The organism is Bradyrhizobium sp. PMVTL-01 (assembly GCF_051861855.1).
In the GTDB taxonomy this organism is placed as follows: Bacteria; Pseudomonadota; Alphaproteobacteria; order Rhizobiales; family Xanthobacteraceae; genus Bradyrhizobium.
On the sequence record NZ_CP193982.1, the window covers coordinates 3167992 to 3213461 of the forward strand.

94 protein-coding genes and 3 tRNA genes (2 of these 97 only partly in view) are annotated in these 45470 nt (G+C 62.5%); 54 read left to right on the forward strand and 43 right to left on the reverse strand.

The features are described from left to right. Positions 1–53, reverse strand: the start of a protein-coding gene (locus ACRQ5Q_RS14510; protein ID WP_439398490.1) for a hypothetical protein. The gene continues 268 nt to the left of window position 1, outside the view; only the first 53 of its 321 coding nucleotides appear in the window; the start codon lies at positions 51–53; the stop codon falls past the left edge of the window. A gap of 517 nt (positions 54–570) precedes the next feature. On the opposite strand from ACRQ5Q_RS14510, the gene ACRQ5Q_RS14515 reads away from it, so the two are divergent. The 20 genes from ACRQ5Q_RS14515 to ACRQ5Q_RS14610 all read left to right on the forward strand — a co-directional run bounded on the left by ACRQ5Q_RS14515 (position 571) and on the right by ACRQ5Q_RS14610 (position 11106). Then, the gene (locus ACRQ5Q_RS14515) at positions 571–1086 is read left to right on the forward strand and encodes a GcrA family cell cycle regulator (RefSeq protein ID WP_439398492.1); all 516 of its coding nucleotides are present in this window, start codon (positions 571–573) and stop codon (positions 1084–1086) included. A 46-nt stretch (positions 1087–1132) separates the two neighbouring features. Further along, positions 1133–1648 carry a hypothetical protein gene (locus ACRQ5Q_RS14520; RefSeq protein WP_439398494.1) on the forward strand — a complete coding sequence of 172 codons (516 nt, stop codon included), beginning with the start codon at positions 1133–1135 and terminating at the stop codon, positions 1646–1648. 1 nt (position 1649) lies between these two features. Further along, complete coding sequence (locus ACRQ5Q_RS14525; RefSeq protein ID WP_439398496.1) at positions 1650–2147, forward strand: hypothetical protein; 498 nt, start codon at positions 1650–1652, stop codon at positions 2145–2147. A gap of 55 nt (positions 2148–2202) precedes the next feature. Next, entirely contained in the window at positions 2203–2433 is a 231-nt protein-coding gene (locus ACRQ5Q_RS14530; RefSeq protein ID WP_439398498.1) for a hypothetical protein, read from the forward strand. Continuing rightward, the gene (locus tag ACRQ5Q_RS14535; protein ID WP_439398499.1) at positions 2430–2834 is read left to right on the forward strand and encodes a hypothetical protein; all 405 of its coding nucleotides are present in this window, start codon (positions 2430–2432) and stop codon (positions 2832–2834) included. Before ACRQ5Q_RS14530 ends, ACRQ5Q_RS14535 begins: the two co-directional genes overlap by 4 nt. A 5-nt stretch (positions 2835–2839) precedes the next feature. Beyond that, a complete protein-coding gene (locus tag ACRQ5Q_RS14540) occupies positions 2840–3199 on the forward strand; it encodes a hypothetical protein (protein ID WP_439398501.1) in 360 nt (119 codons plus the stop codon). Positions 3200–3229: 30 nt separating this feature from the next. Then, the gene (locus tag ACRQ5Q_RS14545; protein WP_439398503.1) at positions 3230–3412 is read left to right on the forward strand and encodes a hypothetical protein; all 183 of its coding nucleotides are present in this window, start codon (positions 3230–3232) and stop codon (positions 3410–3412) included. Beyond that, the gene (locus tag ACRQ5Q_RS14550) at positions 3412–3915 is read left to right on the forward strand and encodes a hypothetical protein (RefSeq protein WP_439398505.1); all 504 of its coding nucleotides are present in this window, start codon (positions 3412–3414) and stop codon (positions 3913–3915) included. The genes ACRQ5Q_RS14545 and ACRQ5Q_RS14550 overlap by 1 nt, the downstream gene beginning before the upstream one ends. Beyond that, a complete protein-coding gene (locus tag ACRQ5Q_RS14555; RefSeq protein ID WP_439398507.1) occupies positions 3912–6341 on the forward strand; it encodes an AAA family ATPase in 2430 nt (809 codons plus the stop codon). Before ACRQ5Q_RS14550 ends, ACRQ5Q_RS14555 begins: the two co-directional genes overlap by 4 nt. After that, complete coding sequence (locus tag ACRQ5Q_RS14560) at positions 6338–6757, forward strand: hypothetical protein (RefSeq protein ID WP_439398509.1); 420 nt, start codon at positions 6338–6340, stop codon at positions 6755–6757. The genes ACRQ5Q_RS14555 and ACRQ5Q_RS14560 overlap by 4 nt, the downstream gene beginning before the upstream one ends. Positions 6758–6804: 47 nt before the next feature. Further along, positions 6805–7164: a hypothetical protein gene (locus tag ACRQ5Q_RS14565; RefSeq protein WP_439398510.1), complete on the forward strand. Its 360-nt coding sequence runs from the start codon at positions 6805–6807 to the stop codon at positions 7162–7164. Between the two features lie 65 nt (positions 7165–7229). Then, positions 7230–7454 carry a hypothetical protein gene (locus ACRQ5Q_RS14570; protein ID WP_439398512.1) on the forward strand — a complete coding sequence of 75 codons (225 nt, stop codon included), beginning with the start codon at positions 7230–7232 and terminating at the stop codon, positions 7452–7454. Next, positions 7451–7699 (forward strand): hypothetical protein, encoded by a 249-nt coding sequence (locus ACRQ5Q_RS14575; protein ID WP_439398514.1) that lies wholly within the window; start codon positions 7451–7453, stop codon positions 7697–7699. The genes ACRQ5Q_RS14570 and ACRQ5Q_RS14575 overlap by 4 nt, the downstream gene beginning before the upstream one ends. Continuing rightward, on the forward strand, positions 7696–8481 hold the full coding sequence (gene thyX, locus ACRQ5Q_RS14580; RefSeq protein ID WP_439398516.1) for an FAD-dependent thymidylate synthase: 786 nt from the start codon (positions 7696–7698) through the stop codon (positions 8479–8481). The genes ACRQ5Q_RS14575 and thyX overlap by 4 nt, the downstream gene beginning before the upstream one ends. Beyond that, the gene (locus ACRQ5Q_RS14585) at positions 8481–8741 is read left to right on the forward strand and encodes a hypothetical protein (RefSeq protein WP_439398518.1); all 261 of its coding nucleotides are present in this window, start codon (positions 8481–8483) and stop codon (positions 8739–8741) included. Before thyX ends, ACRQ5Q_RS14585 begins: the two co-directional genes overlap by 1 nt. Then, a complete protein-coding gene (locus tag ACRQ5Q_RS14590) occupies positions 8738–8929 on the forward strand; it encodes a hypothetical protein (RefSeq protein ID WP_439398519.1) in 192 nt (63 codons plus the stop codon). The genes ACRQ5Q_RS14585 and ACRQ5Q_RS14590 overlap by 4 nt, the downstream gene beginning before the upstream one ends. Continuing rightward, the gene (locus ACRQ5Q_RS14595) at positions 8929–9288 is read left to right on the forward strand and encodes a hypothetical protein (protein WP_439398521.1); all 360 of its coding nucleotides are present in this window, start codon (positions 8929–8931) and stop codon (positions 9286–9288) included. Before ACRQ5Q_RS14590 ends, ACRQ5Q_RS14595 begins: the two co-directional genes overlap by 1 nt. A gap of 51 nt (positions 9289–9339) precedes the next feature. Further along, entirely contained in the window at positions 9340–9798 is a 459-nt protein-coding gene (locus ACRQ5Q_RS14600) for a hypothetical protein (RefSeq protein ID WP_439398523.1), read from the forward strand. Then, on the forward strand, positions 9788–10855 hold the full coding sequence (locus ACRQ5Q_RS14605; protein ID WP_439398525.1) for a hypothetical protein: 1068 nt from the start codon (positions 9788–9790) through the stop codon (positions 10853–10855). Before ACRQ5Q_RS14600 ends, ACRQ5Q_RS14605 begins: the two co-directional genes overlap by 11 nt. After that, positions 10852–11106, forward strand: coding sequence for a hypothetical protein (locus ACRQ5Q_RS14610; RefSeq protein WP_439398527.1), 255 nt, complete (start codon positions 10852–10854; stop codon positions 11104–11106). The genes ACRQ5Q_RS14605 and ACRQ5Q_RS14610 overlap by 4 nt, the downstream gene beginning before the upstream one ends. Before the next feature lie 293 nt (positions 11107–11399). Here the strand turns inward: ACRQ5Q_RS14610 and ACRQ5Q_RS14615 are convergent, their stop codons facing one another. From ACRQ5Q_RS14615 to ACRQ5Q_RS14700, 18 genes are all read right to left on the reverse strand, one after another. Then, positions 11400–11783 (reverse strand): hypothetical protein, encoded by a 384-nt coding sequence (locus tag ACRQ5Q_RS14615; RefSeq protein ID WP_439398528.1) that lies wholly within the window; start codon positions 11781–11783, stop codon positions 11400–11402. 133 nt (positions 11784–11916) lie between these two features. Then, positions 11917–12309, reverse strand: a complete 393-nt coding sequence (locus tag ACRQ5Q_RS14620; protein WP_439398530.1) for a hypothetical protein — start codon at positions 12307–12309, stop codon at positions 11917–11919. Positions 12310–12481: 172 nt separating this feature from the next. Continuing rightward, positions 12482–12706 (reverse strand): hypothetical protein, encoded by a 225-nt coding sequence (locus ACRQ5Q_RS14625; protein WP_439398532.1) that lies wholly within the window; start codon positions 12704–12706, stop codon positions 12482–12484. Then, positions 12703–13626 (reverse strand): hypothetical protein, encoded by a 924-nt coding sequence (locus ACRQ5Q_RS14630; protein WP_439398533.1) that lies wholly within the window; start codon positions 13624–13626, stop codon positions 12703–12705. The genes ACRQ5Q_RS14625 and ACRQ5Q_RS14630 overlap by 4 nt, the downstream gene beginning before the upstream one ends. A 682-nt stretch (positions 13627–14308) precedes the next feature. Continuing rightward, positions 14309–15886: a PEP-utilizing enzyme gene (locus tag ACRQ5Q_RS14635; RefSeq protein ID WP_439398535.1), complete on the reverse strand. Its 1578-nt coding sequence runs from the start codon at positions 15884–15886 to the stop codon at positions 14309–14311. A 113-nt stretch (positions 15887–15999) separates the two neighbouring features. Further along, on the reverse strand, positions 16000–16341 hold the full coding sequence (locus ACRQ5Q_RS14640; RefSeq protein ID WP_439398537.1) for a hypothetical protein: 342 nt from the start codon (positions 16339–16341) through the stop codon (positions 16000–16002). Between the two features lie 74 nt (positions 16342–16415). Next, on the reverse strand, positions 16416–17270 hold the full coding sequence (locus ACRQ5Q_RS14645) for a hypothetical protein (protein ID WP_439398539.1): 855 nt from the start codon (positions 17268–17270) through the stop codon (positions 16416–16418). A 67-nt stretch (positions 17271–17337) separates the two neighbouring features. Continuing rightward, complete coding sequence (locus tag ACRQ5Q_RS14650) at positions 17338–17511, reverse strand: hypothetical protein (RefSeq protein WP_439398541.1); 174 nt, start codon at positions 17509–17511, stop codon at positions 17338–17340. Between the two features lie 9 nt (positions 17512–17520). Next, complete coding sequence (locus tag ACRQ5Q_RS14655) at positions 17521–19239, reverse strand: AAA family ATPase (RefSeq protein WP_439398543.1); 1719 nt, start codon at positions 19237–19239, stop codon at positions 17521–17523. A gap of 171 nt (positions 19240–19410) precedes the next feature. After that, positions 19411–19791, reverse strand: a complete 381-nt coding sequence (locus ACRQ5Q_RS14660) for a hypothetical protein (RefSeq protein WP_439398545.1) — start codon at positions 19789–19791, stop codon at positions 19411–19413. Continuing rightward, positions 19791–20279 (reverse strand): hypothetical protein, encoded by a 489-nt coding sequence (locus ACRQ5Q_RS14665; protein WP_439398547.1) that lies wholly within the window; start codon positions 20277–20279, stop codon positions 19791–19793. The genes ACRQ5Q_RS14660 and ACRQ5Q_RS14665 overlap by 1 nt, the downstream gene beginning before the upstream one ends. Positions 20280–20319: 40 nt before the next feature. Further along, complete coding sequence (locus ACRQ5Q_RS14670; RefSeq protein ID WP_439398549.1) at positions 20320–21048, reverse strand: hypothetical protein; 729 nt, start codon at positions 21046–21048, stop codon at positions 20320–20322. 52 nt (positions 21049–21100) lie between these two features. Beyond that, on the reverse strand, positions 21101–21520 hold the full coding sequence (locus tag ACRQ5Q_RS14675; RefSeq protein WP_439398550.1) for a hypothetical protein: 420 nt from the start codon (positions 21518–21520) through the stop codon (positions 21101–21103). A gap of 39 nt (positions 21521–21559) precedes the next feature. Then, complete coding sequence (locus tag ACRQ5Q_RS14680) at positions 21560–22930, reverse strand: DUF4942 domain-containing protein (protein WP_439398552.1); 1371 nt, start codon at positions 22928–22930, stop codon at positions 21560–21562. A 58-nt stretch (positions 22931–22988) separates the two neighbouring features. Further along, positions 22989–23198 (reverse strand): hypothetical protein, encoded by a 210-nt coding sequence (locus tag ACRQ5Q_RS14685; protein ID WP_439398554.1) that lies wholly within the window; start codon positions 23196–23198, stop codon positions 22989–22991. Positions 23199–23244: 46 nt separating this feature from the next. Further along, a complete protein-coding gene (locus ACRQ5Q_RS14690; protein ID WP_439398556.1) occupies positions 23245–23529 on the reverse strand; it encodes a hypothetical protein in 285 nt (94 codons plus the stop codon). A 203-nt stretch (positions 23530–23732) separates the two neighbouring features. Next, on the reverse strand, positions 23733–24173 hold the full coding sequence (locus ACRQ5Q_RS14695) for a hypothetical protein (protein WP_439398557.1): 441 nt from the start codon (positions 24171–24173) through the stop codon (positions 23733–23735). Then, positions 24170–24823 carry an antitoxin of toxin-antitoxin stability system gene (locus ACRQ5Q_RS14700; protein ID WP_439398559.1) on the reverse strand — a complete coding sequence of 218 codons (654 nt, stop codon included), beginning with the start codon at positions 24821–24823 and terminating at the stop codon, positions 24170–24172. The genes ACRQ5Q_RS14695 and ACRQ5Q_RS14700 overlap by 4 nt, the downstream gene beginning before the upstream one ends. Between ACRQ5Q_RS14700 and ACRQ5Q_RS14705 the strand changes: the two genes are divergently transcribed. After that, positions 24822–25178 carry a hypothetical protein gene (locus tag ACRQ5Q_RS14705; protein WP_439398561.1) on the forward strand — a complete coding sequence of 119 codons (357 nt, stop codon included), beginning with the start codon at positions 24822–24824 and terminating at the stop codon, positions 25176–25178. The two genes, ACRQ5Q_RS14700 and ACRQ5Q_RS14705, sit on opposite strands and share 2 nt — an antisense overlap. A 161-nt stretch (positions 25179–25339) precedes the next feature. On the opposite strand, the gene ACRQ5Q_RS14710 is transcribed toward ACRQ5Q_RS14705, so the two are convergent. From ACRQ5Q_RS14710 to ACRQ5Q_RS14825, 24 genes are all read right to left on the reverse strand, one after another. Then, complete coding sequence (locus ACRQ5Q_RS14710; RefSeq protein ID WP_439398563.1) at positions 25340–25633, reverse strand: hypothetical protein; 294 nt, start codon at positions 25631–25633, stop codon at positions 25340–25342. After that, entirely contained in the window at positions 25630–25851 is a 222-nt protein-coding gene (locus ACRQ5Q_RS14715; protein WP_439398564.1) for a hypothetical protein, read from the reverse strand. Before ACRQ5Q_RS14715 ends, ACRQ5Q_RS14710 begins: the two co-directional genes overlap by 4 nt. Then, a complete protein-coding gene (locus ACRQ5Q_RS14720; RefSeq protein ID WP_439398566.1) occupies positions 25848–26012 on the reverse strand; it encodes a hypothetical protein in 165 nt (54 codons plus the stop codon). Before ACRQ5Q_RS14720 ends, ACRQ5Q_RS14715 begins: the two co-directional genes overlap by 4 nt. 5 nt (positions 26013–26017) lie before the next feature. Further along, on the reverse strand, positions 26018–26233 hold the full coding sequence (locus ACRQ5Q_RS14725) for a hypothetical protein (RefSeq protein WP_439398568.1): 216 nt from the start codon (positions 26231–26233) through the stop codon (positions 26018–26020). Positions 26234–26297: 64 nt separating this feature from the next. Beyond that, complete coding sequence (locus ACRQ5Q_RS14730; RefSeq protein ID WP_439398570.1) at positions 26298–27008, reverse strand: hypothetical protein; 711 nt, start codon at positions 27006–27008, stop codon at positions 26298–26300. Between the two features lie 44 nt (positions 27009–27052). Then, the gene (locus ACRQ5Q_RS14735) at positions 27053–27268 is read right to left on the reverse strand and encodes a hypothetical protein (RefSeq protein WP_439398571.1); all 216 of its coding nucleotides are present in this window, start codon (positions 27266–27268) and stop codon (positions 27053–27055) included. Continuing rightward, on the reverse strand, positions 27268–27660 hold the full coding sequence (locus ACRQ5Q_RS14740; RefSeq protein WP_439398573.1) for a DUF6197 family protein: 393 nt from the start codon (positions 27658–27660) through the stop codon (positions 27268–27270). Before ACRQ5Q_RS14740 ends, ACRQ5Q_RS14735 begins: the two co-directional genes overlap by 1 nt. Positions 27661–27703: 43 nt before the next feature. Continuing rightward, positions 27704–27928 carry a hypothetical protein gene (locus ACRQ5Q_RS14745; protein ID WP_439398575.1) on the reverse strand — a complete coding sequence of 75 codons (225 nt, stop codon included), beginning with the start codon at positions 27926–27928 and terminating at the stop codon, positions 27704–27706. A gap of 2 nt (positions 27929–27930) precedes the next feature. Beyond that, positions 27931–28218, reverse strand: a complete 288-nt coding sequence (locus ACRQ5Q_RS14750) for a hypothetical protein (RefSeq protein ID WP_439398577.1) — start codon at positions 28216–28218, stop codon at positions 27931–27933. A gap of 2 nt (positions 28219–28220) precedes the next feature. Then, positions 28221–28697 carry a hypothetical protein gene (locus ACRQ5Q_RS14755; RefSeq protein WP_439398578.1) on the reverse strand — a complete coding sequence of 159 codons (477 nt, stop codon included), beginning with the start codon at positions 28695–28697 and terminating at the stop codon, positions 28221–28223. Beyond that, positions 28690–28839, reverse strand: coding sequence for a hypothetical protein (locus tag ACRQ5Q_RS14760; protein ID WP_439398580.1), 150 nt, complete (start codon positions 28837–28839; stop codon positions 28690–28692). The genes ACRQ5Q_RS14755 and ACRQ5Q_RS14760 overlap by 8 nt, the downstream gene beginning before the upstream one ends. Further along, the gene (locus ACRQ5Q_RS14765; RefSeq protein WP_439398582.1) at positions 28836–29057 is read right to left on the reverse strand and encodes a hypothetical protein; all 222 of its coding nucleotides are present in this window, start codon (positions 29055–29057) and stop codon (positions 28836–28838) included. Before ACRQ5Q_RS14765 ends, ACRQ5Q_RS14760 begins: the two co-directional genes overlap by 4 nt. Position 29058: 1 nt before the next feature. Then, positions 29059–29271 (reverse strand): hypothetical protein, encoded by a 213-nt coding sequence (locus ACRQ5Q_RS14770; RefSeq protein ID WP_439398584.1) that lies wholly within the window; start codon positions 29269–29271, stop codon positions 29059–29061. Positions 29272–29309: 38 nt separating this feature from the next. Next, positions 29310–29498 (reverse strand): hypothetical protein, encoded by a 189-nt coding sequence (locus ACRQ5Q_RS14775; RefSeq protein ID WP_439398586.1) that lies wholly within the window; start codon positions 29496–29498, stop codon positions 29310–29312. A gap of 11 nt (positions 29499–29509) precedes the next feature. After that, positions 29510–29878: a hypothetical protein gene (locus ACRQ5Q_RS14780; protein WP_439398588.1), complete on the reverse strand. Its 369-nt coding sequence runs from the start codon at positions 29876–29878 to the stop codon at positions 29510–29512. A gap of 3 nt (positions 29879–29881) precedes the next feature. Then, positions 29882–30196, reverse strand: a complete 315-nt coding sequence (locus ACRQ5Q_RS14785; protein ID WP_439398589.1) for a hypothetical protein — start codon at positions 30194–30196, stop codon at positions 29882–29884. Between the two features lie 18 nt (positions 30197–30214). Continuing rightward, entirely contained in the window at positions 30215–30448 is a 234-nt protein-coding gene (locus ACRQ5Q_RS14790; RefSeq protein WP_439398591.1) for a hypothetical protein, read from the reverse strand. Further along, positions 30441–30857 (reverse strand): hypothetical protein, encoded by a 417-nt coding sequence (locus tag ACRQ5Q_RS14795; RefSeq protein WP_439398593.1) that lies wholly within the window; start codon positions 30855–30857, stop codon positions 30441–30443. The genes ACRQ5Q_RS14790 and ACRQ5Q_RS14795 overlap by 8 nt, the downstream gene beginning before the upstream one ends. A gap of 73 nt (positions 30858–30930) precedes the next feature. Beyond that, positions 30931–31224 (reverse strand): hypothetical protein, encoded by a 294-nt coding sequence (locus ACRQ5Q_RS14800; RefSeq protein WP_439398595.1) that lies wholly within the window; start codon positions 31222–31224, stop codon positions 30931–30933. A 3-nt stretch (positions 31225–31227) separates the two neighbouring features. Next, on the reverse strand, positions 31228–31419 hold the full coding sequence (locus ACRQ5Q_RS14805; RefSeq protein WP_439398597.1) for a hypothetical protein: 192 nt from the start codon (positions 31417–31419) through the stop codon (positions 31228–31230). A 58-nt stretch (positions 31420–31477) separates the two neighbouring features. Next, the gene (locus ACRQ5Q_RS14810; RefSeq protein ID WP_439398598.1) at positions 31478–31663 is read right to left on the reverse strand and encodes a hypothetical protein; all 186 of its coding nucleotides are present in this window, start codon (positions 31661–31663) and stop codon (positions 31478–31480) included. A 2-nt stretch (positions 31664–31665) separates the two neighbouring features. After that, positions 31666–32094, reverse strand: a complete 429-nt coding sequence (locus ACRQ5Q_RS14815) for a hypothetical protein (protein ID WP_439398600.1) — start codon at positions 32092–32094, stop codon at positions 31666–31668. 183 nt (positions 32095–32277) lie between these two features. Then, positions 32278–32526, reverse strand: a complete 249-nt coding sequence (locus ACRQ5Q_RS14820) for a hypothetical protein (protein ID WP_439398602.1) — start codon at positions 32524–32526, stop codon at positions 32278–32280. A gap of 11 nt (positions 32527–32537) precedes the next feature. Next, positions 32538–32744: a hypothetical protein gene (locus tag ACRQ5Q_RS14825; protein ID WP_439398604.1), complete on the reverse strand. Its 207-nt coding sequence runs from the start codon at positions 32742–32744 to the stop codon at positions 32538–32540. Positions 32745–33852: 1108 nt separating this feature from the next. Between ACRQ5Q_RS14825 and ACRQ5Q_RS14830 the strand changes: the two genes are divergently transcribed. The 33 genes from ACRQ5Q_RS14830 to ACRQ5Q_RS14990 all read left to right on the forward strand — a co-directional run. Continuing rightward, entirely contained in the window at positions 33853–34431 is a 579-nt protein-coding gene (locus ACRQ5Q_RS14830) for a hypothetical protein (RefSeq protein WP_439398606.1), read from the forward strand. A 606-nt stretch (positions 34432–35037) separates the two neighbouring features. Continuing rightward, a complete protein-coding gene (locus tag ACRQ5Q_RS14835) occupies positions 35038–35550 on the forward strand; it encodes a hypothetical protein (protein WP_439398608.1) in 513 nt (170 codons plus the stop codon). Next, positions 35547–35762, forward strand: a complete 216-nt coding sequence (locus tag ACRQ5Q_RS14840) for a hypothetical protein (RefSeq protein WP_439398610.1) — start codon at positions 35547–35549, stop codon at positions 35760–35762. Before ACRQ5Q_RS14835 ends, ACRQ5Q_RS14840 begins: the two co-directional genes overlap by 4 nt. Continuing rightward, positions 35759–35965, forward strand: a complete 207-nt coding sequence (locus tag ACRQ5Q_RS14845; RefSeq protein WP_439398611.1) for a hypothetical protein — start codon at positions 35759–35761, stop codon at positions 35963–35965. The genes ACRQ5Q_RS14840 and ACRQ5Q_RS14845 overlap by 4 nt, the downstream gene beginning before the upstream one ends. After that, complete coding sequence (locus ACRQ5Q_RS14850) at positions 35962–36240, forward strand: hypothetical protein (RefSeq protein WP_439398613.1); 279 nt, start codon at positions 35962–35964, stop codon at positions 36238–36240. Before ACRQ5Q_RS14845 ends, ACRQ5Q_RS14850 begins: the two co-directional genes overlap by 4 nt. Continuing rightward, positions 36240–36680 (forward strand): hypothetical protein, encoded by a 441-nt coding sequence (locus ACRQ5Q_RS14855; protein WP_439398615.1) that lies wholly within the window; start codon positions 36240–36242, stop codon positions 36678–36680. The genes ACRQ5Q_RS14850 and ACRQ5Q_RS14855 overlap by 1 nt, the downstream gene beginning before the upstream one ends. Positions 36681–36704: 24 nt before the next feature. Further along, on the forward strand, positions 36705–36998 hold the full coding sequence (locus tag ACRQ5Q_RS14860) for a DUF2829 domain-containing protein (RefSeq protein ID WP_439398617.1): 294 nt from the start codon (positions 36705–36707) through the stop codon (positions 36996–36998). Continuing rightward, a complete protein-coding gene (locus ACRQ5Q_RS14865; RefSeq protein WP_439398619.1) occupies positions 36995–37177 on the forward strand; it encodes a hypothetical protein in 183 nt (60 codons plus the stop codon). The genes ACRQ5Q_RS14860 and ACRQ5Q_RS14865 overlap by 4 nt, the downstream gene beginning before the upstream one ends. Positions 37178–37186: 9 nt before the next feature. Continuing rightward, positions 37187–37441 carry a hypothetical protein gene (locus tag ACRQ5Q_RS14870; protein WP_439398621.1) on the forward strand — a complete coding sequence of 85 codons (255 nt, stop codon included), beginning with the start codon at positions 37187–37189 and terminating at the stop codon, positions 37439–37441. After that, a complete protein-coding gene (locus ACRQ5Q_RS14875; RefSeq protein WP_439398622.1) occupies positions 37438–37659 on the forward strand; it encodes a hypothetical protein in 222 nt (73 codons plus the stop codon). Before ACRQ5Q_RS14870 ends, ACRQ5Q_RS14875 begins: the two co-directional genes overlap by 4 nt. A gap of 437 nt (positions 37660–38096) precedes the next feature. Next, positions 38097–38321 carry a hypothetical protein gene (locus ACRQ5Q_RS14880; protein ID WP_439398624.1) on the forward strand — a complete coding sequence of 75 codons (225 nt, stop codon included), beginning with the start codon at positions 38097–38099 and terminating at the stop codon, positions 38319–38321. Further along, a complete protein-coding gene (locus ACRQ5Q_RS14885; RefSeq protein WP_439398626.1) occupies positions 38318–38485 on the forward strand; it encodes a hypothetical protein in 168 nt (55 codons plus the stop codon). The genes ACRQ5Q_RS14880 and ACRQ5Q_RS14885 overlap by 4 nt, the downstream gene beginning before the upstream one ends. Then, positions 38482–38736, forward strand: a complete 255-nt coding sequence (locus ACRQ5Q_RS14890; protein WP_439398628.1) for a hypothetical protein — start codon at positions 38482–38484, stop codon at positions 38734–38736. Before ACRQ5Q_RS14885 ends, ACRQ5Q_RS14890 begins: the two co-directional genes overlap by 4 nt. Beyond that, entirely contained in the window at positions 38727–38936 is a 210-nt protein-coding gene (locus ACRQ5Q_RS14895) for a hypothetical protein (RefSeq protein WP_439398630.1), read from the forward strand. Before ACRQ5Q_RS14890 ends, ACRQ5Q_RS14895 begins: the two co-directional genes overlap by 10 nt. Then, positions 38933–39232, forward strand: a complete 300-nt coding sequence (locus ACRQ5Q_RS14900; RefSeq protein WP_439398632.1) for a hypothetical protein — start codon at positions 38933–38935, stop codon at positions 39230–39232. Before ACRQ5Q_RS14895 ends, ACRQ5Q_RS14900 begins: the two co-directional genes overlap by 4 nt. Then, positions 39229–39552, forward strand: a complete 324-nt coding sequence (locus ACRQ5Q_RS14905; RefSeq protein WP_439398633.1) for a hypothetical protein — start codon at positions 39229–39231, stop codon at positions 39550–39552. Before ACRQ5Q_RS14900 ends, ACRQ5Q_RS14905 begins: the two co-directional genes overlap by 4 nt. Next, on the forward strand, positions 39552–39833 hold the full coding sequence (locus tag ACRQ5Q_RS14910) for a hypothetical protein (protein WP_439398634.1): 282 nt from the start codon (positions 39552–39554) through the stop codon (positions 39831–39833). The genes ACRQ5Q_RS14905 and ACRQ5Q_RS14910 overlap by 1 nt, the downstream gene beginning before the upstream one ends. Beyond that, positions 39826–40209, forward strand: a complete 384-nt coding sequence (locus ACRQ5Q_RS14915) for a hypothetical protein (RefSeq protein ID WP_439398636.1) — start codon at positions 39826–39828, stop codon at positions 40207–40209. The genes ACRQ5Q_RS14910 and ACRQ5Q_RS14915 overlap by 8 nt, the downstream gene beginning before the upstream one ends. Beyond that, complete coding sequence (locus ACRQ5Q_RS14920; protein WP_439398637.1) at positions 40206–40415, forward strand: hypothetical protein; 210 nt, start codon at positions 40206–40208, stop codon at positions 40413–40415. Before ACRQ5Q_RS14915 ends, ACRQ5Q_RS14920 begins: the two co-directional genes overlap by 4 nt. After that, positions 40412–40831 (forward strand): hypothetical protein, encoded by a 420-nt coding sequence (locus ACRQ5Q_RS14925; RefSeq protein ID WP_439398638.1) that lies wholly within the window; start codon positions 40412–40414, stop codon positions 40829–40831. The genes ACRQ5Q_RS14920 and ACRQ5Q_RS14925 overlap by 4 nt, the downstream gene beginning before the upstream one ends. A 40-nt stretch (positions 40832–40871) precedes the next feature. Further along, a complete protein-coding gene (locus tag ACRQ5Q_RS14930) occupies positions 40872–41813 on the forward strand; it encodes a hypothetical protein (RefSeq protein ID WP_439398639.1) in 942 nt (313 codons plus the stop codon). Continuing rightward, positions 41803–42219 (forward strand): DUF3307 domain-containing protein, encoded by a 417-nt coding sequence (locus tag ACRQ5Q_RS14935; RefSeq protein ID WP_439398641.1) that lies wholly within the window; start codon positions 41803–41805, stop codon positions 42217–42219. The genes ACRQ5Q_RS14930 and ACRQ5Q_RS14935 overlap by 11 nt, the downstream gene beginning before the upstream one ends. A gap of 9 nt (positions 42220–42228) precedes the next feature. Next, positions 42229–42738, forward strand: a complete 510-nt coding sequence (locus ACRQ5Q_RS14940) for a hypothetical protein (RefSeq protein ID WP_439398642.1) — start codon at positions 42229–42231, stop codon at positions 42736–42738. A gap of 11 nt (positions 42739–42749) precedes the next feature. Beyond that, the gene (locus ACRQ5Q_RS14945; protein WP_439398644.1) at positions 42750–42896 is read left to right on the forward strand and encodes a hypothetical protein; all 147 of its coding nucleotides are present in this window, start codon (positions 42750–42752) and stop codon (positions 42894–42896) included. A 73-nt stretch (positions 42897–42969) separates the two neighbouring features. Next, positions 42970–43046, forward strand: a tRNA-Phe gene (locus ACRQ5Q_RS14950). Between the two features lie 92 nt (positions 43047–43138). Further along, positions 43139–43348 carry a hypothetical protein gene (locus tag ACRQ5Q_RS14955; RefSeq protein WP_439398646.1) on the forward strand — a complete coding sequence of 70 codons (210 nt, stop codon included), beginning with the start codon at positions 43139–43141 and terminating at the stop codon, positions 43346–43348. 43 nt (positions 43349–43391) lie between these two features. Next, a complete protein-coding gene (locus tag ACRQ5Q_RS14960; RefSeq protein WP_439398648.1) occupies positions 43392–43529 on the forward strand; it encodes a hypothetical protein in 138 nt (45 codons plus the stop codon). 107 nt (positions 43530–43636) lie between these two features. Next, positions 43637–43712 (forward strand) — tRNA-Asn (locus ACRQ5Q_RS14965). A gap of 3 nt (positions 43713–43715) precedes the next feature. Then, a tRNA-Ile gene (locus ACRQ5Q_RS14970) sits at positions 43716–43790 on the forward strand. Positions 43791–44074: 284 nt separating this feature from the next. Next, the gene (locus tag ACRQ5Q_RS14975) at positions 44075–44326 is read left to right on the forward strand and encodes a hypothetical protein (protein ID WP_439398650.1); all 252 of its coding nucleotides are present in this window, start codon (positions 44075–44077) and stop codon (positions 44324–44326) included. 10 nt (positions 44327–44336) lie between these two features. After that, complete coding sequence (locus ACRQ5Q_RS14980) at positions 44337–44507, forward strand: hypothetical protein (RefSeq protein ID WP_439398652.1); 171 nt, start codon at positions 44337–44339, stop codon at positions 44505–44507. Next, entirely contained in the window at positions 44504–45163 is a 660-nt protein-coding gene (locus ACRQ5Q_RS14985) for a hypothetical protein (RefSeq protein WP_439398654.1), read from the forward strand. The genes ACRQ5Q_RS14980 and ACRQ5Q_RS14985 overlap by 4 nt, the downstream gene beginning before the upstream one ends. Positions 45164–45182: 19 nt before the next feature. Continuing rightward, positions 45183–45470 carry the 5' portion of a hypothetical protein gene (locus ACRQ5Q_RS14990; RefSeq protein WP_439398656.1) on the forward strand. It continues 204 nt past the right edge of the window, so only the first 288 of its 492 coding nucleotides appear in the window; its start codon is at positions 45183–45185; its stop codon lies off the right edge, out of view.

Below are 45470 nucleotides of genomic sequence, written 5' to 3' on the forward strand. Positions count from 1 at the left end.
AGAGAAAGCAAAACCTGACGGCGCACAATTGTGCAAGGATAATTCGGCAACACTCACGCGCTTCACTCACTACGCATTACACACATTTTCGTTTAGCTGGGCTCGCGTCCGAAGTTTCGCGGGAGGAACCATGGCTGAACTGAGTCTTCCCATACCGAGCTTCAATTCCGCGGTCTCGGAATTTTCGTCTCCGATCAATTACGGCTCCAGCGTCGAGGAAAGTAAGTCCTTGGTGCGACGCTGCGCAGAGCCGTGCCCGGCGGGCGACTCTGTGAAGCAAGCAATTCGCCGAGCCTCGGGGCGGCTCGGTTTCTCATTCAGTAGGACGCAGGATATTTGGTATGGGGAAGCCAAGCGCATCGAAGCACGGGAGATGGATCGTCTCCGTGCAGTCGCTGACGCGGCTGAAATTGCCGTTGCAATCCATTCGCTTGAGACGCTTCACCGTCGCGTGTCGCAATCGCGTTCTCCGGCGTCTCGTGAAGTTGCTCACCGGCTTGATGTGTGCCTGCGCACTCTTGGCAGTGATCCTTTCGGAAAAGCTCTCGGAGTCAAGCGAGGCTCGCGGGCATGACTAAAGCAGAAAAAGAGGGCGCGCCTCATGGTTGGACCGACGAGCTCGTCGAACAGGTCCGCAACTACGCGGAAGCCGGGATGAGCGCGCGCGAGATCGCATGCAACGTCGGAACCACACGCAATGCTGTGATCGGTCTCTGCTCGCGCCGTGGCATCGTCTTGGATGGTCGCCTCAAAAGAGGCCCTCGCGCTAAGGGCCATCCCGTTGCCAAGAGTTCGGGGGAACCGCGGCCTCGCGCCGTAAGAGTACGGGATTGGTTACCAAATGTTAAACCGGAGCCGGTGATTGTGTTGCCGCCGTCGCCTCCGTCAGTTACGCCTGTTTCTATTCTCGAACTTAACGACGCACGTTGCCGCTGGCCGCTGGGCGATTTCGCAGATCGCCCTCCGTACCAGTATTGCGGCGCCAAGGCCTTCGCAGGGGCTTGGTGTCCGTATCACCGCCATCTGGCGGCTTGGAACAAGGAGACCAATCATGCCCACCGCAAGTTCAAAGCCGAAGCCGCGTAGCTGTTCATCCTCCTGGTGATGCCTCGTCACCATGGGCAAACCAGTCGTGATCGCGCTCGATCCAGCGCGGCAGCTCGGCTGTGCGGTTGGGCGGGTCGGCGGTAAGCCGACCCTCAGCAGCATCAAGCTCGGCAACGCCAGAACTCCCGACGAGGAGTTGTTCGGCAACGGCGCCTCGACGCTCGATCGAGTGATCCGCGAGAGCGGCGCGGTCGCCATGGCGATTGAGCGTCCATTCTTCAAGGAAGGCGAAAGCAACTACGGAACCACCGTCGTGTTGCACGGCCTCTACGGCGTCTTCGTTGGCGTCGCAATCATGCGCGGCCTCAGGGTCTTCCCTGTGGCGGTCAAGACGTGGCGCAGCGTCGCTTTAGGAACATCGAAGTTCGCCTCTCGGCAGGCGGGCAAGAGCGCCAGCATGGCGCTGTGTGAGCAGCTCGGCTGGGAAGCATCGGACGACAACGCTGCCGATGCTGGCGGCGTGTGGATCTGGGGGACATCGACGATCGCGCCCTACGGCGTGGTGTCGGATTTGATCGGGGGATTGAATGCAGCTCTATAGCGTGAACTTCCGCTCCGCGAAGGAAAGCACCATCGACATCGGCAAGGTGCTCGTGGTCGCCAATTCGAGGGAAGCTGCAGAGGACATTGTGCTGACGCACTTGGATCTGCCGCGTTCCTCCACTTCGTGCGAGGTCGAGCGGGTCAAGCCCAGCATCTTTACCGTCATGCGTGGCGAGGTGCGCAAGGACCAGCCGATCAATGGCACGTTCCCGCGCTCGCAGGCGCAGCTCGACCGCCTTTGCGAAGACGAGCGCGAACCCTATGCCGTCCAGATCACCGGTACCGCATGGGCGCACAGCAGCGATAACGCCATCCGGAAGATCGGCAAGGCGGCCGTTGCCAAGATCGAGGGGCGAGACGTTCCAGGTCGCGCCGTCACCGCAATCAACCTGACGGCTGACCAGGTTGAGCGCGAAGTGAAGTCGTCAAGCTTCGAGAAGAACAGCATCTTCACCGGCATGAAGATGTTTCAGGGCGGGACGGTGAGCCCGCGTTGATCCCATGGCGAGACGACAAGAGGACGTCGACGACAGGAAGCCGCCGGCAGACAGGATGCCGGTGACCAACCAGCACCTATGGGATCTGGCCGCGACTGACTACGAGAACGCCGTGATGGGCCTGAAGATGTTGCAATCGAAATCTGACGCGACGCCGGCAGAGCTGGCGCGTCGCGAGCGCGATGTCAGACGACGGCAGGCCATGTGCAATGTCGTCGATTTTCTGATCACCAACCGCGAAGACATCGATCGTGTCATTCGCGAACGAAAGGCAAAGGCGCAATGAGAACGAAGCTCCCGGATCGCAGGCAGAGCGAGACCCGCAAGATGACCATCGTCCACGCGGGCGGCACGGAGACGAAGATCCTGATCACGATCGGCTTCGACGATGAAGGCGTTGCCAAGGAGGTCTTCTGCGCCGACTTCAAGGCCGGCAGCGACCTTCATGCCTTGGTGATGGATGCCTGCATCCTAATCAGCCGCTGCCTTCAATACGGCGATACGGTCGCCGAGTTGGCTGAAGCCATGTGCAAGGGACCATCCGTCATCGGTGCCATCCTGACCGAGATCGCAAATAGCAGCGGGGTGGTGATCCGCTGGCGCGGGGGCGAGAGCGATGGCTTCGCCCCGTTCCCCAAAAATCCAACGTCTCCGTCGGGCGCGCCGCAAGCGGCGGCGATGGCTTGACGCCCATGTCCCGCAAGCTCCGCATCACAGCGACTGACACGCCGATCGTCGTCCGAGGCGACAATTGGTGCATCACGGCGCCGGCCGGTCGAGACATCGAATGTGGCCAGGAGTTTGACGGGAATGAGGGTTACCGCGTCGTCGTGCGGTTCACCGACTCGACGATGCGTAACTCGTTGTCGGTCGACGGTGCGCGCCTCATCAGCGCGACCTTGCGTGAGCAGGCCGTTGGCAACGAGGACGCGCTGCACCTGGCCGATCAGCTCGATCTGATGGCGAATGCGTGCGCGACGTTAAACGCTGGATGGTTTGCGGTGGGCAAGCCTTTCGGCGGGTTCGACTCTCTCGCGCATGGGAGCGCGTGAGCTAATGGGTGGAAGCGCAGGGGGGATTGCATGTCGGAGACGGAGGCGCCCCAAGGGCGCAAGTCTACTCTCAAGGTAAAAGTTGCGTCTGGCGTATCGATCGACCTTCGCGCGGAAGCGAAGCGTCGAGGTGTTGAGTACGACGATCTCGCTGCCGAGATCATCGATGCTGTTGTCAATCATGGGCTCTACGCCGCGGTACTGGATCACTGATGTCGGTTGCTGTCGATATTCTTCAACAAAAATTTGGGCGCCTGACCGTGTTGTCGCGGTCGCAGTCCAACGCCGCTGGACGAACTCGGTGGGTCTGCAAATGCGAGTGCGGCAAGAGGATCGTTGCCGACGGGCGCCGCCTTCGCAACGGACAGAAGCAGAGCTGCGGTTGTTTTCGCAGGGAGGTCACTCTCGCGATCTTCACGAAGCACGGCCATGCTTCCGTTCCCAACAGGACGTCCGAGTACAGGACGTGGCTCGCGATGAAGAACCGTTGTCTCAATCCGAAATCTGAGGATTGGGACTACTACGGCGGCCGCGGAATTGTGGTGTGCGATCGATGGAAGGAGAGCTTCGACGCATTCCTTGAGGACATGGGCCCAAAGCCCAGTTCCAGGCACAGCATCGACCGCTATCCAGACAATGACGGCAACTACGAGCCGGGCAATTGCCGCTGGGCGACGAAAAAAGAACAAGCGAACAATCGTCGGAGGGCGGCATGAGCGAGGATTGGGGTCGTTACATTGAGGCCGTCGCCACTGCGCTGTTCGGGAAGCCGACCTCGCGTGGCAAGGGTGAGCTGCGCTTCGGCAGAAATGGCTCTTTCAAAGTCAACCTCGAAACTGGGTTTTGGGACGATTGGGAATCTGGCGACGGCGGCAAGGGTCGCGGTGGCGGCGTGCTCGCGCTGATCGAGCGCGAGAAGGGGCTCAAGGGTGCGGACGCCATCGACTGGATGCGCACGAGCCTTGGCCTCGACATCGAGGACCGTCGCCCGGATCAATCATCGTCGCGGCCTCGCCAGTCGGCGCCGGACAGCGATCCGCGTCCCGAGCCGCCGCAGGCAGATCCCGAGCAGCCGCGTGCGCCGAAGGTCAAGCCGAAGCTGGTCAAGACCTACGACTACATCAGCCAGGATGGCGAGCTGCTGTTTCAGGTCTGCCGGATGGAGCCCAAGACCTTCATGCAGCGGCGCCCAGCGCGGCCGGATGATCCGCCGAAGGACGTCAAGGGCGACTGGGTCTGGAAGCGCGATGGCATCGTGCAGGTGCCGTACCGGCTGCCGGAGCTGGTTGAGGCAATCGCCGACGAGCGCCTGATCTTCGTGGTCGAGGGTGAAAAGGACGTCGACAATCTGGTCGAGCGCGGCGCGCCGTCGAGCTGCAACGCGGGAGGTGCTGGCAAGTGGCCGGACGAGCTGACGCCCTTCTTCGCCGGGGCCGACATCGTCATCATCGCGGATAACGATCCTCAGGCCATCAACTCCAACACCAAGGAGCTGCGCTGGCACCCCGACGGCCGCCCGGTCTTGCCGGGGCAGGATCACGCCAAGCTGGTGGCGAGCAAGCTGGCAGGCACTGCCAACAGCATCCGCATCCTGATGCTGCCCGACCTGCCGCCAAAGGGTGACGCATCGGACTGGCTTCAGGCCGGTGGCACCACGGAGGCGCTTTACCGGCTCGTGGATGAGACGGCAATGACGCCCGATGAGTTTCAGGTCTACCTCGACGTTACGTTCCCGCCGAAGAAGTTCGTATCGAAGTTCGGCGCCGTTGTCTGGGGCGAGCCGCGCACGGTCCGCAAGAAGTACGAATACCTCATCAAGGGGCTGATCCCTCGCCGCGAGACCGTCCTGATCTACGGCGCCTCCCAGAGCGGCAAGAGCTTCCTCACCCAGGATCTATCGATGGGGATCGCGCTCGGCGGCACCTATTGCGGCCGCAAGGTCAAGCGGGGCATCGTAGTGTATTGCGCGCCTGAGGCTGGTCTCGGCTTCGTCGATCGCCGTATGCCGGGTTACGCCGCCGCCAAGGGGTTGAGCGAAAGCGAGTGGCTTCCGTTCGTCTGTCTGCCGGCGCGGCTCGACCTGTTCGGCAACGAGAAGCAGGTCGCCGACCTGATCGAGGAGATCAAGACGATCGTTGCCTTCCTGAAGCTGAAGTTCCCCGATCTCGAGCTCGAAGCTGTCATCATTGATACCTTCAACAAGGCAACCCCGGGTCTGGACGAGATTAGCGGCAAGGACATGAGCCTTGTCCTCGATCGGTTCGACAAGATCAGGGATGCTCTGGATTGTGGTCTGTGGATCGTGCATCACAAGAACGCCGCCGGCACCGGGCCTCGCGGACACACATCGCTGTTCGCCGGCTTCGAGACCGCGATCGAGATCGGGCGCCTCGAAGAGAAGGTTATGGGCAGTGACCGGAAGCTGCACGACAAACGCTTTATGAAGGTCGCAAAGCAACGCGAGGGCGAAGACAACGAGCGGTTCGAGTTCTGCCTCCGCGGCGTCGAGCTCGGCGTTGACGAGGACGGCGACCCGATCCGCTCCGCGGCGCTGGAGTGGATCGGCGCCGGCAAGGACCAGACGGCCAATATCAAACGCTCTGCCGAGGACGAGTCCGGCATCAGGATGACGGATCAGAATCGGATTTGTTATCGCGCGTTACGGCGCGCAATCGACGAGTTCGGAACGTCGGCGCCGGCGTCGCTGGGTCTTCCCAAGTCGGTCGAACGCGTCGTTCAGCGCCGCTACTGGACCGAAGTCTATCGCCGATACTTCGCCGACGACAGCAGCGACGATGCCGTCAAGAAGGCGCTCACCCGCGCCAACAACTTCATGATCAACAATGGCATCATCGGTCGCGATGGCCTGACGATCTGGATCACCGGCAAGAGCATCAAGGGCGAGCCGAAGCGCTACGTTCCTCCGCCGGAGGAGGAAGAGGTGCTGGACGATCCGGAAGCGCTCGCGGCCAACGAGCCTGATGAGGATGTGGGCACCGACTGGTCGGAGATAGGTCGCGACGAAACCTATGACGACGACCGTCCTGACATCGATGACGATGATCCGGATATCATCGGTGAGGAGCCGCCGATCTCGTTACCGATGCTTGAGATGCCGCAACTTGGAGGGCCGGCAGAATGACGAAGCACGATCTGTTCTGGCATCACGAGCTGGTTGGCACGCGACTGATCGAGGCGGCCCAGGTTATGCGCCGTCTTCCGATGCTGATTTGGCCGAAGCAGTTCGGCACGATCTGGCCGTCGTTCGATCCTCTCGATGACGACGAGAGCACAGAAGAGGGCGCACGCTACTCTCACAGCGCACAGCCATCGCCAGTGCGGGTCTCCCCGTCGTCCATGGAGATCGAGCGGGCCGAGGAAGCGCTCGGCTGGCCAGTGACCTATCTGGCCGGCGACCGCGAGGCCGCGCAGGCAGTCGGCTTCTGGGCTTCCAAGACCAACGAGATCGAAGAGACGGACATTCCGTCGTTCGTACGCGAGGGGCTGAAAGCCATCTCGCGGGGCCTGAAGCGCGACAACGTTCGCGTGAGGGTCTGAGCCACCACCCCGTTCGCAGCGGAATCAACCAAGGAGACCAAACCATCATGAGATCCATCACGAGACTCGCGCTTGACTGGGCGCTTCGCAGCTTCGGTCATGAGCACGTCTACAACCTTTCGATACGAGCTCTTCGTTGCGCCGAGGAAGCTATCGAGCTGGCGCAGGCCTATGACGTTCCGAAAAGCACGGTTTTGCAGTTGGTCGACGTTGTCTACAGCAGGCCGCCCGGGAATGTGGATCAGGAGCTGGGTGGCGTAGCGATGACAGCTACCATCCTGGCTGCCGCGAGGCATCAGGACCTCGACAGTTACCTCGAGACCGAGCTTCGGCGCGTCCTCGCAAAGCCGGTCGAGCATTTCAAACAGCGCAATCAGGACAAGGTCGATCTCGGCCTGACCGTCTGACTTTCAACCGTCGCCCAGCGAGGTTCGCAGCCGGACCGGGTGACACCCACAAGGAGACCAAATCTATGACTACCGAAAAGCGCGATCCCGTCGTCGAGGCGGTGCGCCAGGATCTGTTGCAGCGCTCCCAGCTCGGCATCAAGAAGTACGGCGTCACGCTCGATCGCGACGACCTCGCGCTGCGTGACTGGCTCCAGCACGCCTACGAGGAAACGCTGGATCAGGCGAACTACCTCAAATGCGCGATCATGGAGATTGACGGCGTCAGGACGACGCCGGCGCAGGGGTGAACACGCTCTATCCGCTGTGCCGGAAGGGGCACGAGCTCACGCCGAAGAACGTCCGGCGTGAGTACCCGCGATCGAACGGTTTCCGTCTCGTCGTGCGGTGTCGTGCCTGCGACCGCGAGCGGAAGCACAAAGCCTACACAGAAAACTCGGCGATGCGCGCAAGGGCCATCGCCTATTCCCACTGGTTCCGCTTCGGCCACCCTACCGGCAAGAGCTGGGACGAAATCAAAGCAGAGTTACAATGAACGAACAGACCATGCGCGGCGGCCCGGCCGCGCACCATAACGCCGACGTCGTGATCGAGAACGGCGTCACGATCAAGGATCGCGATCGCGCGGCGGCCGACACTCTCAACCGGATCGACGTCCTCGACCACGGCTACGTGCGCCTGGTCGACCACATGGGCAGCGATCTCTCGGTCGTGCGTGCGGCCCGCGTCTCCTATGACGCCGCATGGCGTGCGGGCGAGGATCAAGGCAGCGACTTCCGCCTGATCAACTATCTATGGAAGAACCACCATACTTCGCCGTTCGAGGCTGTGACCTTCACCTTCGAGGTCAAGGCGCCGATCTTCGTGTTTCGGCAATGGCACCGTCACCGGACGTGGAGCTTCAACGAGCTATCGGCCAGGTATCGCGAGCTTCCGGAAGAGTTCTACGTGCCGAAGCCGGAGCACATCGGCATCCAATCGACTGAAAACAAGCAGGGGCGCTCTCTCGTTTATGAACAGCCGGAGCAGCGCGAGATCCAATCACGTTTGCTCCGTAAGGTTTGCGAGGATGCTTTCGCGACCTATCGGGATCTCCTGTCGATGGATTGGCCCCGCGAGCTCGCCCGCTCGGTCCTGCCGGTCGCGACCTACAGCCACATGTTCGCGACCGTCGATCTCCTCAACCTGATGAAGTTCCTCACGCTGCGCGACCACGGGCACGCGCAAATGGAAATCAGAGTCTATGCGGAGGCGATGCGCGAGCTGATCCGGCCGATCGTGCCGACCTGCGTGAAGGCGTGGGAGGCGCATCGCTGATGGCGCGTGGTCGTCCACCGAAGTCGCATTGCATCAACGGCCACTTAATGACGGACGCCAACACGCGTCCGTCGGCATGGGGCCGCGAATGCAAGCTGTGCCGATCGGCGCGCGATCGGCTGCGCTACGAAAACAACCCCGAGCGCCGGCGTCAGGTTCTGGAGAACGTCGCCGCCTTCCGCGCTCGCAATCGCATCATCCCCGCCAGATCCCTGCCGCCGGCATCGGAATGGCTCAAGCTTGGAGCAACACAATCATGAACTTCTTCGTCTGGCGCAAAGGTCTTCGCGGGCCGACCGCAGCGCTACAGGACCTCGACCCGCGTTCCTCGCTCGATTGGAAGCTCAACGAGGAAAACACGATTGCCATCGTGAAGCTGCCCGAGGAGAGGCGCAGCATCACGCTCGATGAGGCGATCGCCACCTATCCCTGTCCGAAGGTGGCGTGATGGGCTGGTGGAACAGGTGGGCCATCAGGGTGATGCGGAAGCGGGTGCAGACCATCCGTGACACGCTCGATCTGAAGCTGCCCCCTCAGCTGACAATCGAGAATTGGCGCCTACGGATGAAGCTCGATCGTGTCGAGGCCGATCTCAAGCGGCGCATACAGCGTGAACTCGTCGAAATCTGCCGGACGGTCGGCTGCGACATGCGGTCGGTCGGTGGCTGCAATGCCGGCTGCGACGACGACTGCTGCTGCTCGGTGCCGGTCCACAAGTGCACTCGCTGCGGCGATTGCGACTACGGAGAAAACGAGGAGGCGGAACAGACCAGCGAGAAATGCGCCGAGCGTCGCTCGGCGATCTGAATCGAACCTTTCGGCTCGTTCGCAGCGGGCCGCATCACAAGGAGACCTGTAATGAACAAGATAGCCCTCTTGGGTGCTGGCCTCGCGATCGCGCTGGCCGCCACGTCGCCGGCGGAAGCCAAGCGACATCACCATCATCGCCACCACCAACATCGGCACCACGGCCAGGCCGTGCGTGTCGAAGGTGCTCGGGACACGGTGATCGTCGGCTCGCGGCCGACTGGTTGCCCGCATGCGTTCTGCGGCTGCGAGGCCAGCCTCTTCCTGTTCGGCAAGATCATTCCGACGCTCAACCTGGCCGCCAACTGGCTGCGCTTCCCGCGCGCGGAGCCTGCGCCGCACATGGTCGCGGCGCGGCCTGGCCACGTCTTCGTGCTGCTGCGGCAGATCGCCGGCGACCTTTGGCTCACACACGACGGCAACAGCGGCCGCCACATGACGCGCGAGCACGTTCGTTCGATCCGCGGCTACCGCATCGTGAACCCGCGCGGAGGTAGTCTTGAAGGCTGAAGCGATTTCCGATCAGAAGAGGTTAGTGCGTGCGGAGCAATGGATATTCGCTCGTCAGGTGCTTCGCGGCCGTGACTTCGTCCACCATAAAAAGTGGAGGATAATGATCGTGGCCGGGCCATCACCGGCAGAGGAGATCAACTGCATCCGCGAGCTGATGCCGCAGGCTCACATTACTGCGGTTGATTTCAGTGACAGCAACCTGTCTGCTGCGAAGTTAGCTGGCGCAGATCAGACGATCAATCATGATCTGTTCGAGTTCGGGCAGATCGATAAATCATTAGGCAAGTTTGATGTACCCAGTGAAAAGCTGGGAGATGTTCCGTTTGACGTAGTGTGTCTCGATTTGACCGGGCCTGCCAACGAGGAATTTTCTAAAGCGATCAAGGTGTATTTGTCCTCGTTGACAAAAGGCGGCGTCATCATCGCAACGTTCTCTTATGGTCGCGATGTCAAGGAGGCGTTCATCGAGCGCTGGAAAGCAAGCCAACGCACTAACATCAGACTCAATCGCTCGTTCTTTTCAGGACAGGAGCCGCACCGCGTCGGCATCGAGGAGACTATAAAGGCCATCGGTATTCCTGACGGGTTAAAGGAGAGGATTTACTTCCTTCTCGGTCGCAAGGTCAGTCATCTCAGATCCGTCATACAATACCGCGGCAACGCCATGCCGATGGTTTCGATGATGATTCAGAAAAGGCATGGGCCTTGTCCGGGCGATCAGCTTGCGAAGTTTAAAGCGATCGCCGACGGCGACTTTGAAGCCGCTGTCACAGCCGAGAACATTGGAAATATTTATGCTTGTCCAGCGGAGAGAATTGAGGCGCTGAGACGAAGTCTCATTGCCAGGAAGGCAGTCGCCACAAGGCGAGAGAAGGACGCGGCTCGATCGCGCAAGTACCGCGCCGCTCATGGCGCTGGCATGAAGCGCGGACGCCCCAGTTTGGGTTTGACTTCAGAGGAGATGCAAGAGCGTAAGCGTTCGCAATCAGCTGAGCGACAAAGGAGGCGGCGGGAGCGAGAGGCCTCTTCACCTTCCTTGGAATGCGGCGAATGAGCGTCCGGGTTGGCAACCTCACGCGCCGCGAGCGCCACTTCCTGGGCCTGCTCATGGAGGATGGAGCAACGATCAGCAAAGGCACGTCACTCGGTGCCTCGCTCTATCGGCGCGGCCTGCTGCGCATCGCCAAGTTTGGCCGCTACGGGATCACAGCGGAAGGCGTCGCGGCCTACCATACCGGCGCGACACAAGCGAAACGGCAGGAAGCAAAGCAGGCCTTGCGAGAGGCACAATTGCCCCTGTTTTGAGGGGCATAGCCAAGGGGCATGGGCCGGGCCTGAGGGGCCTAGCCAAGGCCCGGACGGCAGGGGCAGGGGCAGGACGCCAGGCCCGGAGGGGCTGAGGCCGATTGCCCTCGGTTGAACCCCTGCTAGGCGGGGCCGGGCGGGGCCGCTAGGCCGGCGGGGCCGGGAACCGGGGGCCGGAACGGGGCGGGAACCGGTATATAGGACCGAAACGGACCTAATTGGTGGAGGTGCCTAAATACCGCAAACCGGACAAAAGAAAAGCCCGGCAGGGAATGCCTGCCGGGCTTTCGCGTCTAGCGGAACAGTAGGGTTGCCGCCCGTTCCCAAGGATGGGCTTCGCGGGCGATCTTGGCTTCGGTCTGTGCGCGGCCGTTACCCTCGCGAGCCATCTTGAGGATGGTCGCCTTGACGAGGATCGGGCTCTCGCCCGCGGCTTCCACAAGCCAGCAGATCATCGGGCCGCAGTTGAGCCGCTGGTAGACCGTGTGCGCGTCGGTGATGCCGGTGTCCGATCGGCCGTAGTAGCCGCCGTCCGAACTGTTGTACTGGCCGAGCCAGGTCGTCCAGTGATCCTGATGGGTGGCGTAGCCGCTCTTCTCGAGTCGATCGCTGTGCAGTGCCGTCGCCGGCAGCCGCTCGATCGCGCGAAGCAGTTCCGTGATGGTGTAATTTCTCATGTGGCTATTTCATCACTCCGAGGTCCTTCCTATATAAACAGTGGTGGTGAACGGTCAGCTTTCACTCCTTGGGAACGGACCAATCATAGGGCGCGATGTCTGCGAAAATATCGCACCCAATTCCGTTTCAGGGTCAATAGCGGCGGCGCCACGGCGAGTCCGTTGGCAAGAGGATGCCCCCGACAAACACCTCGAAGAACGTGACACGCTCCTCGACCCATTGGCGCGTAGTCGCGGCGTGGTCCGCCTCACTGTTGCTATGGCCGAGGATGATCCCCTTGCCTGCGAGCGCCTGTTGATAGCCAGCGATGCGGAAGTAACGCTCGCATCCCTTGGTAAGGCCATCTTCATCGACGTAGAGGTCGTCGGCTGATGACAGCACCACGAGCTGTGCCATATCGACCGGCATGGTCTCGTGAGAAAGTTGGGCGTAGACGGAACGAAGATCGGAGTAGGGGAGTTGCAGCTCCCGTACCTCGCAGGCGAACGGATCAATCAAGATCGCTCTTAGTGTCCGGATGGACATGGGTTTGGTCTCCTTGCGGTTGGGGTCGTGCGGTTTATCGACCCATCGGGCTTGCACCAAACCGGTGCGCAGCCTATGAGTCGGTGGTCTCCGTGACGGTGGGGACTGGTCTCCTTGCATCGTTCACGAAGGCATCGGCCCCGGAGCTGCGAACTCCGGGGCCACCTTATTTTCAGATTGGCTTGTCGTATTTCCGCCAATAGAAGGAGTCTTTGTGCTCATCGTAGGTGTTGAGCGATTGTTCGGCCGCGATCAGGCGTAGGCGGAGCTCAGAGACATCTTTGCACTTCTCGTCCCATTGGCGTGCGATGCGTATGGCCATCGCATCTTTGAGGCCGTGCATCATTAGCTCCGCAGCATTGAGCATGGTGTTGAGATCTCGCTCTGGCGCGCTCATGCCTTCCTCCGCACGATCTTCGCGATCTCGTGGGCCACCAGGACGTGGTCCATGATGATCCGGTCGTCCTTATCGGTGGACTGCGTGACGGCCGCGCCGAGATGGCCGACGATCTCGTCCAGCTCGGTCTGCCACGGCCTCAGACTCTCCTCCGCCAGCTGCTTCACGCGCACCGTCGCCACGTACCGTGTGACTTCGCGTTGGGCGCCGGCGTTGAGTGCCGCCACGATCCGCTCGGCGCGGTCGCGGGTGCAGCCAAGCTTGAAGATATAGGCTGTGTCCGCGTCTAGAACCGAATGTTCGCCTGGATCGTGGTTCGGATCGTCGAGAGGTTTGAGCGTCAACGGCAAGAACTCTCCACAGTCGGCGGTGCTTCGGATCTGTCTGCTGTCCTTCATGACGACCTTACGCTTCATGAAGTCCGCGTCGGCCTGTTTCGGGGCGCGCTCGGCCGCCGCAGCGATCAACTCATCTGCCGTCTTTGAGCTGGGCCAGACTTCACCTTCGGTCGCGTGCAAGTATGCCCAGTCGACGAGGTTTCGCAGCTGCGACGCCGCTCCGCCACTTGGTGAACCACCAAAATGATGCTTAAGGCCGTTGCGATCTGTGACCTCTTCGCCCTTCTTGATCGACTTTGCGAGTTGAGCGATTTCCGTTTCGGCGGCAAAATATGCTTCCTTGAGGGGACCAAAGACATTGGCATGGGCGGCAGCCATCCCCATGCCGTTTATCTTGCCTGCGGCAAGTTCTAGCGCGTCCACCACGCTCGCTGTTTGTGCGATGATTCTGTTACGCTCTTCGCACCAAGCTGTCGCGTCCAATAGGTCGCCTTGGTTGGCGCATATGCACCTGTCGACATGATAGCCGAACTCCCCGCTCTTGATGATGCAGTCGCACGGCGGCTTTTGTTGGTCGTTCATAGATGGTCTCCTTGAAGTTTCTCGGCGCTGCGAACGCCAAGGTGATGAGCTTGGAAGCAAGCCTGATCAGCTATAAGCCGAGTTTCTCTCTTCCTATGCGAAGCGTCTCCTGGACCGCCCAGACGTAATCTAGAGCAGCGCACACTCTTCGTTCCTGGTGCGGAATTGGTGAGGATATGAGATTAGAGGTAATGCGCATCTCATGTAGGAGGCGCTGTTCCGTCAGAAGATGATATCGCGCTCGACGAACTTCGTCCTCGCGAATGCGCATCAATGTGGTATCGCGATCGGTTTGGACGATGTCAGGTGGTAATCCAGAAGTCATGTTTGGTCTCCTTGCTTTGGTAAGGGGCCGGTGCTGCGAACGCCGGCCGAGTTGTTTATCGAGCAGATGGGTTGATGCACATCAGCCGCCCCACTCGTCGAGGATACCGCGCGGGGTTTGGTGGTTGATGAAGGCGATGCGCTGCTGCGGCGTCATGATCTTTCACGCGGTTCGCAGCATGTCTTGCAGGTCGCCGACCTCGTGATCCGGCTCGCTGTCGCGGCCGTGGTTGGTTGCGGCCTTGATGAAATCGTCGAGTATGGATTTCTCGTTCATCAGCTTTCTCCATTCCTCGCAATATTTGGCATGTTTGTCTCCTCGGATTACGCCTGCTGCGAACAGGCCTTGGGTCGGTGGTTACTCTTCCGGTCTGGAAATTTCCCAGATCGACTTCATGTTACCCTCGTGCAGCTGTACCGTGCCGGCGCTAGCATCGACCGTAACGGAGGAGTAGACCGGATAGAGCTTGAGGGCCTTGTCAACGCGGACGATGATCGCCTCGCGTGCGCGCGCAACCGTGACGAGATGCGCCATCGATCCCCCACGCTCGACGATCACGGCCTTCGCCTTAAGGGCCAGATCGAGATAGGCAGGAGAGGCGTCCCGCAGCACGACTATGGCGTCGTCTGGCACATTGTCGTGCGGCTTGGGATGCACGACGGTGCCGCGTGCCGTTCCATTGCCGCTCAGAACGGCGCACTTAAAACCAAGCTTCTCCTCCTGCACGCGGTGGCGCAGGTTGTAGATGGCCTCATTCAGATCGCCATCCGCGATCATGGCGTCGGGCTCGAGACCAGCACCGATCAGGAAGTCTGTATGGTAGGGATCGTCTCCGAACATCTTGACGCCTTGGGGCGAGACCTGCTGCCAAGGCATGGCGAGGTGAGCACCGTCGGTCCGCCACAGGCACCAGTTCTCGAATGGCGCACGCGGCAGCTTGATCTCCTTGTCGTTCACCGTGATACTGATCCAGTCGTCTCCGGCCTGCTGGATGATCTGTGCGCGCCATGCGGGAATGCGGCTCGGCATCTCACGCTGTAACGCCAGCGCCTCATGGAAGGCGTCAATGCGTTTCTTGAGCGACTGGCCGCCATCGCGCATGATGGCTTGCATCGCATCCATATCCTCGACGGTCCTGCCTGCCTTCTCGGCGTCGATCATCTTCGCGCGGTGCCGCCCGATCTCGCGGGCGTCCCGTTGCGCGATCTCGGTCGCGTGGTTGAAGTGGCTCTCCACCGCCGGACGCGGCTCGGTCGGGTCGTTCGTCTCGTAGCGCACCCGGTATCGCTCAGCCGGGAACCGCTCGGCATAGCCCACGCGTTTGAGACGCCGCCCGACGGCGACATACTGGTCGAGCGCGGCCTGCGCCTCGCTATGTGCCGGCACGAGCTGGAAGGGGTAGTTGCGAACCTCCTGAAACAGGAAGTGGTAGCGGCCGTGCTTGTCGGGCGCGAGGTCCCAGTCGTCGACGATCGACTTAAGGTCGGTGCGCAGCACCTTAAGGACATCGCGCTGCGGATCGTCGGCGTAGTAGAGGCTGGACCCGGCGTGCTCCTGACGGTCGCGCTTGCCCTTGATGCTATCGCTGTCCTTTGTGATGCGGTCGCCGGATGACATATCGTCCGGACCCCACGAGGTCACCACGGCATACGGGCGCATGAAGCGCCCGCTGCTGGTCACCCATGTCCCGCCGAACATTTCCAGCAGGCGTTTCTTCCACTCGACATCGCCGTCCTCGACCAACTCGACTTCGTTGACGCCGATCAGCTTACAATCGCCGTTGAGGATGGAGATGACCTGATCAGAGCTGATGCCGTGCAGGCCATCGTGCAGGATGCGGTAGCCGTGGTCGTAGCGGCCTTCGATCACGCGGGTGCGTGCGATCTCGGTCATGAACCTGCCTTCGACCTTGAAGCAGGCTTCGGTGATGGACATGGTTGGTCTCCTTGGTGCCACCTGCGAAGTGGCGTTCTATTCAGGAACGAGGTCCCATCGACACGCGTCCCAATTCCAGACGAGCCAGCCGCCATGCGGCCAGCGCACTTTGATCAGTGTCCGTGCCAACTCCGTCCTCCGTCGTGGCTATGGATTCCGCCGGCGACGGCTTTCGCATCGATCTTACGCCCGGCCAGTTGCTCGGCGCGGGCGATCTGCTGCTTCGCCATCGCCGAGCCTGTGGACATGATGCGTCGATATATGCAGCTATCTCGGACGCCGCCGCGCACCTTGTCGGTCAGTCCGTCGAAGGTGATAGCGCCTTGCGGGCCGACGATCGGCTTGACGCGTCCGTTGACGATTTCTCTGGCGACGAGGTCGATAACCTTTTTGACTTGTTCTTTGCGCTCGGCGAGAGTTTGTCCTGGGTCAAAGGGTTGGGTGTCGCACGGCATTGTTTCTATCTCCTTGGATGAGTGATGGGTGGCCGACGGGCCCGCGAAGCCCGCCGGGAACACTTGTGCTTCGGTTACTCGCCCATCTCGAACTGCGGCACCGGCGCAGCGAGCGGGGCCGGAGCAATCGTCTCCTCCTCGGTCGGCGCGAGGTCGATCGCAGGCGCCTCGGTGGCGACGTGCTCGACCTCCGTCGGGGCGAGATCGATCATGCGGGCCTCGTGGGTGGGCGCCTCGATCTCGGCCGGAGCCTGATCGATGTCGAGGAAGGCGGTGCGGCTGGCCGTCAGCTTCTGGATGGCAGCCAGGTCGATCTCGGCCGCGCCCTGTTCGGCCGCCTTCTTCATCTCGGTCGCCGCCTTGCGGGCGATGTCGATGGCCCCCTTGACGCGCTCGGCCGCCGCCGGAGAGAGCATGGCGCCGAGGCTGCGGGCCTTGTCTGCGGCACCGCGCACCTTCTCAACGTTGAGCTCCTTGAGGCCAGCCTCCATAGTCTCCATGAGGTCGCGGACTTCGCTGTTGATGGCGCGCACCGCCTGCGCGTCATCGGCGGCCACCCGACCGGCGACGATGTAGATGCCGATCGTGGTGCACTGCGCGCGCTTGTTGAACTCCTCGCAGATCGCCTGCGCCTCGATGACGCGTGCGTCCAGCTGCTCGACCTTCTCTTCCGGGCAGAGCAGGCCGAAAGCGGTCTGGATACACATGCCGGCGATCTTCTGCCGGGCAGCGTTTCGCAGCTTGGTCGCCTCCGCGAACTCTTCGGGGTTGGCGACGACGCGCTCGGTCTCCCAGCGAGCCTTGAGCGCACCGTCCGATGTCTTGGTCTCGGCCTCGATCACCTGCTTGGAGTGCGAGACGTTGCCGCTGACGGAACTTTTCAGAACCACCAACATGCCAGGACGGATCGTGCTTGCTTGAATAGTCATATCTTCAGTCTCCTTGAATGCGGCCTGCGAAGCCGCGTTGGGTAGGTAGTTGGTCAGTGGTGGAGGGTCAGAGCCAGCGCCGCAAGCGGCGCCGGCGGTAGCGTGCGACGGAGAGCGCAAGCGCCTCCGTTTCACAGTTGAGCGGAATGCGTCTGGCATCGTGAGCCTTGCGCCAGAAGCCGTTCCGATCGCGATACTCGGCGGTCCAGCCGCCGAGTTCGTTGCGGTAGGCTTTGATCATTGCCTGTCCTCAGATGTCGATCGCGCGGCCACCGCCGACGACTGTAACCTTCGGCTTGTCCTCGATCACCTTAGAGGCGAGGCGGGCCTTACCCTTGGCCCAGTCACGCAGCGCCTTGATCTTGCTCTCCGCGGTCACGGCGAGCGGCGTCACCGCTCGCGCGGAGGCGCAAAGATCTTCGACCGTGATCTGACGCGCGCTATCCGCGAATGCGGTGAACAGGGCGTCGGGCACGATTGCAGCGATCTCGGAGCCGGTGAACTGGTCGGTATATTTGACCACTTCCTTGACACGCGATGGGTCGAGATCGGAGAGGCTGCGGCCGTGGGCCTTGAGCCCCGCGCGCAAGACTTCCAGTCGTTCGGCCTCATTGGGAAGGTCGACGAACCAGAACTCATCGAAGCGGCCCTTGCGAAGCAGCTCCGGCGGTAGGCTCTCCACGTTGTTGGCGGTGGCGATGACAAAGGACTCGCTCTGCCGCTCCTGCATCCATTGCAGGAGGGCACCGAGCTGGTCGGTCGATACGCCGCCGTCGGCGCCGCCCTGCGTGGCGCCCGCCATGGCCTTCTCGATCTCATCGATCCAGACGACACAGCGGCCGATCGCCTCGATGGTGCGGAGCGCCCTGCGCAGGTTTGCCTCGCTCTCGCCGACAAACTTGCCCTTGAGCGCGCCCAGGTCCATCTTGAGGAGCGGAACGCCGAACGCGGTCGCGGTCGCTTTCGAGATGAGCGACTTGCCGCAGCCGGGGATGCCGACAAGGAACGTCCCCTTGGGAGAGGGGAGGCCGTAGGCACGGGCCTCCTTGCTGTAGGCCAGCTTGCGCTGTTCCAGCCACTCTTTCAGGTTCTCGAGCCCGCCGACCGCTTCGAGACCGCCCGGCAGCGGATCGAACCACTCCAGGACGCCCTCGCGAGCGATGACGCGCTTCTTTTCCTTCGAGACCGTCACCGGGTCGATCCGGCGAGTCTGCACGAGGCTCTTGGCGTAGCAGGCCTGCGCCTCCTCGCCAGAGAGGCCGATCGCAGCATCGATCGCAGCGTCGCGCACCCCGTTGGGGGCAGCCTTCGCCCGCATCGGCTTGGTTTTGTCGGGGATCGGCGCGCCGTCGCCGTCATAGACAGGTTTGCCGGTGTCCGGATCGATCTTGTTCTCGTACTCGGGCAGCACGTTGATCGCGCCGTCGAGCAGAGCCGCGATTTCCTCGCGGTCCGGCATCGGCCATTCGATGACGGTGGCATGGCCGGCGAGCTCCGGTGGGGTCTCGCGGATCGGCGAGAGCACGATCAGGGCCTGCGCCTTGTCGCGTGCGAGGCCGGGCAGGTCGCGAGCCAGGTTGCGCACCTGCCGGGTCGAGACCATGCCGGCGGGACCGGCGAGCCACGGCGGTAGATCGCGCATGATCCACGCGCCGCGGTCGGCCTTGGCATCATCGGAGGCTCGGCTCCAGATCAGCTTCAAGGTCTCGCCGATGTCCACATAGTCGCGGCCGAAGTCGTCGGTCTTGCCGGCCATGTCGGCAATCCCCTTACCGCAGTCCCATGTGCGGGGGACGTAGCCAGCGGCAGCAGCCGCCTCCATCAGGTAGCGCTCGACACGCGCTTCCTCGCGGGTGACGATCCAGAGCAGGGGATTACGAGCTCGGAGCAGGGCGACGATGTCGGCGGCAACCTCGTCGCTCTTGGTCTTCTTGCGCTCGGTTGCGGGCGCAGTTGTAGCGTCAGTCATGCTTGGTCTCCTTGTGTGGGGTCGTGGGAAGGCGCTGCGAACGCCTTCCCAAGGGGGTTTAGGTGAAAGTCCAGCCAATTGCCAGCGCGGCGCCAACCGCGATGCCAACCAGAAAGATGGTGAGGTCACGTTCGAGAGATGCAGGTGTCGATAGACTCGGGAGGCGCATCACTACTCCCCTCCGATTGCCTTTGCGATGAGACGCACTGCGAGCACACTCGCGGCGTGCAGCTTTAGCAGCCGTACGATATCGGGCCGGGTGTAGAATCCGGGTTTAACGCCGTAGGGGTTCTCGGTGATCAGGATCGGCGGGAACTGGAGGTCGTTAATCTCACGCTCCTCGAGGAGGTACGACTCCTCCCCCTGATCGGACTGACGCTCCCAATAGCGTGCGACCAACTTGGAGTCGTCGGGGCGCGGCTCGTCTGGATACTCTCGTTCCCACCACTTGTCGCAGTAGGCGTACATTATAGCATCAGCCTCTAGCTTGGAGGCGTGGACGGTGACATCTGTGCCGTGACGATGGTCGATGATCAGGACCCAGACTTTCATCACGCATCCTCCTTAGCTTCGGCGACTTCGGTGATGGTGAGCGCCGGGACGTTGCTGCTCTCGAACCGGGAGACTTCTTCAACGGCTCGCTCCAGGGTCCACCCTGCTGCCAGCCATCGCCGAAGGTCGGCGAGGTCAGCCTGCGGTGTGTAGCCCTGCGAAGATGCCGGGCACTCCTCCTCCTTGACCATGCTGGGCCGCCAGATAACGATGTAGGATTCCCACTCGTAGCCGGCGTCGTAGTGCACCCAGAAGGGCATGCCGTGATCCTTACAGAACCGGATCACATTGTCCGGACTGCCGGCGACGTGGGCCTGCAAGAGCAGGCTGACGCGGTCCTTCACGATTACGCGGATATCGTCCTCGCTATCGGGCGCCGACTGGCACTCATAGGAGAAGTCCGTCTTGATCTCGTCGAGAAAATCCTCGATCAGGTTCGACGGCAGCGCGCCGCCAATGTGCATGGTGGTCCAGATCGTATCGGCCATGTCGGTCTCCTTGTGTGTGGGCCTGCGAAGCCCGTGATGGTTAGTGGAAGAAGGCGGTCGGGTGGCCGTCCTCCTCATCGAAGGAATTGACGATGTAGAGCATGTCGCCATCGGCATCGAACTTGCCGGTCTCGATGACGACGGTGATGTTGATGCCTTGCGGCGCAGGCAGGCGCTCGATGCGATCGATCTTGCCCTTGCCGCCCGGCGCGACAGTGTGCTCGGTGCCTTCATGATCCTCACCCTTGCTGATGCAGGTCATCGTCACGAACTGGCCGACGCGGAAGCCGAATGCCTCCTTCAATTCTTCGTATTTAAAGGCGGTGCCGTTCTGCGTTTTGACATCAGTGGCAGGATCATCAGGGTTGTACTCGCCCTTCGCTTCCGCGATCAGGCAGCCGATCTCGTCGAACAGGATGGCGGTATTGCCCGCCAGCGTCTCCGGCGTCGACGTGTCGAGAGCCGAGTGGATGCGGTCCAACATGGCGAGCATCTTCCCGACGATCGGCACGTCGACCCGATGCGTCGAGATTTCGTAGCGCCCCCAATCCGGGTTATTCTCCGACATTTTGTCGTGCGCCTCGTTGGGGTCGTCGGGGAAAGGCGGCTTGCCGTCGCCGTCGTCGGGAGCGTTGTGTTCCCACTCCGAGCGCATGAACTCGGCGAACTGCGTCTCGGCCTCTGCCAGCGTGCCGAACACGCTGGGGAGGCATGGCTCGTTCTCGTCCGGAATGCAGGTGGATAGGACGTGGACTGTGACTTTGGTCATGTTGGTCTCCTTGCTTGGGCTCTGCGAAAGCCCGCGGTGTTGGTCGTGGTGATCAGAGCGGGATGTCGTCGTGTTGCGGGTCTGGGACGTAGGTGATTGCGTTCTCGGATAGCCGCTTCATGCTTTCGAGAAGCGGGTTCAGGAAATCAACGCTGACGCCGTAGTCCTTGCCGACGTCGATCACCTTGCCGAGGCGCTTCATGAAATCCTGGAGCTTGGCGTCCTCAGCCGACGGCAGTTTCGTGATGTAGTTGATAGTCTTGGCAAGCGTCTCCTCGAAGGTCTGGCCATACGCAGACTGGTACTCACGTTCCCAGTTGTTGCCGGAATGTGGCTTCCTCCACGAGAGCGACACGCTGATCCCGGCATTTGTTTCCAATGTGAAGGTCGCTATCGGCTCAATCTTTCCCTTTGTCGAGAGCATGGCCGGCAGAGGGTTGAGGGCGGTGTAGATATCTTCGATGGTGGTCATGATGGTCTCCTTGTTTGGCCTGCGAAGCCCGATGGGGGATTAGTCGTTATTCGGTGCGAGGAGGGTGAGCACCGTGGTGTTGATATTGGTCCCACTCTCCGAGAATGACCCGACGGGAAGGTCGCTAAATGCGCCATCGCCCCACCGTGATGGCTTGGCGGCGCCGACCTGCTCGATCAGGTCCGGGACGTCGCGCGCCGTGATCGGCAGGATCGCCTTGAGCGTTCCGCCCGGCTTGAGGAACTTGAACGCGTGGATGACGTGCAGGAGCCAGTGACGTCCGTAGAACGGTGGGTTCATGCAGACGTAGTCGAAGTCACCGGTCGGCGAGGACTCAAGGAAGTTGCCGTGATAGACAGTGTGGCCCTTGGCACGGCAGATGGCCGCGCGGCCAGGATCGACCTCGAAGCCGTAGACGTGGGCGCGCTTCTTGCGCAGAGCGTCCATAAACCGGCCGCACCCGCACGACGGCTCCAAGATCTTAGCGCCTTCGATCTGGTAGAGGTTATCGATGACGTCCTCCACCACCTTCGCCGGCGTCGGATAGTATTGCAGGTCCTTGGAGACCGCTGTTGACTTCTGCTTGGTTGGGTTCTCATCCGGGGTGTCGGGCAGTACGTCGCCGTAGAACTCGGCGAGCGCAAGGTTGATGTCCTTGAGGGTATCTGGCTCGAAGAAAAGGTGGCCGTTGCCGTTGTCGAAGCGGCGCAGCCGCACGCCGCGGCCGGGCGTCGTGTAGACCTCCCGGTCATATCGATCCTTCGGCAGGTCTCCAGCTTTCAGCAACCCATTCTCGTCATTCAACAGGACATCCAGCTCGCGATAGCTGACAAGTGGCTTTCCCTGGATGGCGGCGAGCGCGTTGAGTATGCTTTGCAGCTTATCCCGGCCGTAGCTGCTGTAGCTGGAGACGTTGGACAGGATCACCCGCTTAGGAAGACCCTTGACGCCGATCTTCATCTTGTCGTGGCTCTTGAACGCGGGGTCGAGGCCGCAGAACACCTCGGCGAGGGCTCTCAGGATATTGCCACGCGGGTCGGTGATGTATTTGCCGAAGGTGCCGCGGATGTTGTCGAGCGTGAACGGCGCCGGCTTCTCCAGCGATTGCTTCCAGCGCTGCTTATCGACCGGACTGGCGAGGCGTTCGATGTTGAGGCCATCGTAGACGTGCTTCCACGCCGACTTGAGTAGATGTTGCTCCAGCGCCCATTCCGCGGGCAGGCTGGAGTTGATGTTGGTCTCGCCGTAGGTTCCGCCGACGGTCGCTGCCATCGCGAGGTCGCCGCAGGCCTTACCGGCGGCGCGGAGTGCATCCATAAGCCCAGCCTTCTTGGTCTCATATTCCTCGACGACATCGGGCAGACTGCGTTGCAGGGCGATCTCGTGCCCGATCTTGACGTGAGCGTTCATTGGGGTGGTCTCCTTGCTGATGGGGAGGGGCGGCCGCTGCGAACGGCCGTTGGGGTGGTTAGCCTTGGAAGTCTTGGAAGCCGGGGTGACCGGCTGTTTTGAGGACGGATGCGAGGGCTGCGATGGATGGCTTGTTGTCGTAGCTCTCGGTCAGAGCGACATCCTTCGTTGCGTTGAGTTGCAGGTAGGCCTGATGTACGGCTCGGATCGCCTTCACCGGATCGATCTCGGTGAGCCTGTCGCAATAGAGCTCGGTGTGCATCGTCATGATTGATCTCCTTGGTGGGGTCCGCTCTGCGAAATCGGGCGGTGGATCAGGACGTGATGGAATCAGGCTCGAAAGCGTCGACGAGCTCGAATCCGCCTTCATCGAGCGAAGCGCCGATATGGGTAATCGGCAGCTTTGACACCTGAGCGTAGCCGGTGACCGCCGGCTCCTGCACGATCAGCAGGTCATCCACGGCTTGCACGATGCGCCGCTCGTTCTTGCGCAGCCAGCGTGCGCCGATCCGCTGGGCGTCATCCCGGTTGTCGGCATCGACCTCGATCTCGACGCCGACGGCGGCACTGCACTCAAACGCAATTCTAAACTTTGACATGGTGGTCTCCTTGATGGTGGGTCCGCTCTGCGAAAGCGGAGGGGCGGCGCCCCGTTGTGCGGCCCGCGAGGGGCCGCACCGTCGGGAAGTCGCATGAACCAATGGCCGATTAAATCGGCCACCACGTTTTGCGGTTGAACCAAAACAGGCCGGCATAGGCGGTGAAAAACGCCAGCATCCAAACGATTTGCATACTTCTCCTCCTATGCCAGTGCGTGGGTGACTTCCCAGCGATGGTCCTCATAATTGTAGTCGCCACCGCGAGCGAGATGCGGTGGTTTGCGCAGCTCGTCATCAGGGGCGATGACGCCGTAGCGCTCGGGTTGCGACTCCATGTTGGCGATCATCGCAAGGTGCTGCTCCATCCGCCATTCATTGAAGGCGTCCACCACGTCTGGAGGGACCTCAAACGAGTGGTGACCGTCGACGCGCTTCGAGAAACCGGAGGCGCGCCGCAGTATTCCGACCGCCGATTTCCACGCTGACCTGACATCGTCGCCATTAGCGATCGACAGTTCGTATGCGTCGGGACTGTGCTGTCTGATTTCGACGCGGTAGTGGCCGGTCTCATCGAAGACTTCGTACTCGACGCCGCCCATATAGGACAGCTTCCAGCGGAAGGTGGGGGCGTTCTGCCTGGTCACGACCGCGCCCTCTCGCCGTTGCTGTAGAACTCGTATTCGTTGAGGCGGATTATCTCGTCGATCTGCTCGTCGGAGTTGGCGTAGTTGTAGGAGTCCTCAAGCCCGCGATAAATCCAGTTGGCTAAGTCGCGAAACGCGTTGAGCAGTTCGCGCTTATCCTCGGTCGGGACGGCTTTGTCGTCGTCGCCATCGATGGCGACGTCGATCTGCATCGTGTAGGCGTGGGCATATCGCGTGTCGGTGCGGGTGATGCTTGCCGTCAGCTTATGATCGTGCTTGCCCTGTAACAGGTCGAGCCGTTCGGCGATCCTGTGAAGCGTCTCGTCCTGAGGCGCATGTTCCTTGACGAGGAATGAGGCGGGTTGGTCCGACGCTGAGTACGTGCCCTCGAAGCTGGCACCGTCACCCTGGTTCCAGAAGCCGCTCCAAAAAATGCGGGGCTCGTACCACGTCTTGCCGCCCGCGGTCCGATGAGATTGCTGACCGATATCGATTCCCATTCGATTTGCAATCTCGGTAGCGTCCTCGATGACCGCATCGGCGAAGTCGTTGTCGCCGGCGTTGCAATCGCGATACCACTGGCGGGCTCGGGCCTTGGCTTTGGCGTCCAGCTCATCGAGCTGGTAGAGGTTGACTTGGATCGTTCTCATGGTGGTGGTCTCCTTGTGGGTGGTGGAAAGCGCTCTGCGAAAGCGCGATGGATCAGCCGGCCGGCGTGTGCGGTTTCGCCGGCATATCGGCGATTATGTACTCCGGGTGACGGGCGGTCCCGCCGCAGGCGAGGATGTATTTCACCTGATTAAGCGCGGCCTCTCTATCCTGCCGCACCATGCGCTCAAGCAGGGCATGACAGGAGTATCCGTTGGCGTGCGTTACCAGAAGCGTCTCGCCTCGGTCGTGTCGGTGAAAGAGGCCGTAGGCATCAAGTTCGGTGATCGGTCGCACCTGCAAGGTGCCAAACGCTGTATCGACGGGTTGAAGGATGCGTTGATCGCTGGATGGTAGTAGCGATCCTCCGATATGACGTGTCATTTGTTGGTCTCCTTTAAGTTGAGGCGCAACGCTCTGCGAAAGCGTCGCTACGAAAGCCATCCGTGCAGCTTGATGGCGGCCATGATGATCAAGCCTCAAAAGGCGAAGTTGATCTCGAGAGCTGGGCCCATCGGTCAGCCCTCAGTCTTGACGTCGACCGCGGTCCGGCCCGTGACACGCACGGTCGTGACCGGCGTGTAGGTCGTGTTGGCTTGGATGAATTGCCGCGACAACTTCTTGCGGACCGCCTTGGAGTCCAGGTTCGCGCGTTCGCTCTTGCTCACGGTGACGCGGTAGAAGGTTCCTTCGTAGGCACCTTCGCCTAGTGCCTCGATCTGATCGCGAAGCGGCTTGATCTTCTCCTCGAGGTCGGCCATCTGCGCCTTGAGCAGCGCGAAGTCGTCGATCAGGGGTGCGATGTTGCTCATTGGATCAACCCCTCCAATGAGACCGGCGCATCCGCGATGAAGCGGTCCGCGAGGTTCGCGAAGGCGCAGAAGGCGTGGAACTTGTGATCGAACGGCGCCCATGCGACGCACTCGCCGGGGACGTCGAGGATCACGACCAAAGGCGGCGTAGCAGAGCGTTCGACCAAGCGGACCATGCCGCGACCTTGCGGGTCATCGTACCGATAGATGGTTTTCATGGCGCTGCTCCTTCGATCCGGATGGTGTCGCCAGCTGAGAGGGTGATCTCTTCGAGCCAGTGACCGATGCGGGCGCCGAGCTGTTCCTCAGTGCATTCGAGTTCGAGGCGGTCGAGTTCACCGTCGCTGCTGTTGAGGAGAATGACGACAAATTTTTCCATCGCGCTCACCAGCCGTAGGCGATCAGGGCGAGGCCGATTATCACGCCGAGCGCGACGTGGCCGACGGCGAGAGCGATCGCCTCGATCGGCGACACTTTGACGGTGCGGTCGATCCAGAGGCTGACGCCGGGCTCCGGCCGGGCGAGCGAACGGGCGGGAAGCGGATAGGCGGAGGACACGACGATGTCGTCGTCGCGGACGGCATAGGCACGGGTATTCATGGGGATGGTCTCCTTTGTGGTGGGGTGGAGGCCGCGCTGCGACGCGGCCGGTTAGGTCAAAAGGTCAGCCCGCCCACTGGCGAGCCATCTCACTTGCAACGCTCGGGAAGAATTTTGAGCGCTCCGCCCAGCGCTTCGGGCCAGGTGCAGCCTTATGGACGCGGTCGATTGGCTTGGCGTCGGGCTTGAGGCCGAGGGCCTTGCGACACTCGGCAATCGTCCGATACGTCGGAACCAGCGGCTCGACGCCATCGCCCCAGAAGCAGGTGCGCTTCGTCTCGAAGTCGCCGAACATCCACGGCTGGATGGACTGGATTGGCGGCCGGTAGTTCTTGATGCGCTCCTTGGCATGCGGGTGCATCACCGGGTTCTCCAGAACCTTCATCGGTATCTTTGCGTTCCAGAGTGTCGAGAACAGCTTGGCACCTTCCTCCAGCTTGAACCACATGAAGTCGAGTCGCTGCTTGCGGTTCATCTTCTTATAGGCCTCGATCTCGGCCTTGCTGTAGTGCTCGGCGGTCAGTTTGCCGGGTGGGTCGGTCAGCCAGCGCACGCCGCTGTTGCAGAGGCGGGTGCAAGGCGGGTGAGCGACCATGAGGAAGTCCCAGTCGTCGTCGAGGATGTCGCGGACGTCCCCGACAATGTGCTTGTTGTTGCGGTCGAGCGCCGGGAGCAGGTCGCAGGACCATGCGTCGTGGCCGCGTGCGGCGAACGCGCGCCGCACAGTTCCCGTGAACTCACAGGCGACGAGCACCTTGAGCGAGGTCTTTCTCATTTCAGTTGGTCTCCTTGTGCCCGCTGCGAACGGGCGAGTGGATTTCAGTTATCTTTGGCGGTAAGGGGCGTTTTGCACGTCTCGCACCGATAGTCGGTGTCCTCGTAGTCGGGATGGTCCTCGTTGTAGCCGAAGCAATTGCCCCGGCCGTCCTGACCGTCTCCGAGGTTGCCGTAGGCATCTTCGGCTTCATCCTCGGACGGGAAGCATTCGCGACAGAAGTCGAGCGGGTCGCTGCACGATGTATAAATGCGTGGCATCACGCGGCCTCCGCGATCGCGAGGTCAAACACCTTGAGGATGTTCTCGTGGGCCAGGTCGTAGGCGAGGTTGGCGTCGTCGGGATCGTCGGGTGCGCCGACCTCGCCATCATTCACTCGCACGTAGGCGAAGTTGGTCTTGTCAGCGGAATCGGGGAATAGCTTCTTGGCTGCGCGCTCCAGAGCGTCGCTCGCGGCGATCCACTCCATCTGTTTGAGGTCACCGCCATAAGCGCGGATCAGCGCGCCCTGCGCGCAGAAGCAGTAGGCCTGCGTGTCGTTCGGCTCACAGGATGCGCCGTCCCGATCCTGCGCCGTCTCGTCCTGTATCCAGTGCTCCTTGTCGGCGATCAGGGCGCGGGCATCGATGATGATTTGCTTGATACTCTTCACGGTCGGTCTCCTTGGTGTTGGCCGGCTGCGACCGGCGGAGTGGTCAGGCGAGGTTATGTTCGTCGTTGCAGAGCGGGATGGCGCCGACTTCGAAGTTTTCATCGGGGTCGGCCCATTCTTCGTTGAGGAGACGCATGGCCTCGTGCGTCGCCTCAACGAAACAGTCGTGGTAGGAGATGATCCGGTGCGCGATTAGTTGCGGCCAGACCGGATTAGGGCCGAACAGGTCGGCCTTCGTTATGCTGTAGGCGTAGACGTATGCGAGCATGGTCAATCTCCATAGGTCGGCAGGTCGGTGAGGGCGTTGGCGTCATGATCGAACAGGATGTAGTCGGCGCCGTTCTTGCGGGCGTAAGTCATGCACTCGAACAGGTCCTTGGGGAGGTTGTCCTCGGCGTTCTCCTCGTCGCAATAGACGAACCATCCGTAGGGCGTCGCTGCGACCCAGTGATTGAGGGCGAACTCGCCGGCGACCTTCTCCATGATCCCGCGCGTCTTGGGCGACAGGTGCGTCGTGGAAAGGTCCATGAAGGTGCGGAGGCTGGGATGCTCGGCCATGGTCAGAAGCTCGACGCAAGCTGGTGGGCCTCGGCCGGCGTCTTGCCAAGGGCAATCCACTCGTTGTAGGAGCGCTGCCACCTGATCCATCCGGCAAGATCGTTGGCGTATTGGCCCTTCAATCCGGACAGCTCGGCGACAAACCACGCGTCGCTATCGACGTCCTTGCTCCAGGCGTTCTGCGCGGCCCACATCCGAGCGGCGGAGAGAACGTGATCGAATGTCTTATCCATCCCATATGAGCAGGAGGAGTGGTGCGTCGAACCGTTCGCCATTTCGTCGGGGCGAACTAGCTGCACAGTCCATCCCGTCGGGGTTGCCGCCACGACCAGCACCGACTCGAACCGCTTCTCGACGTGGAGCGCAGAGGCGCTGCACGCCCAGTCGACCTTCTTCTCGAGGTCGGCCTTCGCTTCGGCGACGGTCTTGCCTTCGCCGTGACACCAGTCGCGCTTGACGGTCTTGGTAGTGTTACGCATTGGTTTGGTCTCCTTGGTTGATGTGGTTGAAGAGGTCGGCGGCATCTCGGACACCGGCCGCGTGACCGCTGCGACGGCCATGGCGATGGAAATAGACGCTGGCCGCGATCAGCGCGGCCAGCCAGAGCAGTTTGATCATCATGAGTGGTAACTGTCGTGGCATGACTTGGAGCAGAACAGGCCGCGGTGATCGAATGTGCGGCCGCCATCGGTCTCGGTGCTGTAGCGAAACAGGGCTTGCAGCTTGCGGCCGCCGCGCCAGCGAAAGCCACCACAGTTGCCGCAGGTTTGCGAGGAGGCAACTACCTCGCGGTGCAGTTCCTGCCGGGCGAATGGATCACGGGAGATAAGTCTCGACATGTCAGGCCTCCAGCACGCGCTCGCCGGTGGCGGGGTCGAAGCCGCAGAACTCGCGCCAGTGGCGCTGCGCCTTGCAGGCGTCGGCCTCGCTGGCGAAGGTCTGGAGGTCACCTGCCGTCTCGAAAACCCACGGCTTGTCGGCGGAGAAGTTGGCGCGGTGATCGTCGTCGAGCATGTTGATGTTGTAGACGCTGGACGTGTCGTTGTTCGTCATAGTCGGTCTCCTTGCTGTGCCGTCTGCGAACGGCGGGGTTAGAACGCGTTGGTGATGCCGTCCCTGTAGTTCCAGACCATCTCGTCACCGCGGAGCACGGCCTGCGGAATGCCGCTCTCCTGCGAGATGGTCAGGGCGATCTTCCACGCATCGTCGAATGATGCGTAGTCGGGAGCGCCGGTGTAGGTGCGGTCGCCGCTCTCGTAATTGATGATGGTGAAGGGCATGTCCGCCTCCGTCAGGTGTTGAGGGCGGGAGCGGCATCGAGCCGCTTGAGCACTTCATCGGCGCCCATGCGAGCGACCGCCTCGGCGACCAGCATCTCGGCGGCGTCGCGGTCGTTGGGAACGCCGTGGATGCCACGGGCCGCCATGCAGCGAACCTTCGCTTCGTTGATGCGCCCGAACACCATGCCGGAGGCGAAGTGCACGAGCGCTTCGGGCTTGCGCGCATCCGGTTGGCTCGGATGCACGTTCGGGAATTGCAGCACGAACTTGACGCGCCGCTCGCCGATCGTGAAGTAGGCGACGCGGCCGGTGCGCTCCTGCTCCATCATCTTCTTCGACTTCGGATGCTGGGCGGGGATTTTATAGGTGACGTCAGCCATGGTTCACGCTCCCACCGCGAAGCAGAGGGCGCGAGATCTCTGCTTGCTCAGTCGTTCGGCGCGGCGAGCGAAGCCGCGGTCGGTCTTGGCAAAGGGCGCCGCGTGGCGTGTGCGGGTCTGATCGGCTGAGACCTCGCAGCTCACGAGCGCTAACACGGCATATCGCTTGCGGCGCGGCGGCAGGTCGCAGGCCGACTTGGCCTGCTCCATCGCCCGCTCGATCGCCACCTGATCACTGATGGCGAACAGGTGGACCTTGATGTCGCCGCCGTCAAATCCGATGCGGCGCACGGTCACGTCATAAGCAATGGTCGTCATGGGTGGTCTCCTTGTGGTTCAAGCCGTTTGCGAAACGGTCACGATGATTTCGTCAACGTAGAGGATCGGGGCGGCGATCTCGTCGCCTGGATCGAACCAGCTCGGGTCTTGCCCGGCTTCAAGTCTGGCCTTAGCCTCGTTGGCCTCAGCCTCTGTGCCGTAGATGACGACCCAGGTATCGACGCAGGCCTCACCGGCTTCGGTGTAGTAGTCCTTGTAGACGGCCCACCGCCGCTCTTGCTGCCTACTCATAGTGGGGTTGCTTCTCGGGGAAGTGCTTCGGCGGATGGCCGTTGTAGACCTCCGCCTGATAGCGACCCGTCGATAGGACGCTGCCGATGTCGCGGCGGCCGAAGTTGACCGTCGCATCGAGGACCCTCTGTAGTCTCTCGCGCTGCTGATCGGCGCTCTCCTCCTTCATCCAGACGGATAGGATGTCGGGGGTTGGCACGCCGTCGAGCGCGTGGTCGACGCGGTCGCCGGAGGCATAGCACCATCCCCCTTCTTCCGGGCCGCCGTAAGATCGGTTGATCAAATAAATCGCGACGGTCCAGAACGGAGCGTCGGCAGGCTCGTCGGCCGGAGCAGTCGCGTCCTCGATTTCGCAGACAAGGCAGTGATCGTCGGCGTTCGGGAAGTGTTTGCAGTTGCTCTTCGGCATGACGGTCTCCCATAGCGGTGCGCACACAGCGCAGTGATCAGAATGAAGGTGAAAACGAGGAGTGCGGCCAGGATCACCGGCGCCTCCGGTCGACGTAGTCGGCGAGTGCGAGCGCACAGGTCCCGCTGTTGCGGCACCCGACATTGTCGCAAACGGTGGTGGCGTGGTGGTCGTGGCCGTCGCAGGCCCACGGCAGCTTGTCGAGGAAGCCCTCGAAGCGGCCGTACCGATCGGGATCGCGCTTGATGAGCGCAGCCAGGTCGCGCTTGGTCATGGGGTTGGTCGGGTGGTTGACCAGCTCCATGAAGGCGTCGTTGAGATCAGCGATCTTGCGGTGCGCCTTCTCGAACTGATGCTGGGTCAGCATGGCTCACCCCGCGTAGCTGGCGATCAGCGATCTGCTCGGGGTCGTGGAGCGGTCCATATCGCGCGCGGCGATCCAGCCGCGAATGATCTCCGCGCTGTGTGCCTTGTTGTAGATGTTGATGCCGTGACGATCGCACACTTGGCGGTCGGTCAAGCCGTCTAGGTAGCCGTCGAAGCCCGCCTGATAATAGTCCATCGTCTTGGTCTCCTTGCGTGGGGTGAAAGGAAGCGCCGCTGCGAACGGCGCTTTGGTTTCAGCCGGTGGGCTGGTCGAGCTGGCGAAGGTGGTGATCGACGTTGGCGATGCGCATCTCGCGCCACGCCACGGCCGACTGATACTCGCCGGATCGGAAGAAGAAGCGGTCGGTGCGCAGCCGGTCGAGTGCTGCGATCTCGCGCTTGCGGACGTCCTCGAGCATTTCGCGTTGGGTCTGGGCCATGGTCAGTACCCCGCCCAGTCGCGCAGCTCGGAGAATGTGCCGCCCCACATGATCCGCTCCTCGTAGGAACGGCCGTTGTAGGTGAAGCGGTCGATCACGATGATCGAACCGTCCGGCAGTTCCTCGGCAAACCAGTCGTGCGAGCGCGCCCAAGCGATCTCCTGTCGCGAGAAGGTCGTGGCGAAGGTGATTGACTCGGCGGCCTTGCGGAGCGGGTCGGGTGGCGGCGGGTCGAGGAGCGGGGCGTCCGCAAAGGGCGCGCCCTCGGTTCGGGTGTATTCGGTCTGGGGGAGGGTGAGGGTCTTCCTGTCGGCGAACATCTGACAGGGCGGGTGCTCGGTGATGAGCACCATGCCATCGGTGGCGATGGCGTAAGCGGCGCTGTCCGCGCCGGTGGGCGCCGGATCGACGGCAATGATCGTCTTGGTCATGGTCGCCTCGATCACTTGCCACTGCGATAGGACTTGAGCTCTTCGCGGCGGATGAGGGCGATGATCTGCTTCTTCGACATGGTTGGTCTCCTTGTGGTTGGGTGGTGAAGCCGTCTGCGAAACGGCCGTGCGGTGAGCGCACGCTGGAGCGCCGCACGAATGGCGGCGCTCGGACTTGCGCTTTTATTTCGGGTCGTGGAGAGGTTTCGTGCCCGGCTTCCACTCGGAGCCGGGCCAGACGCGGCCGTTGTAGCTGACGTGTGCGATCACGTTACCGCGGTCGTCGACGATCTTGCCGCCGGTGAACGGCTCCAGCGAGGGGCCGCATCCGGCGCCGAGATTGCCGTCCTTGATGAAGGCGAGCACTCGGCTCGATGCCTGCTCGAAGGTCGCCACTGCGACCGCCTTGGTGCGGGTGAGATAGACCTGCATCGCGACCTCCCTCAAGCCGACAGCGCCGGCGGAAACTTGCCGGCGGCTCGCGCAGCTGCGATCGCCGAGCGCAGCATCGGGTTCCAACGAGCTGCGCGAACCGGTTCAGCGCGCAAGCCGTGGGCGCGGCGCGCCATCGCCTTGGTGATCGGTTCGTCCGAGATCAGCTTGGTGCCGTCGGCGAAGAAGAAAACGTGGAAGCGGGGCGTCGTTGCCATGGTGGTCTCCTTGGAGTGGGCATGAAAAAGGCCCCGCTGCGAACGGGGCCGGTGGAATGCTTAGGTCGGTGCGTCGGACATGCGGCGCACTGAGCTAAGCCGGCAGGGCGGTATATGACGGCCCTGCCGGGCTTGGCACACAAACCGGTTGCCCATTGGCGTAGCGGGGCCGGTTGTTACTTTGCGGCGCTGGAAACCAGTTGCGGGGCTTGCACCGGCCTTGCCGTGTATGACGGGAGGGGCGGGAGGCCTTATAGGCCCCGAACTACCAGACTAGCCTAGACGCTACCGGTAACCCCGGCCCCATGTTGCGAGCGCAAACGGAGGGGCAAGCCACTGTGTTTTTGGGCACCGCCCCCGGGGGCCTTGATGAAGGCTTGGCCGGGAGCCGATCCGCGAACGGGACTCTGCGAGGCTAACGGCAGTAGCTGCCGAAAGGACCATCGCCGATTGCTGGGGCTGCTTACCAAGGCCGGTGGGGCAGCCAAGAGGCACCGCCCCTTGGCAAGGGGATAATGCACCAGAGTGGTGCAAATGGCAACATATATAATGAGGGGCCGGTTTTGGCCTAAGCCACTGAGATTGTGCAAGAAAGCCCGGAATGCGGGAAAATGCGCACCAAAGCCGCCATACTAAGGCCTTTGGGGGCCTAGAACCGGCAGGCAAGCCCGGCATGGGCCGAAAACCCGCCAGAGCTGGGAACGGCGGGGGCCGAAAGCCGCCCCTTAGCGAGCCGGGGAAGCCCGGGAAAGCGCCCCCAAAAGGATGAGCTGGGAAGCCCGCCCCCCAGGACGATTTTGCACCCTGGTACGCTGTGCAGTGTAGCAAAGGACCGAAACGGCCCTATTGGGCCGGGCGGCAGGGGCGGGCAGGGGGCGGAAAGCCCTGATTCGACGCGCTACTGCCAATTGTGGCGACATGGCAACACAACGGGACCGGAGGGACATTCGGTGGACAAGGGGACATTGCTTCTTTTCGGCCGTGAACCTGCACAAATGTCCCCATTGTCCCCTTAATGTCCCCTAGCGAATGTCCCCTCGATCTTGTGGCGGATCACAATTGCTGCGCGTAGCCTGATGCATCTTCCCCCCCCATCAGAGCTAAACCCATGACGGACATCGCGTTTCGCCTTGCGTCTGAGGTCTTGGAGACGTCGGGCTTCTCCTGCCTGCATGCCGAGCCCGCCACCATCCGGGGCCAAGTGACCATCCGGGTGACGGTGGCCAGCGTCGGCCGGCGCAAGGCCGCCGGCATCAGGGTGTGGCTGCGCTCGAGGAAGCAGGCCGATCGCACGATGGCCGAGCTACTGTCGAGCGAGCGGCGATCCAGCCGCTACAAGGAGGACCTGATCGTCGGCGCCGAGCTGGAGGAGGTGAACCAGCTCATCCGCTGCTGCGCCCATCGGCTGGGCTTCGCTGTGACTGAGGACGAGCACCTGGACACGACCATGGCCTCGCTGGTCCGCCGGATCGAGGCGGGTCTAGAGACCCTTCGCAAGGCCGGGGACATGAAGAAGCTCAACCGCGAGTTCCAAGCGGCCCGTCAGGCGAGGGGACAATCCTGCGGGGACATCGAGGGGACATCGGGGACAAAGGGGACATCCTACGCCGATTGGCTCGTCGAGCGTCTGAAATCGCGGCTTTCGCTCAGCACCACACTGGTGCAATCACGCGTTCGTGATAATTGAGATCAAGTCTATGATCTGTATGCTGAAATCGCTCTATCGACCGACTTACTCCACAGTGGAGCGAAAAATAGTCGATTGATCCGGGTCGAAAATCGTGCTCTACACGCGCCCACGTCACGTCGACAGGTGTGTCTGAAGAGGATCACGAGCATCAAGCGAGTGATCCAATCTCTCAAACTCTCCAAGTCGAAGAGTGATGAGGGGGAAGGTCTCAAATGTAGACCTCCTACACGGCGACCCACCTCGCCGAAGCCGCTCCACCCCCAGCGCATCCACCCACCACGCCCCTGACATCATCCCGCTCCGATCCACGGAGACGGGAAAGCCATGCCCGGCCTTGTCAAGGGGTCGAAACCTGCCCGCGTTCTCCACGCAACGTTGATTGGTCTCGCGTTCCGTGCGGGCTGCCACGCGGCGCCCAGGTCTCAGGGACCGGTCTCACCCTCCAAGTTGCGACGGTCCCTGCCAGCTTCCGTCAGCCACGCACGCTGACTGGTCCACGCGCCCCTCAAGGGCGCGCTGGGTCAAAACCTATTGGCGAGGACTCAGGGTCTTCCCAACGCCCCTTGCCACATCGTCCATCCCCACATCGTCGGAGCCCCACCGATGTCATCCTCTGCCCCCGTCGGCGATCCGCCGATCTCGACCTCGCCTGTCTTCGAGTGTCCCACGTTCTTGCCGCCCGAGTTCTCTCGGCCGGTTGGTGTGTCGTCGCTCGGGGATAGCGTCCTGAAGCTCGGCGCCGAGACCTTCGTCGATCCGGCGGCCATGATCGCGGCGCGTGGTCCCACGATCACCACTCGGGAGCTCAGCGATCCGTTCGAGCGCCTGCCGGCCTTGGCCGCGCGCCTCAACGTCAAGCCGACCACCAACAACACCGGCATCAAGCTGCATACCAAGGACGGTCAGAAGTTCGATCTGATCGAGCTGGTCGGTGCTGCGCTCGATCGTTTGGACGGGACGGAGCGGGAGCTACGCGACGCCTTCGCTGCGCAGGCCATGGGTGCCATGGTCGAGCGCTACATCGCGGACGGCGGGGACAACCTCGACCACGTCGCTGTCGTGGCTTACCAATTCGCCGACGCCATGATGGCCGCACGCAAGGGCGGCCGGTCATGAGCAAGACCGTCATCTGCGCGCACTGCGGCTATCCACGGTTCGGCGCGGTCTGCGAGCGTCCGGCTGGCTTCGAGCTGCAAGGCTGCATCCAGACCGGCTACCGCTCCCAGACGCAGGGCATTGCCAAGGGCCTCGCCATCGTCCTCGGCGTCACCATCGTGGCAGCGGTCCTCGTGCTCGCCACCATCGCATTTGCGGACATCCTGCCGTGATCAAGATCATCGCCGTCCTGTGCAGTCTGGCCTCGCCGGCCGACTGTCACGAGCAGGTGGTCACCACCTCCGACTTCGCCGAGATCACGATGCAGTCGTGCCTCATGGGCGCGCCGCAGCTCGCGGACTGGATGAAGGACCACCCGTCCGAGCGTCTGGCTGGATGGAAGTGCGTCTTCGGACAGCGCGGAGAGCCGACGTGAGCTTCAACATCACCGGCGACGTCGTCACCGAGCCGATCGCGCTCTCTGATGTCGTCAGCTTCGAGTACCAGTTCCTCGCGGTCTATGACGACCAGCGCGACAACTGGTGGACCGCGGCTGACACGCGCGAGAAGGCGCTCGCTGCCTTCGAGCGGGTGAGGAGCCAGGTCTCGAAGAAACCGCTCTATCGCGTGTTCGCGCGATGGGACACGGCGAAGCTGAAGCAGATGGCCGACTTCATGGCCTTGGAAACCCCGAGCACGGCGATCCACTGATGAGCACCACCGAGCTGCGAAAGCTGCGAGATCGCATCGAGCAGCTGGAACGCGTGCTCGGCGTCGATCAGGAGTTGACCACGCGCCTACGCTTCGCCTTTGGCATCACGCCAGATCAGGCGAAGCTTCTCGGCATGATGCTGCGCCGTGCGCGGGTCACACGGGAAGGGGCCTACGCAACGCTCTACGGCCACAAGCCGGATTGCGATCAGCCGGCATGGAAGGTCCTCGACGTTCAGATCCATCGCCTGCGCCACACGTTGCGGGCAATGAAGATCGAGTTCGTCACAATGGCACTCGACGGCTGGACGATGGAGCCGGAGCACAAGCTCAAGCTCCGCGAGCGGCTGGAGGCCTTCGAGGAGGCACACGCCGCGGCGCATGTGCCGGCCTCGCACCAACTCACCGATGGCGAGGCTTACCTTGGCATCGCGCACTGATCTTTCCCCAATCAGGAGTCGCCAATGGATATCGGTCAGGCCGTCGAGGCCATGCGAAACGGTAATGCGGTTCGCCGCGCCGGCTGGAATGGCAAGGGCATGTTCGTCGTGCTCATGCCCGAGCTGAAGCTGCCGCCCTACAACACCCAGGGCACGGATCGGAAGGTCAACGATCGTACCGCGAAGTGGATCGGCGAAGATCAACCACTCGACTGTCAGCCCTACATCGCGTTCTACAACGCGCAGAAGCAGTGGCAGCCCGGCTGGGTATGCTCGCAAGCTGACCTGCTGGCGACCGATTGGGAGCTGGTCTCGTGATCAAGTGGATCGCGCTGATCCTGGCGCTTGCTGCGCTCCACAATGCTGCTGATGCCAACAAGGTTGGCGCCGAGCTCGACCGGCTGCGGTCGCGCGTCGAGCATCTTGAAGGCGGGAAGTGCACGCTGATGCAGGTCCTCACCCCGTCAGGCACCGCCACCATCTGCGCCATTCAGTAGGAGAGACCCATGGAACGCGTCGAACACAACGTCGAGCGCTACGAGCATCACGGTCGCGAGGTCGCGGTCCGCTCCGATCTCAAGGGCAAGCATCGCGATCACTGCCTCTGCTATGGCTGCGACAAGTTCAAGCCGAATGCGACCAACGGTGCCGACCAGTGCCCCATCGCGCACGCGGTTTACTTGAACTGCGTTCGGTTCAATATCGTCTCGCCCGTGTGGGAATGCCCCGACTTCACGCTTATCCCCCAAGGCGCGGTGTGAGCTCCAACGTCGTCGGACTCAAGACGTTCCGAGCCGCGCGCATGGCGCGCGAGATGGAGCGTCACTTCGGCTTGCCTGAGGGCGCGGCCGAGGTCTCGCCGGATGCGGCGCTCGCCGACTTCATGGCGCCTCACACGGCCAGGCCAACGCACGTCGTCGTCACGAAGGCTGACCTGATCGCATTCGCCAAGACTGGCGGCCCACCTCCAAGGGATTGACCGGCGTTGTGCGTCGGCATCGCCGCGCACACCATCATCACCGGCAGCATCATCGCCGCCATGCGTCCAAGTTTTGCCTGACCCCAAGGCCGGACCGACTGGAGACCGACGTCTTCGGCGTCTGGCTCATCCCATAGGCCGAGGGAGAGCAGCGTGCCTATCGCGAGGTCGAGCCATGCTCCCTCGCGCGCCCTCGTAGCGACAGGGGTTGGGGAACCTTCGTCGCCGCGTAAACAGCGCAACCAATTCACGAACGTCGATCGCGGTTTCTAGAGCCGAGATCGCCAGAGGGTGAGCCCGCCTCAGCACCCGAATGGGAGGCATGGCTCTCAGCTTGCGGAGAAAGATCGGAGCCGGCTCGCCGACGGGCGAGGGGCGACTGATTTCCGGAAAGCGCCCTCGAACTTTCCCCACCATCCCCAACAGAGCATTCCCCGATGTTCAAGATCGAACCACCCGCGCCCCAGCGGGCACAGATCACGCGCAAGCAGCTGCGCGAGATAAGGCGTCACGCCAAGGCGCAGGCCTATCGCGCGCACGGCCTTGCCGGCGCTAATCCCGACCTCGCCAACTTCCCGCCGGCTGCGGCGAGCAAGATCGAGGCGGCGCGCGCCGAGCGCGCTCGCAAGGCCGAGAAGCGCGCGGCAACGGTGTCGCCATGAGCGAGGCCAAGCCCGAGATCCGCGTCCGCATGCATGTCGAGAGGATGCGCCTACTCTCGGTCAATCCCGACAACACGCTGAAGTATCCCGGCGTGACGGAGCTGACCTGGCTCGGCGTCCCGCACATGCCGCTTGTCCTCGCGAAGATGGAGCCGGCGTCGTGAGGACCGAGCACTGGGACACACTCACTCCGCGCGCGCCGGATCTTCACGCCGTGAGCCGCGACGATCCCGACATCTGGCGGCTCAACAGGCTTCGCGAAGAGGCGGGTATGCGTCCGCTCTCGCCCGCCAAGTCGCTGAAGGTCGCCGGCAGCAAGCTAGGCCACCTCGAATACGTGCAGACGCGCAGCTCGTTGAGCGCGCGTCACCTTCCCCACAACATCCGTCGTCGCCCGGTGTCCCCATGCCGTTGAGCCGAGAGCAGAGCGTCAACCTGCGGGTTGGCCAGACCGTCATGACCAAGATCCTCAAGGCTCCTGCCAGGATCAGCAAGATCACGGTGGTTGCCGACGGCGAGCGCGTGATCCAGCTCTTGCTGACCGGCGAGGGGCCGCTCTCCGGCATCACCACCTGGCTCGGTGAGAGCCAGATCGAAAGCGTGGTGACGCCATGAGCCGCACCCGTCTCTCGTTCATCCCCAAGGCCGTGCCACGGTCGCCGATGCTGGACATGGTGGAGCGCTCGCGCTCCCATCCCAGCGTCGGTCGGCACGCCCACGTCTCGGGCCACGGCAAGAACTTCGTTGGCACGGTGTTCGCCTTCGTCGAGGCGACCAAGAACAGCCCAGTGCCAAGGGACCGTTATCGCGATCGGTTCGATGGTCCGGACATCGCCCACAGCTTCTACGTCGTGATGGCCGCCGACGGCGGCAGCCACTACGCGGACCTCGATGAGGTGTCGCTACTGTGAGCATCGTCACGCGCAAGTATCAGGTCGGTGACCGCGTCCGCCACACCGGCGGCCAGGTCGGCGACATCACCAAGATCAACACTTGGACGCACAGCGTCATCATCGACGGGCAGCATTGGCGCTTCCTCGGTGAGATCGAGCTGGTCACGTACCCGTTCGCGGTCGACGAGCGCGTCAAGTTCCGCACCGTGACGATGATCTCGCACGGCAAGGTCATGAACCTCTTCACCACGCGCAACGGCGCGCAATACGCCGTGATCGAGGAAGAGTTCGACCTCTTGCCCCATGTCGTGCCGATCGCAGACGTGGAGAAGCCCTGATGGGCGAGCTATCGAAGCAGATGCGCGGCGCGATCGCACGCAGCATGAAGAGTGAGCGGTCGCTCGGCGCCGGCACCCGCAAGGGCCTCGGCCGTCCGCGCACCACCAACCTCGATCAGGGCTCGGCCTCCGAGTTCGAGAACCCCTCGGCAAGGCCCTCGGCCGACAGGCTGCGCGAGGCATGGGATCGCAACGCCGCGCCCCGCTCCATCACCTCGTGGGTGATGGGCGATCCGCCGCCCGGCCACAGCGCCCTCGACAAGATGAGGGCGCATGTCTGACAAACGCCATCAATCGCCTGCCATTCGCGAAGCCACCGGCGCCTTCTGCCGCACCTTGCTGGATGCGATCCTGCCGCCGGTTCGCGAGACCGCGCGGCACCACGGCTACGCGGTGGCGGTTCACGGCTCGCTCTCCCGTGACATCGATCTCGTCGCCATCCCATGGCGCGAGCACAATGTCAGCGAGCCGGACGAGCTCGTGCGGGCCATCTGCGGCGCGATCTCGGGCGTCACGGGCAATTGCCTGCGCCACTCCGACTCCACCAAGAAGCCGCACGGCCGCGTCGCTTACACGCTGATCCACGGCGGCTTCATCGGTGAGATCGATCTCAGTGTCGTCGCACCTCTCCCCAAGACAGATGAGCCGAAGGCATGAGGCCTGGAACCTTCATTGGCCTGCTCGCCTGCATCGCGAGCGGTTGGTGGCTCGCTCATCTGGAGCGGCCAAAGTGTGACGGCGCCATCACATTCTACGTCGCCGAACAGGTCGCCCGCGAGGGCAAGACCGACGCAGAGTTCTACCGCCAGCACCCCAACCACTTCGTCGCCGGCGGCGTCACCGTTGTAAGGAAGTCGCCGTGAGGGCCATCGACCAAACCGAGTTCTTTGATCCTGAGAAGGGCACGCGAGGCAACTGTCAGCAGGCCGCCACTGCCAGCCTGCTCGGTCTGGAACTGCACGAGGTGCCGAACTTCATCAAACACCCATCGGGGTTCTGGCAGTCGTTCTGGGAGTTCATGGCGTCGCGTGGGCTAGAGGTCATCGAACTCTCCGGCGAGCGTCGCTTCGACTGCTATCACCTGGCCTATGGGCCATCTGCGCGCGGCGTCAGCCACGCCGTGGTCTATCGCGCCGGCAAGCTGGCGCACGATCCGCATCCCTCGCGCGCCGGTCTCTTGAAGGTCGAGACGACTGCGCTCGTGATCCCTAGTGATCTTTCCGATTGGCGTGGGCCCGCGATCGCTTCGGCGAAGTGGGGTAGCCACAAGCCGTATTAGCCGCTCGCCACCGTAACCCCTCTCCCCAAGGGCACTCCCCATGCGTAACGATTTGCTGCACGTCGTCACCTGCGTCGCCAACCCCATCCGTTGGGAAAGCCGCATCCGCCTTGCCAAAGACGCCATCCGCGAATGGCAGGAGGACGGTGCCAAGGTCACCGTCGTCGAATGCGCCTACGGCTCGCGGCCGTATGACCTTGCCGACCTCCCGGGCATCACACACGTTCCCGTGCGCGCTCGCACGCTGGTCTGGAACAAGGAGTGCCTGCTCAACATCGGCATCCAGAGGCTGCCGCACGACGCGCAGTACATCGGCACGTTCGATGCGGACATTCACTTCCGCAAGCGTCACTGGGCGGCCGAGACTGTTCACGCGCTCCAGCTCTATCCCGTCGTGCAGCCCTGGACCGAGTGCATCGATCTCGGACCCAACGACGAGATGATGCAGGCGCACAAGTCGTTCTGCTCGCTGCATCACGCCGGCAAGCCGGTCGTCGAGAGTGGCAAGAAGCACTGGAAGTTCGACGGCGGCCCCTATGACCACGCGCACCCTGGCTTCGCTTGGGCGTGGACGCGGCCCTTCCTCGACGAGGTCGGCGGCCTGATTGAGACCGGCGGCATGGGCTCGGGCGACCATCACATGGCGCACTCGCTCGTCGGTGCCGGCAGGAAGTCCGTTCCCGCCGGGACCAGCGAGAGCTACCTCGGCCATATCCTGCGCTGGGAGAAGCGCGCTCTGCGCGCGGCGGCTCGCAAGCTCGGCTTCGTGCCGAACCTGATCGAGCACGCCTTCCACGGCTCCAAGCCGAAGCGCGGCTACAACACGCGCTGGGGCATGTTCCTCGAGCACGGCTTTGACCCCCACACGGATCTGAAGCGCAACTCGTACGGCGTGCTGGAGTTCGCCGGCAACAAGCCGTACCTCGAAGCGGCCTTCGATCGCTACCTGCGTTCCCGTTCGGAGGATGCCAATGTCATCTGAGGCGCTCGGTTTCTTCCTCTATGTTGCCAGTATTGAGGATATGTCGATCCCCTTGTGGGTGCTACTCGTCCTCGGCCTGCACCATTGGTTCGGCGATTTCGTGATGCAGTCCGACGCCATGGCGAAGGGCAAGTCGAAGCGGTTCGGCGTGCTTTCTGCGCATGTCGGAACGTACTCGGTCGTCATGGCCGGGGCAGCCTGCATCGTTATGCCGGACCCGTATTCAGCGATGCGGTGGGTCGCGATCAACGCCGCCCTGCATCTCTGCGTGGACTTCGGGACCTCGCGGATCAGTGCCCGGTACTTCGCCCGCGGCGACGTGCACAATGGCTTCGTAACCATCGGCTTCGACCAGCTTCTGCATCTGGCCTGCCTCGTCTTGACGACGGTCCTGATCGCGAAGTAGAGCAGGGGGATGACACCCCTTGCGAAGTCCCTCCTTGCATCCATCCTGACCGTGGCCGCGGCATCCGGCGCCGCGGGGCAGGAGGGACGTCCCATCACCGAGGCGATGCGCCCCGTCATGGCGGCGGCACGGATCTTCGCCCTTGAGAACCACCTTCACGGCGACATCGCTGTCGCTGATGAGGAAGAGGGGCACATCGGCGAGCGCTTCGAGGTCAACCCGGTGCCGGGCTCGCGCTGCGACTTCACGATGCGCAAGCGGAACGGTCCGGTCGTCGAGACGATCAGCTTCACCAAGCTGTCGGCCGAGTACAAGCTGTCACGTCGTGGCGACTACGTGCTGATGTCGATCCCCGGTGAGCCAGGTGCTCAGTGCGAGGTGTCAGGCACCCGCAAGGCCTGCTCGTCCAGCCTCGATATGACGCTGATGGTCGAGGGCTCGCCCAGCGAGCTCGATCTCGCCAAGCGCGCGATGGCGTACATCGCCAGCGTCTGCCCGGTTGCGGCGTTGCCGTTCTGAGAGGTTCGACCATGTGTGAATACCCGAATGGCTGTCTTCACGATGAGAACGCCAACGCATGCCCGCTCTGCGACGAGCTCGGTGCCGATATCATCGCGGCGCATTATGCGAAGCTTGAAGACGAGACGCCGTTGACGGAAGAGCAGGTCACAGCGTAGAAGCTGCACGTCGCCGGCCATGAGCTGGAGCTTGTGACGGCCGTCTTACTCCTAAGTATCCGGCGACACTCTTGCCAAGGTAGCTCAGTCGGTAGAGCGGCGGATTGAAAATCCGCGCCCGCGGTGGTTCGACCCCATCCCTTGGCACCAATTTAGGTCGTCCTGTAGCTGGAGTCTGGGCTACCGCGCTTGACCGCGAGCAGGAGTAGAAGCCTGCTACCAGATCGCCAGTTCGCGTCGCAATGCTCACCCTCGTCCGCGTCGTCGCTCCCCACTTCGTCGCCGGCTTCGAGAGCAACGGCACCGTGTGTCGCGCGGCGCCCATCCTGAAATATCTGGTCGGCAAGACCAACGACGAGGCGCGCGCCTACATCGCCCGCGAGGGCTGGCGCGCATCGATCGTGCCCACGATACACCCAGCGAGCGATAGGAGCGGCGGCTCCCTCGATTGAGGTCAACGCAAGCGCCGCTCCGCCCATTCCCAAGGCCATCACCATGATTGTCTGGTTCATGCTGGGCTTGCTCGAGCTCGCCCTGGAGTTCGTGCTCTACTGGCTGCCGCTCGGCATCGCGCTCTATTACGCCAGCCTGTTCCTGCACGCTTTCGCGCAGCTGCTCGTCTTCTACTGGTGAGGCTGCCATCAAGTTCGACGGTCCGCCGGCGCTGTGAAGCGACCGGGTCAGGGCGACAGCTGCCGTCGGGCGCCTACCGTTGGCGCCACTGAAGCTAGTTCTCGTGGTGGGTAGTAGCTCAGTCGGTAGAGCACGCGACTGTTAATCGCGGTGTCGCTGGTTCGAACCCAGCCTTCCCAGCCACCAGCCAAGATAGTTCAGCGGTAGAGCAGCGGACTCATAACCCGCAGGTCGTCGGTTCAAATCCCTCTCTTGGCACCACCCATCGAGCCTTTCCCGAGGGCTCAAGCATCCGGGGCTCTGCTCAATCCCCGACCAAATTCAAGAGCGCCCGTCGGTGTGTCGCTGTGCATGGCGTCCATCGGCTCCGCGGTAGCCGTGAGCTGCATATGGAGCAGAGGCTTCGGCCTCAGCACCGCTTGCTGATCCAGCCAACACGCGCACCCACGAACAAAACCGTCCAGCCGGAGATGATCACCGGCGGTCGGGACAATGGCGTGGGATTTCCTTCCCCAACCACCCACCCCCAACAGGAGGTCAACCCCGTGACCACTTCCGACACTGCCAACACTACTGCCAACGAGGCGGTCGCTACGCCTGAGGCGACGCCGTGCCCGTTCAACATCGGCGACATCGTGTTCCTCAAGGGTAGCCCTGAGGTCGCTCTGACCGTCGAGGGCATGTTCACGCATCCGCAAGACGCGGGTGCATGGATCATTGCCGTCGCTTGGTTAGACCACCAGTGGCAGCTCCAACACGGCCAGTTCCATCCGTCGGCACTGGACCCGATGCGCTGAGGTCGTCGAGATGGACAAGCTCGCGATCCTCAAGGACGAGAAGAACGGCCTGTACGTGATCGAGGTCAACGACAAGGCTGTTGGCAAGGTCTCGACCGGCGACTGGTCTCGCGCGATCGCGAACCCCGTCCGCATCAACGTGCAGCGCTTCGACTTCGCGCGGCCAGGTGACCAGTCATGATCCGCTGGCGAGACATCAAGGTCGATGGCAAGCCGGCATGCTTTGTCGATATCGACAGCAAGCGGCTCTACATCAACCAGCGCAACGACGGGGCGTTCTGCGCCTTCGTCGACGGCCGGCAGATCGGTCAGCACTATGCCACGGTGTCGGCCGCCCAAGCGGCCGCACTGCGCGAGATCGGCGTCAAGCCGCCTCCGGATCCGCTTCGCTTCAGCACGGCGCAGGCGGCCAAGAGGATCGATGCCGACGCGCCGCTCGCACGACTCGAAGCCGACGGCACGACGATCACGTTCCTGTCCGGGGATGCTGACGCTGCGCCTCCAGCCGAGGTCCTGCCGTCCGGCCGCAAGAAGCCGGTGCGTGAGGAGACGGCGGCCCAGCTCGCCGCGTTCCCGATCGCGGACATGAGCAAGCCGGCGACGATCGTCAACGACCTCGGGCAAACCTATCAGTTCGCCCAATCGGCGCCTCATAGCGAAACGGTTGTCGATCTGTCGGTACAGTCAGGTCATTGCAGTTGCGGCACTAAGCTCGGTCGCTCCGGTCGCTGTCCGGCGCTCTGCACGCCGGTCGAGAAGGACCCGCCTCCGTACACGGGGCCACGCCTTGTCGGCCGTACCCACACCGCGCGCCTCGGCGCGCCCGTGAGCTGGTGAACGCTCGAAGGTTCTGACAATGGCAGGCGATCTCACGGCACTAAGCACGCAATGGGCGACGTACCCGTCGACCATGACCACGATCGAGAAGCTGTCGGCCATCAATGGCTCGATCGCTCCCGGTCCGCCGGTGGACGTCCTCCGGTCAGAGGTCAAGAAGATCCTCTCGGTTGGCGGGGCGCTGCTCAAGATGCAAGCCTACGTCAGCAATCCGGCGGCCGCGACGTCCCAGCCTTGTTTGATGGCGAGCAACTACCTGCTGGCGCTCATCGCGTACGAGCCGTCGCTGCCGTCGATGAGCGACACC

Excerpts from the sequence above, each read along its gene's own strand:
- ACRQ5Q_RS14515 (WP_439398492.1), top strand. The coding sequence starts at position 571 with ATGACTAAAGCAGAAAAAGAGGGCGCGCCTCATGGTTGGACCGACGAG.
- ACRQ5Q_RS14530 (WP_439398498.1), top strand. The coding sequence starts at position 2,203 with ATGCCGGTGACCAACCAGCACCTATGGGATCTGGCCGCGACTGACTAC.
- ACRQ5Q_RS14535 (WP_439398499.1), top strand. The coding sequence starts at position 2,430 with ATGAGAACGAAGCTCCCGGATCGCAGGCAGAGCGAGACCCGCAAGATG.
- ACRQ5Q_RS14540 (WP_439398501.1), top strand. The coding sequence starts at position 2,840 with ATGTCCCGCAAGCTCCGCATCACAGCGACTGACACGCCGATCGTCGTC.
- ACRQ5Q_RS14545 (WP_439398503.1), top strand. The coding sequence starts at position 3,230 with ATGTCGGAGACGGAGGCGCCCCAAGGGCGCAAGTCTACTCTCAAGGTA.
- ACRQ5Q_RS14550 (WP_439398505.1), top strand. The coding sequence starts at position 3,412 with ATGTCGGTTGCTGTCGATATTCTTCAACAAAAATTTGGGCGCCTGACC.
- ACRQ5Q_RS14555 (WP_439398507.1), top strand. The coding sequence starts at position 3,912 with ATGAGCGAGGATTGGGGTCGTTACATTGAGGCCGTCGCCACTGCGCTG.
- ACRQ5Q_RS14560 (WP_439398509.1), top strand. The coding sequence starts at position 6,338 with ATGACGAAGCACGATCTGTTCTGGCATCACGAGCTGGTTGGCACGCGA.
- ACRQ5Q_RS14565 (WP_439398510.1), top strand. The coding sequence starts at position 6,805 with ATGAGATCCATCACGAGACTCGCGCTTGACTGGGCGCTTCGCAGCTTC.
- ACRQ5Q_RS14570 (WP_439398512.1), top strand. The coding sequence starts at position 7,230 with ATGACTACCGAAAAGCGCGATCCCGTCGTCGAGGCGGTGCGCCAGGAT.
- thyX (WP_439398516.1), top strand. The coding sequence starts at position 7,696 with ATGAACGAACAGACCATGCGCGGCGGCCCGGCCGCGCACCATAACGCC.
- ACRQ5Q_RS14585 (WP_439398518.1), top strand. The coding sequence starts at position 8,481 with ATGGCGCGTGGTCGTCCACCGAAGTCGCATTGCATCAACGGCCACTTA.
- ACRQ5Q_RS14590 (WP_439398519.1), top strand. The coding sequence starts at position 8,738 with ATGAACTTCTTCGTCTGGCGCAAAGGTCTTCGCGGGCCGACCGCAGCG.
- ACRQ5Q_RS14595 (WP_439398521.1), top strand. The coding sequence starts at position 8,929 with ATGGGCTGGTGGAACAGGTGGGCCATCAGGGTGATGCGGAAGCGGGTG.
- ACRQ5Q_RS14600 (WP_439398523.1), top strand. The coding sequence starts at position 9,340 with ATGAACAAGATAGCCCTCTTGGGTGCTGGCCTCGCGATCGCGCTGGCC.
- ACRQ5Q_RS14610 (WP_439398527.1), top strand. The coding sequence starts at position 10,852 with ATGAGCGTCCGGGTTGGCAACCTCACGCGCCGCGAGCGCCACTTCCTG.
- ACRQ5Q_RS14615 (WP_439398528.1), bottom strand. The coding sequence starts at position 11,783 with ATGAGAAATTACACCATCACGGAACTGCTTCGCGCGATCGAGCGGCTG.
- ACRQ5Q_RS14620 (WP_439398530.1), bottom strand. The coding sequence starts at position 12,309 with ATGTCCATCCGGACACTAAGAGCGATCTTGATTGATCCGTTCGCCTGC.
- ACRQ5Q_RS14625 (WP_439398532.1), bottom strand. The coding sequence starts at position 12,706 with ATGAGCGCGCCAGAGCGAGATCTCAACACCATGCTCAATGCTGCGGAG.
- ACRQ5Q_RS14630 (WP_439398533.1), bottom strand. The coding sequence starts at position 13,626 with ATGAACGACCAACAAAAGCCGCCGTGCGACTGCATCATCAAGAGCGGG.
- ACRQ5Q_RS14635 (WP_439398535.1), bottom strand. The coding sequence starts at position 15,886 with ATGTCCATCACCGAAGCCTGCTTCAAGGTCGAAGGCAGGTTCATGACC.
- ACRQ5Q_RS14640 (WP_439398537.1), bottom strand. The coding sequence starts at position 16,341 with ATGCCGTGCGACACCCAACCCTTTGACCCAGGACAAACTCTCGCCGAG.
- ACRQ5Q_RS14645 (WP_439398539.1), bottom strand. The coding sequence starts at position 17,270 with ATGACTATTCAAGCAAGCACGATCCGTCCTGGCATGTTGGTGGTTCTG.
- ACRQ5Q_RS14650 (WP_439398541.1), bottom strand. The coding sequence starts at position 17,511 with ATGATCAAAGCCTACCGCAACGAACTCGGCGGCTGGACCGCCGAGTAT.
- ACRQ5Q_RS14655 (WP_439398543.1), bottom strand. The coding sequence starts at position 19,239 with ATGACTGACGCTACAACTGCGCCCGCAACCGAGCGCAAGAAGACCAAG.
- ACRQ5Q_RS14660 (WP_439398545.1), bottom strand. The coding sequence starts at position 19,791 with ATGAAAGTCTGGGTCCTGATCATCGACCATCGTCACGGCACAGATGTC.
- ACRQ5Q_RS14665 (WP_439398547.1), bottom strand. The coding sequence starts at position 20,279 with ATGGCCGATACGATCTGGACCACCATGCACATTGGCGGCGCGCTGCCG.
- ACRQ5Q_RS14670 (WP_439398549.1), bottom strand. The coding sequence starts at position 21,048 with ATGACCAAAGTCACAGTCCACGTCCTATCCACCTGCATTCCGGACGAG.
- ACRQ5Q_RS14675 (WP_439398550.1), bottom strand. The coding sequence starts at position 21,520 with ATGACCACCATCGAAGATATCTACACCGCCCTCAACCCTCTGCCGGCC.
- ACRQ5Q_RS14680 (WP_439398552.1), bottom strand. The coding sequence starts at position 22,930 with ATGAACGCTCACGTCAAGATCGGGCACGAGATCGCCCTGCAACGCAGT.
- ACRQ5Q_RS14685 (WP_439398554.1), bottom strand. The coding sequence starts at position 23,198 with ATGACGATGCACACCGAGCTCTATTGCGACAGGCTCACCGAGATCGAT.
- ACRQ5Q_RS14690 (WP_439398556.1), bottom strand. The coding sequence starts at position 23,529 with ATGTCAAAGTTTAGAATTGCGTTTGAGTGCAGTGCCGCCGTCGGCGTC.
- ACRQ5Q_RS14705 (WP_439398561.1), top strand. The coding sequence starts at position 24,822 with ATGGTGGTGGTCTCCTTGTGGGTGGTGGAAAGCGCTCTGCGAAAGCGC.
- ACRQ5Q_RS14700 (WP_439398559.1), bottom strand. The coding sequence starts at position 24,823 with ATGAGAACGATCCAAGTCAACCTCTACCAGCTCGATGAGCTGGACGCC.
- ACRQ5Q_RS14710 (WP_439398563.1), bottom strand. The coding sequence starts at position 25,633 with ATGAGCAACATCGCACCCCTGATCGACGACTTCGCGCTGCTCAAGGCG.
- ACRQ5Q_RS14715 (WP_439398564.1), bottom strand. The coding sequence starts at position 25,851 with ATGAAAACCATCTATCGGTACGATGACCCGCAAGGTCGCGGCATGGTC.
- ACRQ5Q_RS14720 (WP_439398566.1), bottom strand. The coding sequence starts at position 26,012 with ATGGAAAAATTTGTCGTCATTCTCCTCAACAGCAGCGACGGTGAACTC.
- ACRQ5Q_RS14725 (WP_439398568.1), bottom strand. The coding sequence starts at position 26,233 with ATGAATACCCGTGCCTATGCCGTCCGCGACGACGACATCGTCGTGTCC.
- ACRQ5Q_RS14730 (WP_439398570.1), bottom strand. The coding sequence starts at position 27,008 with ATGAGAAAGACCTCGCTCAAGGTGCTCGTCGCCTGTGAGTTCACGGGA.
- ACRQ5Q_RS14735 (WP_439398571.1), bottom strand. The coding sequence starts at position 27,268 with ATGCCACGCATTTATACATCGTGCAGCGACCCGCTCGACTTCTGTCGC.
- ACRQ5Q_RS14745 (WP_439398575.1), bottom strand. The coding sequence starts at position 27,928 with ATGCTCGCATACGTCTACGCCTACAGCATAACGAAGGCCGACCTGTTC.
- ACRQ5Q_RS14750 (WP_439398577.1), bottom strand. The coding sequence starts at position 28,218 with ATGGCCGAGCATCCCAGCCTCCGCACCTTCATGGACCTTTCCACGACG.
- ACRQ5Q_RS14755 (WP_439398578.1), bottom strand. The coding sequence starts at position 28,697 with ATGCGTAACACTACCAAGACCGTCAAGCGCGACTGGTGTCACGGCGAA.
- ACRQ5Q_RS14760 (WP_439398580.1), bottom strand. The coding sequence starts at position 28,839 with ATGATGATCAAACTGCTCTGGCTGGCCGCGCTGATCGCGGCCAGCGTC.
- ACRQ5Q_RS14765 (WP_439398582.1), bottom strand. The coding sequence starts at position 29,057 with ATGTCGAGACTTATCTCCCGTGATCCATTCGCCCGGCAGGAACTGCAC.
- ACRQ5Q_RS14770 (WP_439398584.1), bottom strand. The coding sequence starts at position 29,271 with ATGACGAACAACGACACGTCCAGCGTCTACAACATCAACATGCTCGAC.
- ACRQ5Q_RS14775 (WP_439398586.1), bottom strand. The coding sequence starts at position 29,498 with ATGCCCTTCACCATCATCAATTACGAGAGCGGCGACCGCACCTACACC.
- ACRQ5Q_RS14780 (WP_439398588.1), bottom strand. The coding sequence starts at position 29,878 with ATGGCTGACGTCACCTATAAAATCCCCGCCCAGCATCCGAAGTCGAAG.
- ACRQ5Q_RS14785 (WP_439398589.1), bottom strand. The coding sequence starts at position 30,196 with ATGACGACCATTGCTTATGACGTGACCGTGCGCCGCATCGGATTTGAC.
- ACRQ5Q_RS14790 (WP_439398591.1), bottom strand. The coding sequence starts at position 30,448 with ATGAGTAGGCAGCAAGAGCGGCGGTGGGCCGTCTACAAGGACTACTAC.
- ACRQ5Q_RS14795 (WP_439398593.1), bottom strand. The coding sequence starts at position 30,857 with ATGCCGAAGAGCAACTGCAAACACTTCCCGAACGCCGACGATCACTGC.
- ACRQ5Q_RS14800 (WP_439398595.1), bottom strand. The coding sequence starts at position 31,224 with ATGCTGACCCAGCATCAGTTCGAGAAGGCGCACCGCAAGATCGCTGAT.
- ACRQ5Q_RS14805 (WP_439398597.1), bottom strand. The coding sequence starts at position 31,419 with ATGGACTATTATCAGGCGGGCTTCGACGGCTACCTAGACGGCTTGACC.
- ACRQ5Q_RS14810 (WP_439398598.1), bottom strand. The coding sequence starts at position 31,663 with ATGGCCCAGACCCAACGCGAAATGCTCGAGGACGTCCGCAAGCGCGAG.
- ACRQ5Q_RS14815 (WP_439398600.1), bottom strand. The coding sequence starts at position 32,094 with ATGACCAAGACGATCATTGCCGTCGATCCGGCGCCCACCGGCGCGGAC.
- ACRQ5Q_RS14820 (WP_439398602.1), bottom strand. The coding sequence starts at position 32,526 with ATGCAGGTCTATCTCACCCGCACCAAGGCGGTCGCAGTGGCGACCTTC.
- ACRQ5Q_RS14825 (WP_439398604.1), bottom strand. The coding sequence starts at position 32,744 with ATGGCAACGACGCCCCGCTTCCACGTTTTCTTCTTCGCCGACGGCACC.
- ACRQ5Q_RS14830 (WP_439398606.1), top strand. The coding sequence starts at position 33,853 with ATGACGGACATCGCGTTTCGCCTTGCGTCTGAGGTCTTGGAGACGTCG.
- ACRQ5Q_RS14835 (WP_439398608.1), top strand. The coding sequence starts at position 35,038 with ATGTCATCCTCTGCCCCCGTCGGCGATCCGCCGATCTCGACCTCGCCT.
- ACRQ5Q_RS14840 (WP_439398610.1), top strand. The coding sequence starts at position 35,547 with ATGAGCAAGACCGTCATCTGCGCGCACTGCGGCTATCCACGGTTCGGC.
- ACRQ5Q_RS14855 (WP_439398615.1), top strand. The coding sequence starts at position 36,240 with ATGAGCACCACCGAGCTGCGAAAGCTGCGAGATCGCATCGAGCAGCTG.
- ACRQ5Q_RS14860 (WP_439398617.1), top strand. The coding sequence starts at position 36,705 with ATGGATATCGGTCAGGCCGTCGAGGCCATGCGAAACGGTAATGCGGTT.
- ACRQ5Q_RS14870 (WP_439398621.1), top strand. The coding sequence starts at position 37,187 with ATGGAACGCGTCGAACACAACGTCGAGCGCTACGAGCATCACGGTCGC.
- ACRQ5Q_RS14880 (WP_439398624.1), top strand. The coding sequence starts at position 38,097 with ATGTTCAAGATCGAACCACCCGCGCCCCAGCGGGCACAGATCACGCGC.
- ACRQ5Q_RS14885 (WP_439398626.1), top strand. The coding sequence starts at position 38,318 with ATGAGCGAGGCCAAGCCCGAGATCCGCGTCCGCATGCATGTCGAGAGG.
- ACRQ5Q_RS14895 (WP_439398630.1), top strand. The coding sequence starts at position 38,727 with ATGCCGTTGAGCCGAGAGCAGAGCGTCAACCTGCGGGTTGGCCAGACC.
- ACRQ5Q_RS14900 (WP_439398632.1), top strand. The coding sequence starts at position 38,933 with ATGAGCCGCACCCGTCTCTCGTTCATCCCCAAGGCCGTGCCACGGTCG.
- ACRQ5Q_RS14910 (WP_439398634.1), top strand. The coding sequence starts at position 39,552 with ATGGGCGAGCTATCGAAGCAGATGCGCGGCGCGATCGCACGCAGCATG.
- ACRQ5Q_RS14915 (WP_439398636.1), top strand. The coding sequence starts at position 39,826 with ATGTCTGACAAACGCCATCAATCGCCTGCCATTCGCGAAGCCACCGGC.
- ACRQ5Q_RS14920 (WP_439398637.1), top strand. The coding sequence starts at position 40,206 with ATGAGGCCTGGAACCTTCATTGGCCTGCTCGCCTGCATCGCGAGCGGT.
- ACRQ5Q_RS14930 (WP_439398639.1), top strand. The coding sequence starts at position 40,872 with ATGCGTAACGATTTGCTGCACGTCGTCACCTGCGTCGCCAACCCCATC.
- ACRQ5Q_RS14935 (WP_439398641.1), top strand. The coding sequence starts at position 41,803 with ATGTCATCTGAGGCGCTCGGTTTCTTCCTCTATGTTGCCAGTATTGAG.
- ACRQ5Q_RS14940 (WP_439398642.1), top strand. The coding sequence starts at position 42,229 with ATGACACCCCTTGCGAAGTCCCTCCTTGCATCCATCCTGACCGTGGCC.
- ACRQ5Q_RS14945 (WP_439398644.1), top strand. The coding sequence starts at position 42,750 with ATGTGTGAATACCCGAATGGCTGTCTTCACGATGAGAACGCCAACGCA.
- ACRQ5Q_RS14955 (WP_439398646.1), top strand. The coding sequence starts at position 43,139 with ATGCTCACCCTCGTCCGCGTCGTCGCTCCCCACTTCGTCGCCGGCTTC.
- ACRQ5Q_RS14960 (WP_439398648.1), top strand. The coding sequence starts at position 43,392 with ATGATTGTCTGGTTCATGCTGGGCTTGCTCGAGCTCGCCCTGGAGTTC.
- ACRQ5Q_RS14980 (WP_439398652.1), top strand. The coding sequence starts at position 44,337 with ATGGACAAGCTCGCGATCCTCAAGGACGAGAAGAACGGCCTGTACGTG.
- ACRQ5Q_RS14985 (WP_439398654.1), top strand. The coding sequence starts at position 44,504 with ATGATCCGCTGGCGAGACATCAAGGTCGATGGCAAGCCGGCATGCTTT.